The organism is Eubacterium sp. SB2 (genome assembly GCF_001244405.1).
GTDB classification, from domain to species: Bacteria; Bacillota; Clostridia; order Lachnospirales; family Lachnospiraceae; genus Faecalicatena; species Faecalicatena contortus_B.
On the sequence record NZ_LN865150.1, the window covers coordinates 288,358 to 345,969 of the forward strand.

The following is a 57,612-nucleotide window of genomic DNA, read 5'->3' on the forward strand; positions in this document are numbered from 1 at the left end:
TAACGGTACCTATGTTGATTTTATTTATCTTTTTTAATAAGAGGATTGTTGACGGAATGGTTGCCGGGGCGGTGAAGGGGTAGTGCACAAAAAGACGGTTGCCAGACCGTCTTTTAGCCGTATAGTTGTTATGTCCGGTTTTTTTGAATTAAAATATCCTCCGGAGGTATCGTGACCGCTTGCGGTCATGATGCCTCCGTGGTGAAAGTCAGAGAGGACTGGTTTATGAAATTTCAAAAGAAGATTATTCTTGTTTATATGCTGTTTTCTGTTATTGTAACAGGCATTTTCGGCAGTGTGTACTATGCTTTAAATGTACGCCAGTACAAAGAGCGTGAGTATACCAATATCAGTACGGTATCTAATGTAAAACTTCAGCAGATGGAAACCTTAATATCAGGTATGGAAGGTGTCATTACGTACTTCCTTTCAGACGTCAGTATACTGGATGCGCTTCAGGGGTTCTCAGATCTTGAGGCTGATACCTATGAGGAAATGTATTTTGACACTGTTTCCAGCATTATCCGTTCAAAGCTGTCCACTTACTATTTGATGGATGAGTATTATCGTGTGATTGTTTTTAATAAAAATGGAAATGTGATCTCAAATACAAATTATACGGGAATGGCCCCGGACATAAAGGCGTCTTATGAAACTTACCCATGGAAGGAAGAAGTAAGCGAAAAGGGCGGGAAAGACATCATACTGGGACTTCATGAGGATGACTGGGGCAGCAGGAAAAAGCCGATGGTGATTTCGGTTGTCAAAGAAATACAGGGAATGGACATGGGATATGTGGAGGTACAGCAGAGTAAAAAGGCATTAGACGAAATGATTGCAGATCAGGACGAGGCCATCCGTTATCTATTTGTGACAAAGAAGGGCGATCTTTTATATGCCGGAGATGAGTCAACAGATGCGGGGCATTACCTGAGCCAGATAGAAGATTCTGGAGAGGGCATTCAGGAGATTCGGTCGGAAAATGGAGAGGAAGTGTTATGTCTGAGACAGGAATCAGAAACACAGGATATTATATTGCTGACTATTGCAGATACAGATATTGCGAAGAACGCTGCGGCAGCGGTTCTTCCGGTAAGCATACTTCTTCTGGTGGGGTTGTGGATGATATCATTAGGCTATGTCTATCTGACATCACGTCAGCTAACAAAACCAATCCGGCAGCTTCAGCACTTCATGGAGACAACTCATTTAGGCAATTTGGAAGCGGAGATTCCGGAGAAGATTTCAAATGATGAGATCGAGTCTTTATATGTTGCTTACAGGGAGGTCATGGAGCGACTGAACGAATCTATTCTGAAGGAAAAAAGACTGTCGCTGCTGCAGCTGCAGGCACAGTTTGACCTGCTCCAGGCGCAGGTTAACCCACATTTTTTATATAATGTGCTGAATGTAATATCGGGCAGAGGAATCATGGCGGATGATGAGGTTATCTGCGATATATGCGGGGAGCTGGCGGGCATGCTCAGATATGCTACAAATACAAAAGCTAAGTATGCAACTGTAGCAGAAGAATTGGAATCTACGAAATCTTATCTAAAGCTGTTGAAATACAGATACGATTACAGGCTTTCTTATGAAATACATGAAGATGACGATATCAGAGAAAAAAGACTGCCTAAGATTGTGCTGCAGCAAATTGTAGAAAACGCTGCGGTCCATGGGTATGAAAAGAGTGAGGACATTATGGAAGTGTCGATAAGCGGATACCATATTCGGGACAGCTGGTATATCAGAATACATGATAACGGATGTGGTATATCGAAAGGCGTTTTGGAGAAGGTCGAAGAGTCTATGGAGTCTGTCAGGAAAAAACTGACAAACGACAGAACGAATGTGGAACTGGAGATTGGCGGAATGGGCTTAGTTAATACATATGCAAGGCTGTACTTGCTTTATACAGATAAATTAATATTTCGGATTGAATCGAACGAAGCAGGCGGAACGGATGTGATAATCGGTGTAGAAGAGGAGGAGGAAAGTGTATAAAATATTAGTAGTAGATGATGAGCCGACCGGCCTGAACCATGTCTGCTTGATTCTAAAGAAAAAGTGTCCTCAGTTTGAGATTATGAATACAGCAGAAAATGGGAAACAGGCCCTGGAAATTATCAGCAGTGAACAGCCGGATATGTTAATTACCGATATCCGCATGCCGGTTATGGATGGAATTGAACTGGTATCCCAGGTGAAAAAAGAATATCCTGAAATACTATCCGTGATTGTCAGCGGCTATTCTGAGTTTGAATATGCCAAGAGCGCACTCCGGTCAGGTGTTTGTGATTATCTTTTGAAACCCCTGGTTCCATCTGACATGAAGAACCTGATGGATAGAATGGAATTGAAACTGAACGCTCTTTATTATGAAAGAAGAAATGAGATTCTAAAATCCTTATGCCATGAAAAAGAGCTGCGAAAAGATAGTAAATTGGAGCGTTATTTTCCGGCTTCAAACTATTATACTGCAATTTTCCGTTGGAATGGACTGCCGAGCAGGTTTGCCAAAAAAAACGGTGTAGAGATTTTTTCTATGGAGGAGGAAAAGATTTACCTATATGGAAGAGATGAGATGGAAGCGCTTTATCTGATACCAGAGGAGCTGCTATATCAGGAGTCATTCAGCAGTTTCGCCAAGAAGCTTTTCAAGCGTGAGCAAAAGCAAAAGAGGGGAGCGTATGTGACGGGCGTATTCTGTGGGAAGCAAATACCAATAGGGCAGTTGCCTGAAACAGCACAAAAACTTTACAGAAAGCTCGATGAGACGATTGTAATTGGGAAGAGCCAACTTATTACACTCGATGGACAGGTACTTTCTATAAATAAAAGCCAAAAAGAAAAAGAACTGTTGGAACGCATTGAACGTTTGATTCATTACCAAGACAATGACAAGCTTTTGCCAGAGCTGCATAACATATTTTTGATTTGGAGGGATGGTGGTTACAGCCAGTTATATGTAGAATCGGAGGTAAAATATATTATGCGGCTGCTTCAGAACTCCTGTCCGCTTAAAATGAATACTTCCGAGATCGAGTTCATGGTTGATGACGTGTTCTATTATGCTGTAGATACGCAGGAACTTGAAGATAGTATCATGCTGCTCATTCAGCAGTATACCTCACAGGCAGGTAAGGAGAGGGGGGATAACAGAGAACAGTTTTTTAATTCCATTTTGTCTTTTTTAAATAAGCATATCCAAGAAGCTGTCACCTTAGGAGAGGTCTGCAGAGAATTTGGTGTTTCCCAGACTTCATTAAGCAGAATGTTCCGCTCATATAAAGAAACTTCCTTCAGTAATTATCTGACAGAGATTCGGATAGAGAAGGCAAAGCAGATTATGCAGCAGGATCCGGATGGTTACGTAAAGGATATCGCAGAACGGTGCGGATATACGGATCAGTTTTATTTTAGCCGTATCTTCAGGTCGGTGACGGGTATCTGCCCGAAGGAGTATATGGATAAGATAAAAAAGAGATGATGCATTAGTACTAGCTTTAGTCGCGGGGCGGATGGGGACGCTCCATGAAGGGATAGCCGAAAACCTCCCGGAGAACATCCATGTCCTTTCAAAAATGCGGCCGCGGGCCTAAGAAATTCTAGGCGGGAAACAGCCCTGAAAATGGAGCACCACTGACACATCACGAGAAATCCGATGATTTCTCGCGCTGGGTCAGCTGATTTTTGGATTCGGAATCCAAAAATCTCTCCATTTTCAGGGCTGTTTCCCACCAAGAATTTCTAAGGTCCGCTTTGAGCGTTTTTGAAAGGACATGGATGTTCTCCGGGAGGTTTTCGGCTATCCCTTCATGGAGCTGGCGCATCCAACCGGCAGGAAAAAGCTCGTTTCTAAGGAGGGGCCTCAAACGGGGGCAGCGTATGGATATAGAATTGGTGGCACTTTTATGTCCCCAGTAGGTGTAAAAAGCAAGGGGATACGCTTCCGGTATCAAAATAATTCAATACGCATCTTGAAGATGAAAAGACACGCATAGCCAATCCACATCCGCTGCCCTGGTCCGGGATCCCACCCGGTTGGCGAGCTTTCCTGCCGATTGGATGAGCCAGCTTTATGACAGGGAGGCCGGGGAGGTGCTGGGGCTGTATATGCCGTTGCGAAATGCTGGAGTGCGCTTAGTGATTCTTGAACAGCCGATGCCGGATAGGCGGGGAACAACTTGATCTCCAAATCAAGTTGTTGCTGAACCCAGCGCGGGAAATCATCAGATTTCCCGTGATGTGTTCAGCGTACCCGCCTATCCGGCATCGGGTGTTCTAGAATCACTTAGCAGCATGGGTGCATATCGCAACGGCATATACAGCCCCGGCACCTCCCCGGCCTCCCTGTCATGAAGCGTCCCCGTCCGTCGACAAGTCTAAAGCTTGCCGACTAAATCCCGATTTAGATGTTGGCTGGGGTGTGAAATATAACAGTCTGTTCTCTAAGATATCACTTGCATTTCTGTAAGTTTCTTCATATAATGAGGAAATGTAATAGATAGGCTGTAAGTGATGCACACTGGAGAATGATTGTGAAGGGATGATGGTAATATGGGGGACAAGAAGGAAAAACACCGCTTCCGCAATATGTGGAAGGCGTTAAGTATGGAACTGAGGGAGCACAAAAGTTCTTTTATGGTATATTTTGTGCTGCGTCTGCTTGTGATTATAGTGATGATTCTGCAGATATTTAATAAGAATTATGAGAATGTGTTTCTATGTATCCTCACGCTGCTGCTTCTGGTTATCCCCAGCCTGGTCCAGGTGACGATGAAGATAGAACTGCCGACTACTCTCGAGATTATTATTCTTGTTTTTATATTTGCTGCGGAAATTCTGGGTGAGATACGGGAGTTCTATATCGTATTTCCTTTCTGGGATACCGTCCTGCATACGCTGAACGGATTTCTTGCGGCGGCAATTGGATTTTCGTTAGTGGATCTCCTCAACCGCAGTGAAAAAATGGTGTTCAAACTGTCGCCGCTGTTCACAGCCATTGTGGCTTTTTGCTTTTCTATGACGATCGGGGTCATCTGGGAATTTTTTGAATTTGGCATGGACCATATTCTGGGGTTTGACATGCAGAAGGATACGATTATTCATACCATCCGATCGGTTATGCTGGATCCGGCAGGCGGTAATAATGTTGCTGAGATTGGAAATATTACCAGTGTCGCTGTCCAGGGGAAGGATCTCGGCCTGGGAGGCTATCTGGATATTGGCCTGATCGATACCATGAAAGACCTGATGGTAAATTTTATCGGGGCAGTAGTATTCTCTGTCATCGGTTACTTCTATGTGAAAAATAGGGGAAGAGGACGGATGGTAGGACGATTCGTTCCACGGAAAAAGAAGGAGGAACGGGACTTCCTCAAAATCGTGGAAGCGCAGGACGAGAAGGAGCAGGAACAGCAGGAGCATGAACAGGAACAACAGGAACGTCCCGGCAAAACAGACCGGACGGAGAACTCCGGGGTAAAATAATACGGATTCTCAAAACTGTAACAGTTCAGGATGGCCTGGTTTGTTATCAAAAACAGGCTGTCCGGCCTGTCATATTTAAACGCGGAAAAGCCGCATCTTATGGAAGATACCATAAGGTGCGGCTTTTCCGCAGTTAGAAATCGTACGATACGCTGCGGGCTTACCTGCCCCAGCATTGGAATAGGTTACGGGTAATTTCTTCGGATGCTTCTTTGAGTACCGGCAGATAGGGCAGCAGTTCGTCGGTGTCTTTTATACCGACAAATCCGCTGAATGACAGTGCAGCTATGATATTTCCTTCACTGTCCCGGACAGGGACGGATATGCAGCTGCCTTTATCAGAGGACTCTCTGTGGTCAAAGGCATATCCTCTCTTTGCGGTCTTTCGGACTTCCAGCCAGAATTCGTCCGGATCAATGATGGTATAAGGGGTGAGCGGTTCCATATCGCAGGAATCGACCAGCTTTTCTACCAGGCTGATCGGCAGCTCGGACATTAGAACCTTTCCTCCCGCACATGCGTAAAAGGGAAGCTCGGAGTACAATGCCGGTACATAGTTTACAATGCTCTTAGTGCGGGACTGCTGCAGTACGTAGCAGCGGTGCCCTTCGCGTACGATCAGATTCATGGGCTGGCCGTGTTCTGCTGTGCAGCGGATCATAGTCAGTTCCGCCACTTCCTTTAAGGCCAGATAGAGGTTATTTTTCTCGATGACAAAACTGATCTTCTGGCCGGTTATGTAACGCCCATCGTTACACTGGTATACCCAGCCATTTACTTCTAAAGTCTTTAAAATGCGGAAAGCAGTTGACGGATTAAGCTCACAGCTTTTTGCAATCTCGTTCACTCCAAGCGGAGAGCGTTCCTTGCGGAGGATGTCCAGTACCTCTAAGGCACGGTCCACCATCTTGATGGTTTCTACGTTTTGTTTTTCCATGATGCGTACCTCCTTACTATATACTATGATATCTTGCTAAAGGGATATCAAGTGTTCCATCCGGCAAGTTATTATTGGAATATTTATTTCATCATAGTGTAAAGCGAATATATACTACATTTATACCATTTTAAAAAATGTATGTCAATATGTTGAAAGAAAATGGGAGAATTAGATGGAATACTTATTCCGAAAAAATAAAATCCCTGAGGGGACGCGTTATACCTATGTGAGCGGACAACAATAATTTAGTGATATTAATTGGGTTAAATAAATTAAATTAAAATAAAAACTATAATTATGGAATATAATCAAAAATATCTAAAAATATAATGAAAAATTTAAAATATAAAAAGTATAAAAATGTAGTTGACAGACCATAAAAATCGTTGTATATTGAAGTTACGGAATAGCCATTCCGAAAAATGGAATAATTCCACGGGAATGAGAATCAAGAAAATCATTCTAAATGGAATAAGACCATATTTTACATATTGGAATGACTATTTTAAATCTAATCAATTATAATTTTTAGAGTAAAGGAGAACGAGAACAATGGCAAAAGAAAAACTGAACGGCATCTATATCCCAATGGTGACACCTTTTCATGAAGATGAATCTATCAACTTTGCAGGAATCAAAGAATGCACGGATTTTCTGGCTGACAATGGCGTTACCGGCATTATTCCCTCCGGCAGTACCGGCGAGATGGTTGCGATGACTCCTGACGAGCAGATTGCAGTGAATGATGCGGCGGTGAAAGCCGCAGACGGAAGGATTAAAGTCGTTTGCTCAACCGGCGCATACCGGACAAAAGACGTGGTTAAAATGTCTCAGGCAGCCGAGGCAGCGGGTGCAGACGGCGTTATGGCAGTAACACCGTGGTACATGGCTCCGAATGAGAACGAACTGTTAAAGCACTATGAGACAATCCGTAAAGCCATTGATATTCCGATTATGGTATATCACAACCCCTACTATTCAACCTGCCTGATGAGTGATGAATTTATGGCAAAACTGTACAACGAAGGTTTTATCGACGCGGTGAAGGAGCGTCAGGCGGATGTGTACAGACAACAGGATCTGAGATACCTTACAGACGATGATTTTGCGATCTTCTATGGTTACGATATATGCCCTGTTGAAAGCGTGAGCTGCTGGGCAGACGGATGGGTATGCGGTACAGGAAACCTTTTCCCCAAGGAGAATACGGAAGTATTCAACCTTGCAAAAGAGCGGAAGATGGAAGAAGCGATGACTGCCCACTTCGAAAAGATCCGCCCCTATCTTCCGTTATTTACGAAACCGACAGCAGACGGCATGCCGACGCCTTGGCTTCAGATTATTAAAGAAGGCCTTAAACTCCGCGGCGTAGATGCCGGATACTGCCGCAAACCGGTTATTTCAGAGCTTCCGGCCGATGTTATGGAGACCCTTAAGGCAGTTCTGAAGGAATACGGGTATCTTGCTTAGCCTCCAGGAACAGGATCTGGTGCTTTCACGTGGAGAAACTTAAAAAAGGTGGATGAGATTTTGCTGAATTGCAGGCTCTGACAAGCCTGCAATTCAGCGGGAAGGAATGGATAGAGTTATGAAAAAGAAAATAATTAGTTTGATCTTATTGTGTACCCTTGTATTTAGTACGACACTGTGGGGCTGCGGTTCATCTAAGGATACTGCTGCAAACAGCGCAGATACGTCGAAGGAAGCTTCGGATGAAACAGAAACCACTGACGGCAAAACAAAGATCACAGTTCTAAGGCCCGGTGACCAGGAAAAGGTGGAAGCCTTTATGGAGCCGGCGATTGAACAGTTTGAAAAAGACAACCCGGATATTGATGTGGAAATCATGTATGAATCCTGGACTGGCTGGATCCAGAAGTATCCGACCTCTTTTGAGGCGGGAACCCAGCCTGACGTCATCTTCTGGTGGGACAATAAGATGAATGATTCCTCTGCGCATGAACATCTGGTGAAGCTCGATGACTATCTGAGCGAAGACTTTTTCAGCCAGATACCCGACAGCATCTGGAGTCTGGTAAATACCAGCGGACTTGACGGTACATATTATGTTCCAAGCAGTGTAGATACATTGGTACTTTACTATAATAAAGAGGTATTTGAGGCCGCAGGCCTGGATCCGGAGGCACCGCCAGCAACGTGGGATGAGCTTCTGGCAGCTGCAAAAGACATTAAGGAAAAGGCCGGCGTACCCGGTATCGGCGTACCCGCCATAACCGGCGCTGAAGTACTGGAAGAATTTGTTGGAATGTTCATAAATCAAGCGACCGATGCACCGATCCTGGATGATAAGAGCATGCCGCTGTTTGATACGGATGAAGGCCTTGAAGCAGTCAAATTTGTGGAACAGCTCGTTCCTTATGTTCAGGATTCACCTACCGAATATGGCCGGGGAGAATTACGCCCGTTGTTAAGAGACGGCGGAGTCGGCATGCTGATAGACGGTCCGTGGGGTGTTGCTGCATATACGGCTGCATTTGGAGAAAACCTGGATGAAAGTAAGATCGGGATTGCTAAGATTCCGCTTGCTCCAAATGGCAAGGAAATTGCATGGGCGGGCACCAATGGCTGGATTGCTACGCGTGACGAGACGGCAGAGGCATCTGCAAAACTGATTGAATATCTGATGTCCCCGGAAGTAATTATCGAACACCACCTGGCATACGGTTCTGCTCCTCTGTACGAGTCGGAATTTGATAACCCTTCATTCCAGTATGATTTCTGGAAAGTATTCTACGACGAAGCGCAGGATTATAAGCTGTACGGCATGATTGGAAAGGACAGTGCGACGCCGGCGGCTTACTACACGGCATTGGAAGAAGTGTGGCAGCAGCTCATACTGGGCCAGCTGGGGGCGGAAGATGCGCTCAAAGCGGCAGCTGAGGCTGCAGAAGGCGTCACTTCAAGAAACCAGTAAATCTGCAGTGCCGCAGCTCACGTATCAGTCAAGGGGGTTGCTGAAAGGTACGGGGAAGATCTTAAAAGTATCAGACCTGGGATTTGCTGAGAGATAAGGGTTAAGGCGTTAAACATAAGTCTATTATCCAGGCCGGCGGAGTATCCGGCCTGGATAACAGCAATATTTGTTTCGAGAAAGGGGGCGCCCTGTTTGAAAAAGAGCCAGAGAAAAAGAGTCATCTGTTCGCTTCTTCCGCTGATTGTCCTGTTGGTTTTTATATACGGATACCCGTTGTTTAAGGTCTGTACCAGCGCCTTTATGGGATTTAGCGGCGCTTCGGCAGGCCAGTTTGTAGGCTTTGGAAATTTTTCTATTATTAAGGATGAGATTCCGAAAACTGTTGTAACTACGTTAATCTGGACGTTTGGTTCTGTAATTCCCGCAATGATCCTGGGCCTTGCCGTTGCATTGATCTGCAACCGTTCTTTTGCGGGAAAGAAAGTAGTCGTGGCATTCAATCTGCTGCCCTACGCTATTCCTTTGATTATAGTTGCCTCTTGCTGGCGTTTTGTATATAATTCTGACTTCGGTATCATCAATGTTCTTCTGAAAAATATAGGCCTGATTGAGGAGCCGATCAGTTTCCTGGGCCTGGATCTGGCTCTCACCTCCGTCATCCTGGCCCGAATCTGGCGAGCCATGCCATTTGCGTTTATGAATTATTATTCGGCGCTTACGACGATTCCGGCTGAACAGTATGAAGCGGCATGTATTGACGGCGCCGGTCCGGTGCAGAGATTCTGTTATATTACCATGCCTAATCTGAAGGCAATAACAGGAAGTACTCTGATTGTGCTGACGGTCTGGACATTCCTTGTATTTGATATCATTTTCGGTATGACGGGCGGCGGGCCGGTCAATGCGACCAAGACCATTTCGATGCACATCTATCAGGAGATGTTCAGTATGAAGAACCTTGGTACAGCATCTGCATGGTCATTGATCGCGATATTGGTACTGGTAATTATTACGGTATTTTACTGGAAACTGATGGAAAGGGAGGATGCGGCATGAGAAATAATAAATCAATTGCCGGGAAAGTTTTCCGGATTATCCTTTGTATTTTATTCTGTATGTTTGCGGCGATCCCAATCTATGAAGCGCTGATCGTGTCGCTGACTCCATATTCCCACCTTCTGGAAGCGCAGCTGGTACCTCATTATTTTGAACTGTCCAACTTTACATCGGCCTTTAGATTGATCGCCGGCAATGTGCTGAACAGCTTTTTCTATGCGTGCTGTGCAACGGTTCTGACGGCGCTGATCTCCATTCCGGCAGCTTATGTGCTATCCAGATACCGCTTCAAGCTGCGCCAGGGAATGCTTTTTGTTCTGCTTCTGACGCAGATGATGGCGGGGATTGTTATCCTGCCTACTTTATACAGGATGTTCCAGTCGCTTGGCATTCTGAATTCCCGGGGGGCGCTGGTTCTTGTGCTTACAGGCATCAACCTGGCGTTGGTTGTAACTATCCTTCACGGATATTTTTCAACCCTGCCGGCAGAGCTGGAGGAGGCGGCGGCACTGGATGGCTGCAGCTATATACAGCTGCTGGCCCGCGTCATTTTCCCGATCAGCGGACCGGGTATTGCGGTGGGGGCAATCTTTGTGTTCATTAACAGTTATAATGAATTTGTTGTACCGCTGTTCCTGCTGTCAGATGCAAATAAATATCCTTTGACGCTGGTGGTATACAGCCTGCTCAGCGATACAACAATCCGCTGGCATATCATGGCTGCTGCCTCCCTGATTGGGATTATCCCGCCGGTTGTGATTTTTACATTTTTCCAGAAATATATCATACAGGGGGTTACCTCGGGGGCGGTGAAAGGATAAGCTGGTATGGGGTCAGACCCCTTTGAAAAGGGGTCTGACCCCTCTGCGGAATCGACAGGGCCCTTCCTTAGGAGGGCAATAAAATCTTGGAGGGACAGATTATGCAGGAATTTAAGATCCCATGGGGGCAATGGTACGAACAGTCCTATAGAAAACTAACTTTTCCCGACGAGTGGGAGATCCACTATCAGGGAATGCAGGAGCATCCCTCTCTGACAAGCGGGGACGTTCTGGCTAGAATAGACAATCCGGTGGGGACAGAGCGGCTGGAGACTCTGGCTGCGGGGAAGAGGAGTGCATGTATCATTATTGATGATATTTCACGTCCCACCCCGGGCGCTTTCTTGCTTCCGCTCGTGATTCGGAAACTGCTGGATGCAGGTATGGACGGCAGTAATATTAAGGTTTTGATTGCGCTCGGCGGACACCGCCCTATGACAAAGCAGGAAATGGAGATCAAAGTGGGAAAATGGGTACTGGATCACGTTCAGGTACTGAATCACTTCCCATTCTCAACAGACCTGATAACTATTCCGGACGACAACCAGGTGATAAAGATTAATAAAAACTATGTGGATGCTGAGCTGCGAATAGCCGTTGGGTGCATTGTACCCCATACTCTTGCAGGGTTCTCCGGGGGCGCCAAGGCGGTCATCCCGGGAATCGGCGGTATCGAGACACTGAAAAGCAACCATATGCTTGTCTATGAAGATGCGAGTAAAAACATGTCATTTAAGACCAGCACATGCAATCCCGACAATCCTATGCGCACCAATATGGAGCGGATCGTCAGCAAAGTAGGGCTGGACTTTATTGTGAATGTCGTGCTCAACGATAAGATGGGAGTTGCAGATGTTTTTGCAGGCCATTTCATAAAGGCACACCGGGCTGCATGCAGACGGGCAATGGAATGTCTGCAGACGGAATTGGTCAGGGATGCGGATATCCTGGTCCTCTCTGCCTATCCCAAGGACACGGAGTACTCCCAGATCGGAACTTGTTTTGCTGTCCTGGGACACTACAAGGAAATGTGCGTAAAGCCTGACAGCACTCTGGTTGCGGTGACGGCGGCAAGCGAAGGGGCGGGATTCCACGCGCTTTTTGGCCCCGGAATGAGCCTGTTTTCCCCGCACGACGATAATGTGCCTCCTCCGGAACTGAAAGGGAAAGAAACCCTGATTTATTCCGAGGGTGTTAATTCTATCGATATCAGACAGTTTTACAGAGATGAGACACCGGACCTGAACAGGGAGTGGAAAGACATACGGAAACGGCTGGAAGAAAAATATGCAGGGAAAAATCCGGTGGTTGCCATTTACCCAATGGGGGCGATACAGATCGGCTGCATGAATACGGAAGGTGGAGAATGACTATGGACACACAGTATGATATTGCCGTGATTGGCGGCGGTGTGATTGGAAGTGCGGTTGCCAGGGAACTGTCACGCTATCAATTAAAGATTTGTGTTTTAGAAAAAGAGCTGGATGTCTGCAATGGCGTAAGCGGGCGCAATACCGGACTTCTGCACTCAGGTATACTAAATGAAAAGAATCTCCTGCGTACGGAGTGCTGTATGGAGGGGAATGCGGAGTTCGAGCGGGTTGCCGGGGAACTGGACATACCGTTTCGAAGATGCGGAAAGCTGATTGTTGGATTTGGCGAAGAGGAAAGGAAACGGCTGGAAGGTCTGTATCAGCGCGGGCTTGATAACGGGGTACCCGGAATCAGAATGATTGGCCGTGATGAGATCAAACGGCTGGATCCCAATGTGGATGGCGAGTTTGCCATTTACGTGCCTTCGGCAGGTATTTTATGTCCGTTTACCTATACAATCGCATTAGCGGAAAATGCAGTTGAAAACGGTGCAGCGTATTATCTGGATCACGAGGTGACAGGAATCGAGAGAGAGGAAACGGGGGTGTACCGCATCCTCACGAAGGACGGGGAATTTGTCAGCCGCTGGGTCATCAACTGTGCAGGGCTATATGCCTGCCGCATTTCTGAAATGCTTGGGTTTGAATCCTATATACCGAACCGCGTCAAAGGCGAGTACGAGATTCTGGATAAGAAAGCAGGAAATTACCTGTCTCTGCCGGTGTATCCGACTCCCAATGAGTACGGTGCATTTGATGTCCACGTAACTCCGACGATTGATGGAAATGTCCTGGTAGGTCCTACCATCGAGACGATCGGTGTGAAGGTCGATTATGCGGCAACGCAAAAGATGATAGACGTTTTGGTTGAGCAGGGGTCCAGAATGTTCCCCCGGATGAAACGGGATTACTATATCCGCAACTATGTGGGGGTGTTTCCGACTATAGAAGATCCGGCGACCCATAGGGAGCTGGACTTTCAGATTCAGACAAAGAAAAGCGTTCCCCATGCTGTAAATCTGCTGGCTATTACTTCGCCTGGGCTGACCAGTGCGCTTCCGATTGCGCGGAGGGTGGCTGCAAAGATCAAGGAGCAGGAGGAACTGTTGGTAAATGAGAAGTTTAACCCCATCCGCAGGGGGATCGTGAAGTTTTCGGAACAGGATGAGGAAGGCAAAAAGCGGCTGATTGAGCAGGACCCGGATTACGGGGAGATATACTGCAGATGTGAATGCGTTACCAGGGCAGAGGTGAAACAGGCGCTTCATAATGTGCTGGGCGTTTCCACCGTCAGCGGAATCAAATACCGGACGAGAGCCACGATGGGACGATGCCAGGGCGGCTACTGTGAGACGAGGCTGACCCGGTTAATCCAGGAGGAGCTGGGCAGGCAGAAGACAGAAATACTGCTGAATAAGAAGGGCGCCTATATGTTTACCGGGGAGGTGAAATGACATGCACAAGCGCGATGTTGTGATTATAGGAGGCGGGCCGGCCGGGCTTGCCGCCGCTGTGGAACTGAAAAAACGGGGAGTGGACGATATCTTAATCATCGAGCGTGAGAAACAGCCCGGAGGCATCCTCCGCCAGTGCATTCATGACGGATTCGGCCTGACCCGTTTTGGGCAGACCCTGAGCGGACCGGAATATTCCCAGAGATTTATTGACGAGGTTGAAGAACTGCAGATCGAGGTTCTCACCAATGCAACGGTCATTGACCTGACGGGAGACAAAATCGTAACGGCGGCTGCAAGGGACGGGCTTATCCAGGTACAGGCAGGAGCGGTCATTCTGACCATGGGTTGCCGGGAGCGCACCCGGGGAGCTTTGGCGATCCCGGGCCAGAGACCGTCGGGCATTTACAATGCCGGCGTAGCGCAGAGCTACATGAATTTGTACAATACCATGGTGGGAAAAGAAGTGATCATCATGGGTTCAGGTGATATCGGGCTGATCATGGCAAGGCGGATGACGCTGGAGGGAGCCCATGTAAAGGCCGTATTTGAAGTGCTGCCGTATCCAAGCGGCCTTCCCAGAAATATTGAGCAGTGCCTGAACGACTACAACATCCCGCTTTACCTCAGTCATTCCGTAATCAATATCAAAGGAGATACACGGATTGAGGGCGTAACGGTGGCAGAGGTGGGGACGGATATGAAGCCGGTTCCCGGAACCGAAAAAGATTTCCCATGTGATACGCTGATATTGTCGGTCGGGCTGATTCCTGAAAATGAGCTGTCTCTTGCGGCTGGAGTCACGCTGGATGGCCGGACGAAGGGCGCATTTGTGGATGAAAATTACCAGACAGACGTCCCGGGTGTTTTTGCGGCGGGAAATGTCCTGCATGTGCACGACCTGGTAGACTTTGTATCTCTTGAGGCCGAGGCTCTGGCGGCCGGAGTTGAAGAATATCTGAACTGCGAGGGGCTTCCGCCCTGTGATATAGAGATTGGAACAGACTGCAACATCGGGCACATCATCCCCCAGAGCGTGAGCGGGGAGAAGAACTTCAGGATGTCCATGAGGGTGAAACGCCCTATGGGCAGGTGCAGGGTTGTTGTCAGCCAGGGGGATACAACTGTAAGATCAACGGTTGTGCCAACTGCTATCCCGGCAGAGATGATACAGTTTGATGTAGATGCCGGTAACATTATATCTAAGGAGAAAATCGAGGTGTCAGTGTATGAACAGTAGGACCTTTGTCTGTATCGTCTGCCCAAACGGGTGCACGATCGAGGCTAAGTATGAAGATGATAAGATATACAGCATTACCGGAAATAAATGCAAGAAGGGGGTGGATTATGTCCGCCAGGAACTGATCGACCCGCGCAGGACGATTTCGAGTTCTGTGCGCATTGAGGGGGCGGTGCTTCCGCTGTGCAGCGTGAGGCTAACGAATGCAATCCCCAAAAAAGAGCTCTTCCGGGTGATGGAGGAGATCAATAAAATCACACTGGCTGCGCCTGTTGAGATCGGGCAGGTAGTCATAAAAAATGTCTGCGGACTGGAGAGTGACGTAATCGTTACGAAGAATATGGGAGGAGGGAGCCTGCCGTAAGGATGCCCGGGGATGACCTTCGGGCTGGGATACAGACGGGGGCTTTGGTGCAGGCCATCTGCTGACTCTCTCTAATATCAAAACGGACTCCCGCATGGAACCGCCGGCATTCGGGGGCTGTCGGTTTATTTTTTCGACAGCCTTAAGAATTTGTAAAAAACTGGAATCTACAGTCTGTTGATATATTAAAGGGGATAAGGATTTCCCTGTTCGTCATTTGCAGTTCTTTTGTAAACTTTGAAACCCATGTGTTCAGAGATGCATTGCCTTAACAGCACTTTCCCACACGTCTAGTAACTGTTGTACCAATATCGGATTTCTGTCTTTTATTTCAATAACTTTCATTTTCAGCCCCCATAAACTTAAATTTCTAAAGTCGTCAAATCCATTCAAATCGACATATGCTATTGAGCCATCGATAATTGTCCCGATTGCTCCAAACAGTTTCTTCGCCTTGTACTGCTTCAGATACATGCGGCAAGGCTCCAGATGTGGAACAGGATGGCGGCTCCCAGGATGGTTGACAGGATATAGATTAGGATCGCGGGAGTGTTTCCTATATAGGGGATCAGGGCGGAGAAGCCTATTTGCTGCATGAGGTAGTCGGGGTTGATGTAGAACATGTTAATGGTTCCAAAGGTATCCAGGAGGAGATTGAGGAGTGTGGCGGCTGCGCAGCAAATAAGGTAGAGCAGGGTGCCGTCTCTGAAATGGCGCAGGCGCAGGCGCCGGGGCGCCGGAGTTTTCGTGTATGAGAGCCCGGCGGTCAGGCCTATGACGATGAGGAGGATGTGCCATAGGTAGGAATGGATTGTAAGGAGGGGGGCATCGTAATGGAGGCCGCTTGTGTCGGCGAATACGGCGATTCCCCCGAGGAGGCTGTAGTTCATCAGGAAGGAAAGCAGGGCCTGGCGGAAACGGGAGGGTTTGAGCCAAGGGATGACCAGAAGGAGGTACATGGCTATGCTGCAAAGCTGAAATGGGAAGTACCACCATTGATAGACGCCATGATTGAGGCGGAAGGTGAGATACCATTGTTTCCAAAGCTCGCTGACAGACATGAGGAGGCCGCAGGCAAGGAAAAAGTGATTCAGTTTTTTGGGAGCGGGAATCTGTCTTTTCATGTTGACCTCCTGTTGTATTGCTGGGGTGAACCTGTTTTTCTTACAATTATTGTATGACAGAAGTGCATTCTGTAACACAGGCCTTAATAAATGGTTACTGTTTACGGTCCCGTGGACAGTAACTATGTATGTGAAGTTCCTGGGATTTTGTGTTCTCTTTAGTATGAATTATAAAGGATATAAACCAAAAATGCACGCGTTGTGAAGGCATATTTTCAGACGTTTTCGGGTTACTGTTCAGACCGTGCCGTGCACCTCGCTGCACGGCATCGGAGCCGGTGAAGTAACGTTTTCGGTGGTTTGGGACGTGCGGCGGATCAGTGATAAAGCGCATAAAAAGGCCGCTTATCATAAAGAAGTTGCTAAAGTTTCCTTAACATTTGTGAAAATATTGACATACTTATGGCTAAAACGACGAAATGTGAAGGTCTCGAAACATTTCGGTTTGGTTAATTTGTATTTAACAAATTTTTACAAATATAAATTGTACAAAAATAAAGATTAAATTTAAATAAAAATCCGTAAACCAGGGAATTAAATCACTGGAAAATTTGATGAAAATTTTAAAAAAAGGAGGATAAATGCCGACATTTTGAAATCGTTGACAAACAAAAACTTTGGGCGTAATCTTTAGTTTAACTTTTAGGAGGAAGTGCTCCTGGAAGGGTGTGGAGGGAAGGGAATTTCGGCTTTGAAGTTCTTTTTTTATTTCAAAGGATCTGCATCTTATGAAATAAATAAGCTCTCCCGGCGGGGTGCGCACTGCGGTGTAAGAAGCAGCTGCCGCAGGCGTGAGTTTCGTAAGTGAAACTCCATTTTAAACGCAAAATATGAAAAGAAAGGGAGGGAGCGATACGGAAAGTTTGACAGAGAAGCTGCTTGAAGAGCTGAACTGCAAGACCGTGTTTACGATTCCGGTATTCGGGGGAATCGGCGTGGCGGAGTCGGTAGTCGTGACCTGGATTATCATGGCCGTCCTGGTCGGGGTGTCATTTATCTTTGTCCGGAATCTAAAGGTCGAGAATCCGGGAAAGAAACAGCTGGTGCTGGAGTCAGCTATCGGCTGGGCGCAGAACTTCTTCGAGGGCATCATAGGGAAGGAAAACAAGCGTTATATTCCTTATTTGATCACAATCATTCTCTATCTGGGTGTTTCCAATATGATCAGTCTGTTTGGATTTAAACCGCCTACTAAGGATTTGAATGTGACAGCAGCGCTCGCGATTATGAGCATGTTCCTGATTGAATATTCAGGCATACGTAAAAATGGGGTAAAGCATTGGGTAAAACATTTTGCCGAACCGGTGCCGATTGTTGCACCGATTATGGTTCTGGAAATTGTAATCCGTCCGTTGTCTCTTTGTATGCGGTTGTTTGGTAACGTGCTGGGTGCATTTGTTATTATGGAACTTTTAAAAGCGATTATACCGGTCATTGTACCAATACCATTTAGTTTTTATTTTGATATATTTGACGGGCTGCTGCAGGCATATGTGTTTGTCTTTCTGACGGCACTGTTTATGAATGAGGAACAGGAGTAAAAAAGACAGAATTATTTCGTAACTGTTTATGGTTCTGGACAGAGACATTATTTTGAAAAAAGGAGATTTGTACTATGGGAACAATTATAGCTATTGGAGCAGGTATTGCAGTTTTAACTGGTGTGGGAGCTGGAATTGGCATCGGCATTGCAACGGGCAAGGCAGCAGACGCAATCGCAAGACAGCCGGAAGCTGACGGCAAGATCAGCAAGACGCTGATTCTTGGATGTGCGCTGGCAGAGGCTACAGCTATTTATGGTTTTATTATCGGGTTATTGATTATTATACTTTTGAAATAACAGGAAAGGCAGGTGGAACAGGTGCTGCAATTAAATGTGAACCTTTTCTTTACCATAATAAACCTTGTTGTTCTTTATCTTTTGTTGAAAAAGTTTTTAATCAAACCGGTTACGAATGTGATAGAGGCGCGCGAAAGGATGATTGCGGACGGCCTGAGTCAGGCCAGCAGTGCCAGGGAAGAGGCGGAGGAACTTAAAAACCAATACGAAGCTGCTCTGTCCTGTGCCAGACAAGAATCTGAGAAGATTGTGGAGAAGGCTCAGGTACAGGCAAAAGCGGAGTATGAGCGTATTGTGAAGGATGCCGGAACCAAGGCCGGAGATTTGCTGGATTCCGCGAAGGCCAGTATTATGCTTGAGCGGGAACAGACAAGGAAAGAGCTGCAGTCAGAGATTGCGGGGCTTGCGATGACGGCGGCAGCTAAGATCGTAGGTGAAAGGACAGAGAATCAAGGAAATCAAGGGATATATAATCAGTTTCTGGGAGAAGTAGGTGACGCTCATGATGACACAGAAGACCACTAACCGTCAGAACTGCCCGGAAAAGGCAGTGACGGACACCCGGGAACACCATACGGTGAACGCTGTTTATGCAGGAAAACAGCCAGTCTGCAGCATGGGGGATACCCAGAGGGCGTCCCGTAACTCATGCCCTGCGGGCGGGGCCGCAGTAAACTGCGGAATAAGGTATGCAAAAGTGTTGTATGAGCTGAATATGAACAGGGAAGCCATACAGAAAACAGAAGAGATATTCGCAGAGGTTCCTCAGCTGAGGGATGTGTTTAGGAATCCAACGATCCGTGAGGAGAAAAAGTTCAAAGTGATTGACCGTGTATTTCCTGAGGAAATCAGAAATTTTCTAAAAGTGGCATGCAGACACCACAGAATGGATCTCATCGGGGATATTTTCAAGGCATATCATCAATATTGCGATGAACAGAATAAGATCCTGAAAGCGGTATTGACGTGTGTGGAACCTCCAAGCGAGGTACAGCTGAATAAAATGAAGGCGTTTCTTTGTGAAAAATATGATGCGGTAAAGGCAGATATTGAAATCATTCAGGACAAAGCGCTGCTCGGTGGTTTTGTGCTCCGCGTGGGCTGTGATGAATTTGACTGGAGCCTGCAGGGACGCCTGAATCGATTGGAACAAAAATTGACCAGGAGGTGAATAGGGTGAGTGTAATCATTTCAGATGAAATTATTTCTATTTTAAAAGAAGAGATAGAAAATTTTGACGCAGCCAGCCATGACAGCGAGGTGGGCACCGTAATATCAGTTGGCGACGGAATCGCCACGGTTTATGGGATTAACCATGCTATGTATGGGGAGATCGTGACTTTTCATAATGGGATCAGAGGTATGGTGCAGGATATCCGGAGAGATGTGATCGGATGTATTCTTTTCGGGCACGATACGGGGATTAAAGAAGGTACAAAGGTAACACGCACGAAAAAAAGGGCCGGCGTTCCGGTTGGAGATAAATATATTGGCAGGGTTGTAGATGCGCTGGGTGTGCCGGTTGACGGTAAGGGAGAGATTCCTGCAGATGACTATAGGCCGATCGAACAGGAGGCTCCCGGTATTATTGACAGGAAGTCGGTCAGTGTCCCGCTGGAGACAGGAATCCTGGCTATTGACGCGATGTTTCCAATCGGGCGGGGGCAGCGTGAATTGATTATCGGAGACAGGCAGACGGGAAAGACTTCCATTGCTTTAGACACGATTATCAATCAAAAGGGGAAAGACGTAATCTGTATCTATGTAGCAATCGGTCAGAAGGCCTCCACGGTTGCAAAAGTAGTGAATACGCTGATCGCAAACGGAGCTATGGATTATACGATTGTGGTTGCCTCTACGGCAAGTGACTGTGCGCCGCTGCAGTATATTGCGCCTTATGCGGGAACCGCGATGGCGGAGCATTTTATGCATCAGGGCAGAGACGTGCTGATTGTGTATGATGATTTATCCAAACATGCGGTGGCGTACCGTTCTTTATCCCTGCTGCTGGGACGCTCGCCGGGACGTGAGGCCTATCCGGGGGATGTTTTCTATCTGCACTCCAGACTGTTGGAGCGTTCCAGCCGTCTGAACGACGAGCTCGGCGGCGGATCGATTACGGCACTTCCGATCATTGAGACACAGGCGGGGGATGTATCCGCATACATTCCGACCAATGTGATTTCCATTACGGACGGACAGATTTTCCTGGAGAGTGATTTGTTCTTTTCCGGCATGCGTCCGGCAGTGAATGTAGGACTGTCCGTATCACGTGTGGGCGGGGCCGCGCAGACGAAGGCGATGAAAAAGGCGTCGGGAAGTATCCGGATCGACCTGGCGCAGTTTAGGGAAATGGAAATATTTACCCAATTCAGTTCCGACCTGGATGATTCGACGAAAGAGCAGCTGGATTATGGCAGCGGCCTGATGGAGCTGTTGAAACAGCCGCTTTGCCAGCCACTGAGCCTGCATGAAAAAGTGATTACCCTATGTGCGGCGACGAACCGGGTGCTGCTCGGGGTAAAAAAGGCTGATGTGAAACAATTTCAGGCGGATATGCTGAGCTTCATGGACACACAATACCCGGAAATCGGGAAAGAGATTGAAGAAACCGGGGATCTTACCGATGAGCTGGCTGATAAGATCGTGGAGGCCGCAAAGGAATTCAAGAAGAGCAGGTGTTAATATGGCAAATATCAGAGAAATACAGACCCGTATAAACAGTGTGAAGGATACCATGAAGATTACGAATGCGATGTATATGATCTCTTCTTCCAAGATGAAACAGGCAAAGAAGAAGCTGGAAGATACAGAGCCGTATTTCTATGGGCTGCAGGGGGAGATTTCCAGAATTCTGCGCCATGTCCCTGATATCGAACATCCGTACTTTGACCTGAGGGAACATATCCCGGCGGGGGAGCGGAAGATCGGTTCCATTGTTATTACGGCAGACAAGGGACTGGCAGGGGCATACAACCACAATATCATTAAGCTGGAAGAAGAACTGCAAAGCGGGCCTGGAATACACAAACTATTTGTAGTCGGTGAACTGGGGAGGCATTATTTTTCAAAGCACAATGTGGAAATAGACACCAGCTTCCAATATACGGTCCAAAAACCGACGATGCACCGGGCCAGGAATATTTCGTCCGCGATCATCGACAAATTTGAACGTGGAGAGCTGGATGAAGTATACATGATATACACCCGTATGGAGAATTCTGTGAAGTCAGATGCCGAGAAGGTTCGGCTGCTCCCCCTGGAGAGAGCTTCCTTCAGCGATATGGTCATGCCGCTGAACATGTACCGGGAAGAAATCGAGCTCTATCCATCTGCGCAAAGCGTCATGGACAGCATCATACCCAACTATATCACAGGTATGATATACGGCTGCCTGGTAGAAGCATACGCCAGCGAGCACAATGCCCGCATGATGGCGATGCAGACAGCCACAGACAGTGCAGAAAGAATTATCAAAGAGTTATCTACCTTATATAACCGTGCAAGACAGGCTGCGATTACCCAGGAAATTACCGAGGTATGCAGTGGAGCAAACGCACAGAAACGAGAAAAGTGAGAATATTCTGAATATGGTGTTCAAAGGGGTCAGACCCCTTAGGAAGTGAGATCTATTATGAATGAAGGACGAATCATACAGGTTATGGGACCTGTTGTCGACGTAGTATTTGAAGACGGCAATCTTCCTTTTATTAAGGATGCACTTGAAGTTGAGAATAATGGAAAGAAGTGCGTTATGGAGGTTGCGCAGCACTTGGGAAACAACGAGGTGCGCTGCCTGATGCTTGCCGCCAGCGAAGGGCTGCATAAGGATATGGAGGTAACTGCTACCGGGGAGGGGATTAAGGTTCCGGTGGGAGAGCAGACTTTGGGAAGATTATTCAATGTTTTGGGTGAAACCATTGACGATGGGGAGCCGGTCCAGTGCGATAAGAAATGGGTTATCCACAGGGATCCCCCCTGTTTTGAGGATCAGAGCCCGGTGATTGAGATTCTGGAGACCGGAATCAAGGTGATTGACCTGCTGGCGCCTTATGCCAAGGGCGGAAAGATCGGCTTATTCGGCGGCGCCGGGGTTGGAAAAACCGTCCTGATCCAGGAATTGATCCGCAATATCGCGACAGAACACGGCGGGTATTCTATTTTTACCGGGGTTGGTGAACGTTCACGAGAGGGAAATGACCTGTGGACGGAGATGAAGGCTTCCGGTGTACTGGAGAAGACGGCGCTGGTATTCGGGCAGATGAACGAGCCGCCGGGAGCGCGTATGCGGGTGGCCGAGACCGGGCTGACAATGGCCGAATATTTCAGGGATGAAGAGCATCAGAATGTGCTTTTGTTTATAGATAATATTTTCCGTTTTACCCAGGCAGGGTCGGAGGTGTCCGCACTTCTTGGCCGTATGCCGTCGGCCGTAGGTTATCAGCCTACGCTTGCCACGGAAATGGGGGAACTGCAGGAGCGGATCGCGTCTACCAGAAACGGTTCCGTAACTTCAGTGCAGGCGGTATATGTACCTGCCGATGATCTGACGGACCCGGCTCCGGCCACCACGTTTGCACATCTGGATGCGACCACTGTATTATCCAGAAAGATCGTGGAACAGGGGATTTATCCGGCTGTGGATCCGCTGGAATCCAATTCCCGTATACTGGAAGAGGACATCGTAGGCGAAGAGCACTACAGAGTGGCAAACCAGGTGACCGAGATCCTGCAGAAATACAAAGAACTGCAGGATATCATTGCAATCCTGGGAATGGAAGAACTCTCGGATGATGATAAAGCAGTGGTAATGCGTGCGAGAAAAATTCAAAGATTTTTATCACAGCCATTTTTTGTGGCTGAGACGTTTACCGGAATACTCGGCAGATATGTACCGCTGAAAGAAACCATACGCGGATTCAAGATGATTGTGGACGGAGAAATGGACCAGTATCCGGAGTCCGCATTCTTTAATGTAGGAACGATCGATGATGTGATCCAAAAAGCAAAAGCATGAAATGCGGCAGAATAGAGGTGTATGTATATGGATACATTTGGCCTGAAAATAATAGCAAGTGACAGAGTCTTCTATATAGGACGCTGCAGGAAACTGATTCTTCCGGCTCCGGACGGAAAAATGGGTATTCTGCCGGACCATGAGAACATGGTAATCGCGATCAGCGTAGGCGATGCCAGGATGGAGATTGAAGAAGGCAGCTGGGTTGACATAGCCGTTGGCGCAGGTTTTGCAGAAGTCGTGAATAACCGTGTCACCATTCTGGTAGACACCGCTGAACGGCCCGAAGAAATCGATGTGCGCCGCGCCGAGGAAGCCAAAGAGCGCGCGGAAGAGCAGCTTCGCCAGAAGCAGAGTCTTCAGGAGTATTACCGTACCCAGGCTTCTCTTGCCCGGGCGATGAACCGATTGAAAGTATCCCAGGGGAAACGCTGGAATTTGTAAACAATTTTTTGATTTGCGGACGGATGAGGACGCCGAAAAACCGGGAAGCCAGCCCCACACGGGGAGCATCTATGCCATTTTAAAAGTCCACACCGTTTACGTAAGAGGCCCTAAAGGAAAAAACGCAGAAAATGGAGGTCCAGCGGCATGCAGCCCGAAATTTGATAATTTTGGGCTGCATGCCGCTTCAGACTTTGACGTGAGACGTCAAATTCTGCCCACCATTTTCTGTGTTTTTTCCTTAAGGGCCTCTAACGTAAACTCTAGGACCTTTAAAATGGCATAGATGCTCCCCGTGTGGGACTGGCTTCCCGGTTTTTCGGCTGACGCATCCGGTCGGTAGGAAAAATTTGGCCCCAAATTTATTCCCTCATCGCATCTTGCTTTTTATGAGAGATTATACTACAATATTTATATCTGTACGTTACCAAAACTACAGTGCATAAAAGCTAATAGTTATCAAGTACTGCATTGCGCAGGTTTCAGGCATTCTAATCACCAAAACATACACAAAGCAGTACTGTAAGATCAGGGGAGAGAAGTCCATGAGTGAGAAATATAGACAGCGTTCTATAATAGAAATCATGAATGACGTACTGGGCACCATACGTGATTATTATGATTCCGAATATGTTTATTATATAGAAAAAGAGGATGACGATATCATCACGATCTATGAATGGTGTGCGGAAAACGTTCCATGGCAGAGGGACCGCATTAAGATGCTGGATGCGGATCAGATGCCCAAGTGGTTGCGCCAGGAGATTACGGACACTACCGAGGCTGATTATAGTGTATTCCAGCCGCTGGATGATGAGGTGGTGGCGGTTCTGGCTGCGGTGGGCGTACACCGGGGCGGGTGCGACCTTTCACTTATGCGTGCGGTGATCCCATATATTTCACAGGCGATTGTCCTGCAGAAAATGCAGAAGCAGCAGGAATACCTCAGCTATCACGATGACCTGACCGGGCTTTTGAACCGGAACAGTTTTGTCGGCTATCTGGCGGAAGTGAAGCAGGAAGAACTGAAGTCACTGGGGGCGCTGTCCGTAGACATCAACGGCCTGAAGAACTTTAATAAAGAGTTCGGGCGTGAGTATGGGGACGAGGTGGTCATTCGTGTCGGGGAAGTCCTGGAGGAGTACTTCAGAGGCGCTATGGTATTCCGCCTGACGGGGGACGAATACCTGGCAATCATGGAGAACGTGGATTATGAGGACTTCATGAAAAATGTACATGGTGCACACAGCAAGCTGGAGAATATCAGCCTGGGCCTGACTACGATGGGATATGCCTGGGAAAAGGTAGACATTGATGTGGACAGCCTTGTGGCACATGCCGAGGGCATGATGCGGGAAGAGAAGCAGAAGTATTATAAGAACCTGAAGAAAGGCCATCATGAGCCGATTATTAAGCAGGATCTTCTGGAGGATATAGAACAGGGGAATTTTATTGTGTGTTTTGTCCCCAAGGTAGATGTTCTGACGGAGGAAGTGGTGGGAGCCGAAGCAGTCGTACGTTATCACCACAAGGATCTGGGCATTGTGGACCCGGGCAAATACATTACACTGCTGGAGGAGACAAAGCTGTCTCATCATCTGGATCTGTATGTATTCGAGGAGGTCTGCAAGACACTGAGGAGATGGGAGCTGGATGATATGCCGATGCTGCCTGTGTCCGTGAATTTTGCCGGTGCAACTCTGCGGCAGGAGAGCGTTGCGGAGAAGATGCTTGCCCTGGTAGAGAAGTACCATGTTTCCTGTGAATATCTGGAAGTGGAAGTTTCCGAATCCTACACAGATATGAATCAGGAGATGCTTGCAGAGACAAGCAACAAGATCAGGAAGGAAAACGTACGAGTCATTCTGGATCATTTTGGCGCAAAGGATTCCAGTTTTGCCATTCTATCTATTATGGAATTTGATGGTCTGAAGCTGGATCGGAGCCTGGTGGCTAACATTGTCGGAAACAGCCGCAGCCAGATTGTGGCAAAGGCAGTGATTGATGTATGCAGGCAGCTCGGTGTCCATGTGGCGGCCGCAGGGGTGGAAACACAGGATCAGCTGAATGTATTAAAAGAGTTGGGATGTGATTATGCACAGGGGACTTTGTTCAATAAACCGATTACGATAGACACTTTTGAAGTGCGCTATTTGAAGAATTAGAAAGCAGGCATATCTATGATCAGGACGTGGCTTTCGGATATCCGCCCTTTATATGAGGAGCAAAGATACCGGAGATATTACGATACGCTTCCGGCTTTTAGAAAAGAAAAGGCGGACAGGCTGCGATTCCAAAAGGACAGGGCACAGAGCGCAGGAGCCTGGATATTGCTGGAAAAGATACGAAAGAAATACAGAATTACAGAAAAAGCAGCATTTAATCTCTCGCATTCGGGGGATTATGTGCTGTGTTCTGTTGATATGGAATGTAATGAGCAAACTCAGGTGGGATGTGACATTGAGACTGTCAAAGAGGCGGATCTGAAGGTGGCAAAAAGGTTTTTCTGCCCATCGGAGTACGAGGCAATTTTGAGGGAGGACAATCAAAAACTGCAGAGGGATATGTTTTACAGGTTCTGGGTGCTGAAGGAAAGTTTTATGAAGGCCACCAGGGAGGGAATGGCGCTGGATATGTCGAGTTTCGAGATCCGGCTTTCCTCGCCGCCTGTACTGCTTGAGAAGCCGGAACGTTTTCCGCGGGACTATTATTACCGGGAATACGTGCTGCCTGGGTGTCCCTGTAAAATAGCAGTCTGTTCCACTGACGACGAAATTGATTCTGAACTACGGATGGAGTTTAAATTATGAAGATGAACCGGAAGATAAAAAAAGCGCTCATATTGGGTGCAGTGTGCGGCGCAGTGCTTGGAATGGCGCTGACATTTGCCGCGGCCAGTAAGGCATTAGACAAGAAAGAAGATACCATGGCTAAAACGCACGAGAAGTTAAAAGCGGAGAATAAAGATCTGCAGTCAAAGCTGAAACAACAGAAATCTGTGGAGGCTGCGGCTGTTCTGTCCAAGGAGGAACCAGAGAATTGGGAGCTTGTGCTGGTAAATGACGATTATCCGCTGGACCAGGAATACCAGCCTGAATTAGCAGAGGTTATAGAGGGGCGTTCAGTAGATTCACGGATTGTCGAAGATACGAAGCAGATGCTGGAGGATGCCCAGGCGGGCGGACTTAAGATGTATATCTGTTCCGCTTACCGTTCCTACGAAGATCAGAAGACCGTTTTTAATGAGACTATGCAGAACTGGGTCAACCAGGGAAGCAGTTTACTGGATGCTTACAATGAAACGAAGAAATCTGTTGCAGTGCCGGGATACAGCGAGCACGCGACCGGGCTGTCACTTGACATTACATCCGAGGAGTATCAGAACCTGGACGAGAAACAGGCGGATACGGCTGAGTCCAAATGGCTGGCGGAAAACTGTTATAAATATGGATTTATACTTCGTTATCCTCCGGAAAAAGCGGATATAACCGGTATCATATATGAGCCGTGGCATTACCGCTATGTAGGGAAAGAGGCGGCGAAAGAGATCAAAGAGAAGGGGATCACACTGGAGGAATACCTGGGTGTCAAGTAATTTCGTGCAAATAAGAGATCTTTTCTTCTGCTGAAGGGAAAATAATGACATTTTTAACAAATATAAATTTATTATAAAATAATATTTGACTTTCAAATCTGCGCGAGTATAATAAGTTATATCAAAACGAGGGCGTTTTCCACAGGGAAGACGCCCTTTTTGTATAATAGGACAGTGCTTTGCACTGTCCTATTATACAAAACCCTCCGGGGGATGCACATTCCGCGATAAGGTATATAGCCGCAAAGCGGCATCGCGGCGGCGCCAAAGTGTGCAAGCCCCTCATGAGTGAGGGGGTGGAGATCTGAGGTGGGCTTGCCCGCTTTGTTATATTAAAAGGAGGTCATAATATGAAGAAACTCGAAATTATTATTCAGCCGGAGAAGCTGGAAGACTTGAAAACAATTCTCGACAGCTGTTCTGCTAACGGACTTATGATTACAAATATCATGGGATACGGCAATCAGAAAGGACACAGGAAGATATACCGCGGTGCAGAATATCGTGTAAATCTGCTTCCGAAGATCAAGGTAGAAACAATCGTTGAGCCTGAGACGGCCGAAGAAATCATTGAAAAAGTTGTCTCAGAAATTCAGACGGGTACATACGGAGACGGAAAGATATTTGTTTACGAAGTACAGGATGCGGTCAGGATCAGAACCGGGGAGCGCGGACACGATGCTCTCTAAACTACAGGCAGGAATGAAAAATTGTTATCAAAGGGGATAGCTGTAAGAAACATAGGGATGTGTTTCGTTACAGGTATCTCCTTTTTATATGCCCGGCACGTGAGCAGTCCGGGCTGCAAAATGAGAAGGAGGAGTCATTATGGGATTAGCAGATTTAATTGCAGGCGGTATGGAATCAAGTGAGGCGGTATCCCTGCTGATTAATATCATGTGGACGATGCTGGGGGCATTTTTGGTTTACTTTATGCAGGCGGGATTTGCCATGTGTGAGGCAGGATTTACACGAGCAAAGAACACGGGAAATATTCTGATGAAAAATATGATGGACTTTGTACTGGGAAGTCTGTTTTTCTTTATTTTTGGATTTGCAATTATGCATGGTACGGACTGGAACGGCATCATAGGAATCAGAGGATTCTTCAATCCGGTTTCTCTGGCAGATGCAGATGGCTTAATGAACGGCCTGCCAGTAGGCGTATTCATGATCTTCCATACGGTGTTCTGTGCAACCGCAGCCACAATCGTTTCCGGTTCCATGGCAGAGCGGACCAAGTTTGCTGCTTACCTTGCATACAGTGCGGCGATCAGTATCTTTATTTACCCGGTTTCCGGACACTGGATCTGGGGAGGCGGATGGCTGGCAGAGCTGGGATTCCATGATTTTGCCGGTTCCGCGGCGGTACATATGGTCGGCGGTATCTGCGCACTGGTCGGGGCAAAAATACTGGGTCCTCGTATCGGAAAGTATGACAAAGAAGGAAAAGTCAGAGCCATACCCGGACATAACCTGCCGATTGCAGCGCTTGGTGTCTTTATCCTGTGGTTCTGCTGGTTTGGTTTCAACTGCGGTTCCACAACAGCCGCAACTACGAACCTCGGAGATATTGCCATGACGACAAACCTTGCAGCAGCCGCAGCCACACTTCTGGCAATGACCGTAACTTGGCTCAGATATGGAAAGCCGGATGTGTCTATGACCTTCAACGGATCTCTGGCGGGTCTCGTGGCAATTACAGCGGGCTGTGATACAGTCAGCAACTGGTCAGCAATCATAATCGGTGCAATAGCCGGTATCGTGGTAGTATTTTCAGTAGAATTCTTTGATAAAGCAGCAAAGATCGATGACCCGGTGGGGGCAATCAGCGTACACGGCGTATGCGGTGCGCTCGGCACAATCCTGACAGGCGTATTCTCACCAGATTATTCAGTAGTAACACAGCTGATAGGCGTAGCATCCGTCATAGCCTTTGTAGGTATCATGGCATTCATCATCTTTACAATCATAAACAAAACAATAGGACTGCGGGTTAACAAGACCGAAGAAACCGAAGGTCTGGATGTACATGAGCATGGTTCAACCGCATATGCAGATTTCAACTTCAGGTTGTAAAACAAATGTTTTACAACCTCCCTGCACTTTTAAGCTCCACCAATCGAATTAATACGCTGCTGCCGTCTCGACGCCTCCCAATGTACGCATATTACCAACCGATTGGATGCACCAGCTGGAAAACAGGGAAGTCTGGCGACTGGGGGAGTCTCTATGCCATTTTAAAAGTCCTAAAAGTCTGCGTTAGAGGCCCTTAAGGAAAAAACATAGAAAATGGTGGGCAGGATTTGACGTTTCACGTCAAATCCTGAAGCGGCCTAAGGCCCGAAATTATCAAATTTCGGGCTGCATGCCGCTGTACCGCCATTTTCTATGTTTTTCCCTTTAGGGCCTCTTACGCAGACGGCGCGGATTTTTAAAATGGCATAGAGACTCCCCCCAGTCGCCAGACTTCCCTGTTTTCCAGCGTCCCCCTCCATCCTATCACATAAATTGAACATTGACGTCCCCGTATGTATTTGCTAAAATGGAAAAAGGGAAAATGATGGGTTTATGAAGCAACTATTATGTTTCTATCCATCAGGGTATAATACAATACAGTATCACAATTAATAAGGAGGAAGATCATGGAAGACCTTACATTTGGAGAACAAGTCAAAATTATTCTTGGCCGTAAAGGCATGACTATTAAGGAACTGGCAGAGATAATCGAGGAACGTACCGGTAAGAAGATGTCCAGGCAGAATCTGACCCAGCGTCTGGGAAGAGATAATTTTCAGGAACAGGACATGCGCACAATTGCAAATATTCTGGGCTGTCCTTTCCATTTAAGTATACTTTCAAGAGAAACTCCTGCGGCTGCGACAGCTGTAACCGAATCAGGAGAATCCGTTCCAACGGAAAAGGAGTGGAGGAAGCTGGAGAAGAAACGCCAACAGAAGGCAGCGGAGAGAAAACACGCATTAGCATCAGAGGAAGGTATGCGGGAAACTGATGATATACTGGATGAAGACGATGCGGAAGATATTGAAGAGACAGCACCGGATGCCGGCCTGACAGGCGTAATAGAAGCGGAAAGCGCTCAAGGACAGGCTGCTGGTATTGCTGCGGCAGCTGAATCAGCCATTGGGGATGAAAGTGAGACTGAAGAAGTAGATATGACGATCGGTGAACTCTATGAGATCCATGAGGAACTTTCTGAATTAGAGGAGAATGTTCAGGCCGGTGAGCCGATTGAGACAATAAAAGAAGAGTTAGAACAGAAAAAAGAAGTCAAGACGGAGAAGAAGGAAAAGTTCCGCACCGGCGGTATTTTCCTCAGGAAGAAAGGAAATCCGGCCCCTGCGGAAGAATCTGTGCCGCAGAAAGAAGAGAAGACTGATCCACCCGTTCAGGACGAGGAAGAGCCCGAGGATTTCGAGCCGGTTATCAAACACGATGATGTAGAAGAGGACAGGGAACTGGGCGAGGTGAATCCCTACACCGGGCGTGAATATCAGACCAACAGTGTGCGCATGCATCCGAGCAGAATCGGATATGTGCAGGTTTATGATCGATCTACACATAAATGGACAGATATGACCGAGTGGGCTTTTTTAGGGTATCAGGAACGCAAGAAAGCACTGCTTGGCAAAGAATATGAACCTCCGATTTATCTTGACTAGTATCGAAAATAAGGAGGGTGCGTTATGGAGTGGGATACATTATTATCGGCAAAACGGATGCGGGGCGGCGTGTGGAACCGGCGGAATGGTTCAACGGATCTGAGAAGCGAATTTGAAAAGGACTATCACAGGATTATCGGGAGCGCTTCATTTCGGCGCCTGCAGGATAAGACACAGGTATTCCCACTGGATAAAAGTGACTTTATCCGCACCAGGCTGACACATTCCCTTGAGGTATCCTCACTGGGAAAGTCTCTGGGGCAGAACATTGGAGAAAATATATTAACAACGAATAAAGATCCCGGATTCACGGCCCCCATGAAGGAGGATATCTGCAATATCCTCCAGTGTGCGGGGCTTATTCACGATATAGGAAATCCGCCCTTCGGGCATTTTGGAGAAAACGCGATTCGGGAATGGTTTATCCGTAACCTTCCGGATCTCACTTGTTTTGGTAGATCGGTGGAAGAGATGCTGACGCCGCAGATGAGAGAGGACTTCTATCATTTTGAGGGAAACGCCCAGGCTCTGCGTCTTGTGACGAAGCTGCATTATCTGGTGGATGAGCACGGAATGAACCTGACATATGCGCTTTTGAACACCATCGTGAAATATCCGGTTCCATCCACAGGAATCGACCCTGCCACGGGCAATATCAAGGATAAAAAGATGGGCTATTATTATGCGGATCAGGCTGTATTTGAGGAGATCTCAAAAGAAACAGGGGCCGGCACGTCCAGACATCCCCTTACCTACATCCTGGAGGCGGCAGATGACCTGGCCTATAAGACGGCAGATATTGAAGATGCCTATGTAAAGGGATTTATAACGTTTTATGACTTGGAAAAAGAGTTGGAAATATTGCAGAAGAAACAAAATAATGTCAATTTCCAACCGCTTGACAAACTCCGCACCCTCTATGAAAGAGGCAAAGAAAAAGGTGTAAGTCATCCGGAGTCCTACGCTGTGAAGAACTGGATTGTGAGGGTGCAGGGATATCTGATCAGCTGCGCAACTTCTGGATTTACATCCCATTATGACGAGATCATGGAAGGGACTTTTAAAGAGGACCTGTTCTATGGAACCTTTGGACAGGATCTGATGGATCTGCTTGGTGATATGGCTTACCGTTATGTATTTGCATCCAGGGCGATCTATAAGATGGAGGTAACGGAGGCAGTAATTCTGGATTTCCTGATGGATAAGCTGGTTCATGCGGTACTGTATTACGATACAGACCGGCCGCTTGGATCTATCGACAGCAGGGTGGTGTCCTTTATCTCGGATAATTATAAGAATGCATACAGACTGCAGGCAGAAGGAAAGAGTGAGGCGGAGAAGCTGTATCTTCGTCTGCTGCTTGTCACGGATTATGTATGCGGGATGACGGACAGCTATGCCAAACGGTTGTATCAGGAAATGAACGGGCTTGTTTAGGGGGATGGGGGCGCGAATGACAGTGCGATCCGGCTGCCGGTACAGGCTCACCCGGATCATTCTTTTTGAAGAAGCGCAGGCATCAATACAGCGATGAACTGGCAGAGGCGCGCATCATGTACAGTATGACGCGCGCCTCGCTGCAAGTACGCTTTAGTGCATTTGAATTAATTGAGTCTGCCGGAGACACTATTTGATAAACCGGCAGAAGTGCCCAAAATCAGGAGTGGGTGCTTTTTCGTCTTCATCCAGTTCCAGCTGGTCTACATAGGTCTTGGTGAACTGCGGGAAACCGAACAGTTCCGCAGCCCGGGCTTCCCTTGGAGAGTAAATAGCAGGGACTCCCAGCCAGTAACGGCCATCTTCTTCAACCAGTAGAAGGTGGTTATAATTGTGATATCCATGGAGGAGAAAACTGTTATTCGCAAGGTTCCAGCAGCGGCGGGGGAGAATCGAGAGATCGGAACGCTGTATTTTCCTGGCTGTGGGGCCGGTTTGTGTTTCTTCTTCCCCGGAGTCATATGACTCTGTTCGGATTTCGCCGGCGGGGGTATCTGTCTGGGCTGCATTATCATCAGACATGGCAGTATCTTCTGGCTTCGCCGGGGTATTTATTATCTCCTCAGTGTGATTGAATTCTGAGGGAGGTATATCCGTTTCAGAGGAAGGGAGTGTATTTCTGGTTATTTCGTCTTCATCAGAAGGGGGAAATGCCCTTCGGGTTATATCATCCTCATCAGAAGGAAGAAGTGAACTTCGAGTTCTGACTTCCTCATCAGAAGGGGGAAGTGAACTTCGTGGCCTGACTTCTTCATCAGAAGAAAGACGTGTATTACGGGTCACATCTTCTTCAGAAGGAGAGGTGAGTGCATCAGGGGATATATCTGATTCAGAAGAGGTTTGTGCATCTGACATAACATCCGTATCAGCTCTGTACGATGCATCTGAGGATATATCGACATCAGAACCGCTGAATGAATCAAAGTACAGATCGTCATCGTAGCCACGGAATGTATCCGTGGAGATATCAGCCTCAGACTCGTGAAAAGTATCAGAATACATAAGATTTTCAGGGTCATTATATGCGTCTGCGCTTTCCTCGCTTTCGGAGAGGCTTTGTGACTCCGCCTGTGCTTCTTCATCGATGACGTCAGGTAAACCGGCCCCGGCTCTGGTGCTCACGGCGGGTCCTTCGTCCGCTGACTCCGGGGAGGGTACTTCGGAGGGCGCAGGCTCTTCCAATACTGCGGCTGTGCTGTCTCCGGTTTTTTTCCACAGTTCGATTTCGCGGGTATCAAAGTCTGCTCCATCTGCGGCGGCGGTATAATACTGGCCGGAGTCCGTTTTCAGGAAAAAGCCGTCTATCTGCTCCAGGGGCCTGCCTTCCGGGAAAGTGGTGTCTGAAATGGTGAATCTTGCAGAGATACATTTATCCCCGCAGATGATCTCGTCGACCTGACTGGAAATAAATTTTGAATTCTGCCTGCAGAATGCATACAGCTTGACTGTGCTGCCGGTCTGCACCGGAATTCCTCTGACATTGACCTGCAGTACACAGGACTGGTAATGCTGGATTAATTTTATAAAGCCTGCATTACGCAGTTTTTGATTATTATTGTATTCATAAATATAACAGATACCGGGATTCATAATACACCTCTGGTCTTGTCTTTCTTTCAATCTAATTTATTCAGAGAGGTTTTGAAAAAGAACACTATTTGTGGTAAATTATATCAAAAGGGAAAAATTAGTGTACCGGCACATTGAAATTTAGGCTGGATATTAAGCTGTATATCAATCAGACAGTGCACGGGGGTGGAGGGATGATTATGAAAGCAGACGAAAAATATATGAAAGAAGCTATCAGGCAGGCAAAAAAGGCATATGCCCTGGAGGAGGTTCCGATCGGATGTGTGATTGTATATCGGGATAAAATCATAGGACGGGGCTATAACAGGCGTACGATCGACAAGAACCCTCTGGCCCATGCGGAACTGACTGCGATACGAAAGGCCAGCAAAAAGCTGAATGACTGGCGGCTGGAGGAATGCACCCTGTATGTCACCCTGGAGCCATGCCAGATGTGCTCCGGCGCGATAATCCAGGCCAGGGTGCAGCGCGTGGTAGTTGGATGCATGAATCCCAAGGCAGGCTGTGCGGGATCCATTCTCAACCTGCTGGACATGCAGGAATTTAACCACCAGGCAGAGCTTACGACGGGGGTGCTGGAAGAAGAGTGCAGTACGATGATGAAGCAGTTTTTTAAGGAACTGCGGGAAAAGCAAAAGAAGATGAGGGCCAAATAAAAGTAACAGCCAGAGCGTGTCTGAAAATTGCTTGCTGCAAGATGTTGTCCCAGTTTGCGGCAATGAATTTTCAGACACGCTCTAGGGCAAGCCTGCCCTTCCATTACTTTTTGTACAGGGTTTTTCCTTCTTTCATCGTTTCCAGAACCACGATGTCTTTCAGTTTCATTTTGTCTGTTTTCAGCGGATTTTTATCGAGAATAACAAGGTCTGCCAGTTTTCCGGCCTCCAGCGTACCTTTTTCCTGTTCCTCGTGATAGGCGTATGCCGTGTTAATGGTGATTGCCTTCAATGCATCATACACCCCAATCCTCTGTTCCGGGCCCAGGACTTCCCCGCCGCGCGTAATCCTGTTTACCGCGGCCCATACGGAGTGCATCATATCCGGCTTCGTAACCGGCGTATCCTGGTGAAAATTCAGAACCAGCCCTCTGTCCAGCGCTGATTTACAAGGGCTGATTCGTCTGCCGCGGGTATCGCCCAGATTCTTTTTGTGAATATCGCCCCAGTAATAGACATGCCCCACAAAAATGGAGGGGATCATCTTCAAATCCGCCATTTTGTCCAGTTGATCATCCCTTGCCGTCTGGCAGTGGATCATAACAGGCCGGAGATCTGCATCAGCAGCCTCAGGTATCTTCTTCAACGCTTTCTCATAGGCTTTCAAAAACTGATCACCCGCCGCATCTCCATTGCAGTGCACCAGGATTTGTTTTCGGTCCCTCAAAGCCTGTTCCATAAACCCGGTTACGGTTTCATCTGTGAACCATGGATATGCACAGTAGTCTCCGCTGTTTTCATAGGGCTTTGTCAGCCATGCCGATTTCCCCTGGGGTGAACCGTCCAGCACGGTTTTGTAACCTCCTAGCTTAAAATGGTTATTGTACTTCCGGTCACACTCCGGATACTCGATAAAGAGCTGGCCCGGATCAGCTTCGCTCATAACCGGATAGGATACGACATCGAGTACAAAAGCGCCCTCATCACATGCTTTTTTCATGAACTGAACTGCGTCTGTGCTGCTGGCGCCGTCCTGAACGGTTGTGATTCCGTATTTCAGGTATTCCTGCTGTACGATCCTGAGGCCTTTCATGAGATCCATCTTCATATGAACGGAGAGTAGTTTCTGCAGCTCTATCATTGCGGCTTCTTCCAGATATCCGTCCGGCTCTTTGGTTCCGGGGATCTTGCCGATGACACCGCCCTGGGGATCTGCAGTATTGCTGCCGATCCCTGCAAGCTTCAAAGCAGCACTGTTTGCGCAGCCCATATGGCCGGAAGCATGGGATACATAGATGGGGATACGTTCAGATACCTGATCCAGAATCTGTCTGGTGGGATGCCCTCCTTCTTTCAGGAAATTGTGGTCATAGCCGAAACCGACGACGACATCATTTTCTGAAATGTGCCTCGCCTCAATATATTGCTTTAAGGTATTGATGATATCCTGATAGCTGCCGCAGCCGCTCAGATCGGCATTTAAGGCCATCTGCGCTGCCATTGAGACATGTCCGTGTCCGTCCAGAAAGGCAGGCATCAGAGTCTTTCCATTCAGGTCAATATATTCGGTATCCGGGCCTGTCAGCTTCTCTGCCCCGGCTTTCGGGCCTGCGTATGCAATTTTTTCATCTGTGACAAGCAGTGCCTCCGGCATATTGTGTTCCCCTGTCATCGCGATGATATTTCCGCCATAGTACAATTTTTGCATAATATATTCCATCCTTTCTGAAAGCGGATTTCGCTTGATCTTATTTCAAATTATACCTCATATTACAAATAAAATACCACCCCCGCAGCACCACTTATGACCATAATCAGAATCGGATTCATCTTCCGCCTGCGCAGTATCAAAAGCATCACAAAAAATAGGAGAACTGCGATCCAGTTAATTTTCGAGAACATGGAACTTAAATGAAATGTGCTGGTGCCAAAAAACGCGAGTAGTATAATTGTAGCTGACGCCGAGATAATCAGGCCTAAAGACGCTGACTTCAGTCCGTTTAATATTTCAAAAATATAGGTAGAACTCCGGTGTTTCTGAAAAAAGCGGTATAAAAATAAAGAAATAGCTACTCCGCATATTACACAGCCGATTGTAGCTGCTGCCGCGCCTCCAATCCCTCCGATCTGCAGGCCGACAAAGGTAGAGGTATTAACGGCCAGCGGGCCCGGGGTCATCTGTGAGATTGTAATAATGTCCGTAAAGAGCTTTTCACTGATCCATCCGGCCTGATTTACCACCTGCTCCTGAATTAAAGGAATGATTGCATAACCGCCTCCAATACTGAGCAGGCCGATTTTGAAAAATGTAATAAATAAATTCCAGATTGTCGTCATTTTATCTTCCTCTTTTCCCAGAACACCCGTATCACACATAAAAAGCAGCAGACAACCAGTATCAGAGCCACATTGATACCGAGCACAAAGTTTGCCAAAAAGGCTGCAGGTATCATGGCAGATAAAAACCAGGACCGCTCCTTCAGGATCAAAGCGCACATGTCGATGATCAGATCTACAATCAGTGCGGCCACGCCCGCCTGCATCCCTTTTAACACCGCTGCAACAACAGCGTTTGAGATAAAAGCGGTATAAAATGCCGATACCAGTCCCAGTATAACAAGGGGCGGTATGACGGCGGCAATGCAGCTGATGGCTGCGCCCAGAGTTCCTGCGACCCGGTATCCCGCCAGCGCAGACAAATTAATGGCAATCGCCCCGGGAGTCGACTGTGCCACAGCTGCCATACCCACCAGTTCCTCCTCCGTAAAATACTGTTTCTGGGTTACAAAATAACGGCGGACCATAGGTACAACCACATAGCCGCCGCCGAAAGTAAAACTGCTGATAAACAGGTTGACTGCCAAAAGCCAGAAATATGTTTGTTTCTTGGGATGCTCCATCATGCCCCTCCTCTCTGTGTCTCCCATTATAGTTCTTGTTGAGGCATCTGTAAAATGATATAATTATATACAATACATAAAATTTATTCATGTCAGGAGAAGAGCCTATGAACATACGGCATCTAGAAATTATAGAAGCAGTTGAACAGACCGGAACTTTTACAGGTGCAGCAAAAAAACTGCACCTCACACAATCTGCGGTATCACACGCGATAGCAGAACTGGAACAGCAGGCCGGGACAGCACTGTTTGACCGTCTGCCGCGGGGCGTATGCCTGACGAGCTGCGGTACAATGCTGCTGAAAGAGGCGCGGAATATACTGGCCTCCTGCCGCAGCCTGGATCAGCGGATCAGCCGTTTAGAAGAATGCACGCCTGTAAATATTGTGTCCAGTATCACCATTGCATCTTTTCACCTGCCCCAGATTTTAAACCGTTTGAAAGCCGTACTTCCGGAACTTCAGGTGAATGTGCGCGTAGCAAGTGCCAATTCGGCAATGGAGATTCTACAAAACGGGGAAGCGGATATTGCCTTTTGGGAAGGCGTTGAGCCACAGGGAGCATTTCGGACCATTTTATTGGGCAGTTATAAGCTGTGCGCCGTGTGCGCTCCTGATTTTCCACTTCCTGACCGGGCAGTATCACCCCGCCAGTTGTGCAAATTGCCGCTATTACTGCGGGAGAAGGGCAGTGCGGTACGGGATACTTTTGACAGTACACTGTCACTTGCAAACCAAAAGGCCTATCCCAGATGGGAAAGCGTAAACTCTTTTGCACTTGTTAAAGCGGCAGAAGCGGGCCTGGGCGTGGCCATTTTGCCCGCGTGTTTATTGACAGCCCCTGTTTCGGAGAAAAAGTTACGCCTGATCCAATTGGAGGGGATGGAAATGGAAAATAAAATGCTGGCAGTACTGCATGAAAATAAATACATTACGCAGCCTATGCAAATGATATTGGATACCATAGCAGGCATGCCTTTGTAGTAAGCAGATATATAATCGGGAGTTAGTGACGCGCTTTAGTCGCGGCACGGATGGGGACGCTCCATAAAGGGATAGCCGAAAACCTCCCGGAGAACATCCATGTCCTTTCAAAAACGCGGCCGCGGACCTAAGAAATTCTAGGCGGGAAACAGCCCTGAAAATGGAGCACCACTGACACATCACGAGAAATCCGATGATTTCTCGCGCTGGGTCAGCTGATTTTTGGATTCGGAATCCAAAAATCTCTCCATTTTCAGGGCTGTTTCCCACCAAGAATTTCTAAGGTTCGCTTTGAGCGTTTTTGAAAGGACATGGATGTTCTCCGGGAGGCTTTCGGCTATCCCTTCATGGAGCTGACGCATCCAACCGGCAGGAAAAGGACTCGTAACTAAGGTGGGGCCTCAAGCGGGGGTCAGCGTATGGATATAGAATTGGTGGTACTTTTATGTCCCTAGTAGGTGTACAAAAGCAAGGGGATACGGTTCCAGTATCAAAATAATTCAATACACATCTTGAAGATGAAAAGACACGCATAGCCAATCCACATCCGCTGCCCTGGTCCGGGATCCCACCCGGTTGGCGGGTTTTCCTGCCGATTGGATGAGCCAGCTTTATGACAGGGAGGCCGGGGAGGCGCTGGGGCTGTATATGCCGTTGCGAAATGCTGGAGTGCGCTTAGTGTTTCTTGAACAGCCGCTGCCGGATAGGCGGGGAAACACTTGATCTCCGAATCAAGTGTTTGCTGAACCCAGCGCGGGAAATCATCAGATTTCCCGTGATGTGTTCAGCGTACCCGCCTAGCCGGCAGCGGCTGTTCTAGAAACACTTAGCAGCACGGGGGCATATCGCAACGGCATATACAGCCCCAGCGCCTCCCCGGCCTCCCTGTCATGAAGCGTCCCCGTCCGTCGACAGGACTGAAGCCTGTCAACTAAATCCCGATTTATATTATCTGGTTAAGAATAGTGACGATGATATATTTAAAATGGCTGTCCCCTGCAGGAACACAAAATATTCCTACAAAGTTCAGCCATTTATTAAGCGTTATCTTTTATCTCATTATGTCAGAATTATCTTTTTTTCGTGCATTACGCTTCGAATGCATCTCCACAGACGTTACCTCGGCAGTTAACTCAACCCAGGCACCCTCACGGCACCCGGAAGATTCTGCTTAGTGCTGCTTCGTTCCCGACCTGACACGGTTCACAGATTCCCGTCGCGTAAGACCCAGATCTCAACGCCACTTTCCAAGGGCAGCTCTGCAAATCAGCACCCTCTGCGTAATATCACCCCTGCTATAGCGGATTGCAGGTACAAGGTACCGCTAACACCCCGGCTGCACGAGTCTTAATTTTACCCTGTTTTTGCCGAAATGTCAACGGATTAGCCGAGTTTTTATTTACTATAAGCAAAAAATATAGTAAAATTAGCCTTTAAGACGTGGCTGATAGAAATTTTGCTGCGTTTTGCACGAAAATCATGGGTCTGGTGTATCTAATACATCGTAAATTTAGGTCGGCTTATGTGGCAGTTAATTATTGTACGATGTACTAGTATAAGCCAACATCTGTTCCCGTCCTCGAACAGATACAACAGGCCTTAAAAATGGAGATATGAATTTTTATGAAGGTTTTATTAGCAGCAATCAATGCAAAATATATACATTCCAATCTGGCGGTTTACAGCCTGAAGAGCTTTGCAACAGAGTATGCACGGGAGATTCATATTAAAGAGTATACCATTAACCAGAGAATCGATGATATTTTGGCGGATCTTTACAGGCAGAAGCCGGATATTCTGTGCCTTTCCTGCTATCTCTGGAATATCAGTTATGTAAAACAGATTGTGGTTGAGATTAAAAAGGTACTGCCCGCCATAAGTATCTGGCTTGGCGGCCCGGAGGTTTCCTACAATGCGGCACAGATGCTGGATTGTTATCCACAGCTGGCTGGTATTATGCGAGGGGAAGGGGAAGAAACATTTCTGGAACTGCTTCATTATTATCATGGTAAACGGCATAACCTGGAGGATGTGATGGGGATTGTTTACCGCAGGGATGGCGGCGCCGCAGAAAGCTCCACGGAACAGGCGGAGATTGTGGAAAACCCATGGCGTCCGGTGATAGATCTCAGCCGGGTTCCGTTTGTCTATCAGGATATGGATGAATTTAAAAATAAGATCATCTATTATGAATCCAGCAGAGGCTGTCCGTTTTCCTGCAGCTACTGTCTTTCTTCTATCGATAAAGCCCTTCGATTTAGGGATCTTTCCCTGGTGAAAAAGGAACTGCAGCAGTTTATTGACGCAGAGATACCGCAGGTAAAATTTGTGGACAGAACCTTTAACTGCCGGCATGATCATGCCATGGCCGTGTGGTCTTATATCGCGGCTCATGATAAAGGGAAGACAAATTTTCATTTTGAAGTGGCAGCAGACCTCTTAAGTGAAGAAGAACTGAGGCTCATTGAAACGATGCGACCGGGGCTGATCCAGCTGGAAATCGGCGTGCAGTCGGTGAATCCGGATACGATCCGGGAGATCAGGCGAGTCATGAAGTTTGAAGAAGTGAAACGGGTGGTCAGCCGGATCCGGTCGGGTGGAAACGTGCATCAGCATCTGGATCTGATCGCCGGACTTCCCTTCGAGGACTATCACAGCTTCAGGCATTCTTTTAACGAAGTTTATGCACTGCGGCCCGAGCAGCTGCAGCTGGGATTTTTGAAGGTATTGAAGGGATCGTGTATGCAGGAGCATGCAGGAGAGTATGAGCTTCAATACCAGGACAGGCCGCCTTTTGAAGTGCTGTCTACAAAATGGATGTCTTTTGACGACATCCTCCGTCTCAAGGGGATTGAGGAGATGGTGGAAGTGCATTATAACAGCGGACAGTTCCAGAATACATTATCTTTGCTGGAACGCGTATTCATGGACAGCTTTACCCTGTATGAAGAACTCAGCCGGTACTATGAAGACAATTCGCTTCATATGCTCAACCATTCAAGAATTATGAGGTATGAGATTCTTTATCGGTTTGCCCTGGCACACGATGGGAAACATGCAGATCAATACAGGAAAGCCCTGACGGTTGATTTATACCTTAGGGATAATGTTAAGAACCGTCCCGATTTTGCCGGGGGTCCCGCTCTTGGAAAAGAGGAGGCCGCCGTATTTTACGACAGAGAGGCAATAGAACACCGGTATCTCAAGGGATATGAGCATTATGACAAGAGACAGATACGAAAAATGACCCATCTGGAAAAGATGGACGGTAAGTTTGTGCTGTTTGACTATAAGAACAGAGATGTTCTGACAAATCAGGCAAAAGTATTTTATATAGATATAGAGCGTGTTTGAAAATGCATTGCCGCAATATGCCGCCCCACTTCACAGTTTATTTACTGCCAAATCCAGGGGGCGTAGTCCACTGCGTCTCCTAAGTTTGCAGTAAATAAACCGCAGACTGGGACAACATCTTGCAGCAAGCAATTTTGAAACACGCTCCGGAGGAGCGTTTATGAAAAAAAGAACAAGAGAGATTCTCTCCATTTTGGATGAACAGTATGGCCGGGAATACGTGTGTTATCTGAACCATGAGACTCCCTGGCAGTTATTGATTGCCACCATACTCAGCGCCCAGTGCACAGATGCGAGGGTCAATATAGTAACAAAGGACTTATTTCAGAAGTATGACACGGTGGAGAAGTTTGCCAATGCAGATCTGAAGGAATTGGAGAAGGATATTAAACCCACCGGCTTTTACCATACCAAAGCAAAAAATATTATCGCCTGCACGAAGGCTCTCGTCGAGCGGTTTGGCGGGGAGGTCCCGCGCAGTCTGGAAGATTTGACCTCTCTGGCAGGGGTAGGGCGCAAGACGGCGAATGTCATCCGTGGGAATATTTACCATGAGCCGAGCGTGGTGGTGGATACGCATGTCAAACGAATCTCAAGACGTCTGGGGCTTACAGAAAATGAGGATCCGGAAAAGATCGAACAGGATTTGATGAAAGCGCTTCCAAAAGACCACTGGATTCTGTATAATATACAGATTATTACATTCGGACGTTCCATCTGTACGGCCAGGAGTCCAAAGTGCGGGGAATGCTTCTTGCAAAAATATTGTAAAGAGTATAAAATAAGATCTAACTAACTAAAATTTGATTCCGGTATAAAGAGGTGAATGAGGTTGAATTTCTATAATAAAAAGGTTAGAAGGATTATATCAATTGTCATTATGGTCATTATCCTGGCGATGGTCGCTACGATGGTAATACCATATCTTGTATAATCGGGAAGTGAATTAAGAAGTCAGGGGAAATGACATGGCAGACAGAAGAAGAAAACGAAGAAGACGCAGACAACAGAGAAGAGCTGTTATCGGAACGGCTTTCGTTTTGGTGTGCGCGCTTCTGGTCATTGTCTGTGTGCAGATTTTTCTCCGGAGCTATATCCGGAAGTTTGACAGCCATAGGATTATTCAGGGCGTTTCTGTCGGGAATACGGATGTGTCCGGTTTGACGGTGGAGAAGGCAAAGGAAAAGGTGGAATCGGAGGTAACGGCATCCATGAAGGCTGGATTGGATCTGACGCTGGAGGACGGCAGGCATTCGGAGGTGGAGCTGTCGGCCCTTGGAATTTCCGTAAAAGATCTGGATAAGACGCTTAAGGAGGCGCTTGACTATGGCAGGAAGGGCAGCGCAGTCCAATGCTATAAGATTATGAAGAAGGCCGAGAAGAATGAGAATAAGAAAAAGTTCCCGGTGGAGTATCAGGTGACCGAGAAGTCCGCAAAAGAGGCATTGAACCATGCGATGTCCCAGGTTCTGCACCTTCCGGAAAATGCAAAAGTGACACAGGATGATTCCGGTGTGGTGATTGTGGAGCAGAAGGCTGGTGAAGTACTGGATATCAAGAAGACGGTGAAGAGCATCAACAAATTGCTCGGCGGTGATTGGAATGGGAAAGACGCCAGTGTTCCTGCATATGTGGAATATATTGATCCGGAGGTGACAAAAGAGGATCTGAAGGACGTTACAGACCTGCTGGGAAGCTTCACGACTTTTTATGGAAGCGATGGTTCCGGGCGTGCGCAGAACATAGAGAGCGGTGCAAAGCACATCGACGGAGCCTTTTTGAAACCGGGCGAAGAATATTCTGCCAATGCGGCGATGGAGCCTTATACCGAGGAGAACGGATTTACCACGGCGGCCTCCTATGAGGATGATAAGGTTGTGGAATCCATGGGAGGCGGTATCTGCCAGATCTCTACGACTCTGTATAATGCAGTGCTCTTTGCAGAGCTGGAAGTGACGGAGCGCTCTCCTCATACCATGCTTATCTCCTATGTGGACCGTTCACAGGATGCTGCGATTGCAGATGATGTGAAGGATTTGAAGTTTAAAAATAATCAGCAGACACCGATTTATATAGAAGGAATTCTTGCGGACGGCTGTATCACGTTTAACATATATGGCAAGGAAACCCGGGATCCGGGAAGAACTCTTGAATTTGTCAGCGAGACGACAAATGAAACGATGCCGGAGGGGAAACGTTTTGTTGCGACCGAAGAGCCGGCAGGAACGTTCTATACCACCCGGCAGGCACAGCCGGAGATATCCGCACGCCTTTGGAAGGTTGTATACCAGGATGGCGAGGAACAGAGCCGTCAGATTATAAATAACAGCCAGTACGTACCGGTGAAAGAGACAGTTGCAGTGGGAACCGCATCCGCGAATCCCGAACTGACAGAAAAGATCAATCAGGCAATCCAGACTCAGGATGAGGCAAGGATACTGAGTGCTGTCCAGGGGGACAGTCAGGCGGAAAACCAGGAGGACAGCCAGGGGGCCGTTCAGGAGAGCAACCAGGAGAACAACGGGGAGCAGGGACAGTGAATCTATGAAAGCAGGCAATGTATCACAGACTATATGGAAACGGTCTGTAAAAAAACAACTGCATACTGACAGAAAAGAAGTTCTCTTCCAGCCATCGGCGGAAGAGGCGTGCAGCGTGGTTCGTATTTCGGAAGGAAAGCTGGCTGTGTACGCACAGGCAGAGGCTTCTGGAGATTCCGTGAGGACAGGGATCTATGCGGCGGTAAGGGCGCTGAATGATCTGGCGGTTCATGGGGTTGAACCGACGGCATTGTCCGTGCAGATTCTGCTGACGCCGTATGCGCAGGAGGAGGATCTGAAAGCGATGACCGGCTGTCTGGAATCCGTTTGCCTGGAGGCAGGCGTGCAGCTGGCCTGTGTGCGGGCCGAGGTGACTTCGGCCGTCGCCCGTACGGTTATATTTGTAACGGCACAGGGAGAGGCGGCGGAGGATGCGCTGCTGCGTCCTGCTTATGCCCTTCCTGGACAGGATATCGTACTGTGCGGCTATGCAGGACTGGAGGGCATGCTGCGGATTCTGGATGAGCGGGAAGAAGAGCTGGGCAGGAGGTTTGTCCCCGCCTTCATTCAGCAGATGAAGCAGCTCAGGGGGAATGTGCTGGCGCTTGATGCCGCCCGTGCAGCGGCCGCTTGCGGAGTAAAGGCGATGTACCAGGTTGGAAGCGGCGGAATATTTGCAGGGCTGTGGGAATTGGCAGAGGCCGCAGGAATCGGACTGGATGTGGAATTGTCCGGTATGTCTGTCAGACAGGAGACAGTGGAGCTCTGCGAGTATTATAACCTGAATCCCTATCAGATGACATCTGCGGGCTGCATCCTTATGACTGCCCGGGACGGAGATGCGCTTGTGAAAGCTTTGGAAAGGGTGGGGGCACGAGCCGGCAAGCTTGGGGTTACCACGGACAAGAAGGCCCGGGTAATCACAAGCGGTGAAGAACAACGATACTTAGACAGGCCGGCTCCAGATGAACTGATGTGCTGGTGGGAGCGGACCGGCGGTACAAACTGCCGGCCTGTGTAAATATAGATTTCCGTACGGCATCCGCTGTGCGGCCGCACGGAGGGAACAGTTCAGGCCTGCCTGAATTGTTACGCGAGAAACAAAGAGGATCTAAGATTCACAATGGCAGAATGAAGGAGGAGTAGAAATGGATAACCTGAGAAATGAAATTTTAAGATATCTGGAGACGAACAGCAGGGTCAATCTGGCGGAACTTGGAGTTCTGGTGGGAGTGGATGAGACGACAGTGGCAAATGAGATTGCCGATATGGAAAAAGAAAAGATTATCTGCGGATACCATACGCTGATCGATTGGGATAAGGCTGGTGTGGAGTCTGTGACAGCCCTGATTGAGGTGCGTGTGACACCGCAGCGCAACCAGGGATTTGACCGGATTGCAGAGAGGATCTACAATTATCCGGAAGTACATGCGGTATACCTGATATCCGGAGGATATGACCTGCTCGTGACACTGGAGGGAAAAACACTGAAAGAAGTATCCCGCTTTGTTTCTGAGAAGCTTTCCCCCATCGATGCTGTGATTAGTACTGCAACATATTTCATATTAAAAAAATACAAAGACCATGGAACGGTTCTGGTACCGAAGAAAGAATCAGAAAGGATGCTGGTGACGCCGTAATGAGAAATCCATTATCTAAAAAAATAATCGAAATCGAACCGTCCGGCATCCGCAAGTTCTTTGACGTGGCAAATGAGATGAAAGATGCGATTTCACTGGGTGTGGGGGAACCGGACTTTGACACTCCCTGGCGGATACGTGAGGAGGGCATCTTTTCCCTGGAAAGGGGCCGCACCTTCTATACATCCAATGCCGGACTGCAGGAATTAAGGGATGAGATCTGCAATTATCTGGAACGAAAGATTCATGTCAGATATGATTCCAGACATGAGACACTGGTTACCGTGGGCGGCAGCGAGGCCATTGATGTGGGCCTGCGCTGTATGCTGGATCCCGGAGATGAAGTTCTGATTCCACAGCCCAGCTATGTATCCTATCTGCCATGTACCGTCATGGCAGACGGCAAACCGGTTGTCATACCGCTGCAGTATGAAAATGAATTTAAGCTGACGGTTGAGGACCTGGAGAAGTATATTTCTTCTAGGACGAAGGTGCTGATTATGCCTTTCCCTAATAATCCGACAGGATCCATTATGACAAAAGAGGATCTGGAGCCGGTGGCAGAGTTTGTAAAAGAACATGATCTATATGTTATCTCAGATGAGATTTATTCAGAACTGACCTACAAGACTGAGCACGTATCCATCGCCAGCCTTCCGGGAATGCGGGAGAGGACCATAGTGATCAACGGCTTTTCCAAGGGATTCGCTATGACTGGGTGGCGCCTTGGCTATTGCTGCGGTCCGGAGACAATTATCGAACAGATGGTGAAACTGCACCAGTTCGCCATCATGTGCGCGCCTACAAACAGCCAATATGCGGCGATTGAGGGCCTGAGAAACTGCGACGATGAGGTGGAAGAAATGCGCAAATCCTATAATCAGAGAAGGCGTTTTCTGATGCACGAATTCGCGCGCATGGGCCTGGAATGCTTTGAACCGTTCGGTGCATTTTATGTATTCCCAAGCATCCTGGAGTTTAATATGACATCTGAGGAGTTTGCAACCCGCCTGTTAGAAGAGGAGAAGGTGGCTGTTGTTCCCGGAACCGCATTTGGAACATGCGGAGAGGGCTTTCTGCGTATCTCCTACGCATATTCCCTGGATGACCTGAAGGTAGCGCTGGGGCGTTTGGGCAGATTTATTCAGCGCCTCAGAAACGAGAGGTAAATGCAATGCTGAATATTGTACTGCTGGAGCCGGAGATCCCGGCAAACACCGGGAACATCGGGAGAACCTGCGTAGCCACGAATACGCGCCTGCATCTGATTGAGCCTCTGGGGTTTAAGCTGAACGAGAAAGCGTTAAAGCGTGCGGGGATGGACTACTGGGCTGACCTGGATGTAACCACCTATATTGATTTTAAAGATTTTCAGGAGAAAAATCCGGGTGTCAGGTTATACATGGCTACTACAAAGGCGCCGAAAGTATACACAGAGGTTCACTATGAACCGGACTGCTATATTATGTTTGGAAAGGAAAGCGCCGGTATTCCGGAAGAGATCCTGGTGGAACACCAGGAGGACTGTGTGAGAATCCCTATGGACGGTGATATCCGTTCCCTGAACCTGGGTAATTCCGTGGCGGTTATCTTATATGAGGCTTTGCGTCAGAATGGATTCTCCGGTATGAATCTCGAGGGGCATCTGCACCATCTGCACTGGCGGGAATGACAAAACGGAGCAGAGGTGTTATGAATGACGGAGCAAGACGCGCGTCCCGCCGCAGGCATGTTAAGACATACTTGTTATTTAGAAAAATTGTGAATAGAAAGAACCAGAAAAAGGGTAAATAAATCTGTATTTCTGGTTCTTTTTCTTTTGGAGAGCTCCATTTGTTAACCCGGAAACATCCTATTCCAGAAGATATGGGGAAAAGGCGGAATTTGGATCAAAAACACTTTTTCCAAAATTGTTTTTATTTTCAGTGAATAACAAAAAAAGCGGTTGAGAAAACCAGGTTTTGTATATAATAAGATTAGTTGATTTTGGGGTTCTATTTATGTTTAAGGGTAAAACAGAGGTATATCGAAACAAATAACACAATTTTTACAAATAAAAGTCAATATATTATTGTTTACCATAAAAAAATTGTGTGATATTCTATAACAGTTCAGGCAGGCCTGCGCATTTACTGCGCAGACCGTACGCAGAAAGGCGGTGACCAATTTATGGTAGAAGAAACCATTCAAGTGATCAGGGAAACGGAAGCAAAAGCCGGGGCTATTGTGAAAGAAGCCGATGCAAAGTGCAGAAAAATACTGGATGATGCATCGAAAGAGGCTGATATGCTGAAGGCCGATCAGGCAGAAGAGATTCGCAGACAGGCAGAATCCATGATGGAAGCTGCGAAAGAACAAGGTGCACAATCTCTGAAAGAAGCAGCGTCTGCTGTGGAAAAAGAAATCAGTGCACTTAAGGAGCTGGCTTCTGAGAAGGAAGAACAGGCAGTTAGCCTCGTAATATCACAACTGGTTTCATAAAAAAGCAGGATGAAGGAGGTAATACATTATGGCGGTATTGCAGATGCAGCGAATGAGTATCTGCGCATTGAAGAAAGACCGGAAGGCAATCCTGGAAAAATTGCAGCACATGGGAGTGATGGAGATTAACCACATTTTGGAGGAGGACGAAGACTTCCGCAAAATGAACACGGCGAATGCCAGAAGCGGTTTCGAAAAGGCTGCGGCATCGGCGGACCAGGCGCTGCACCTACTGCATCAGTATGCTCCCGTGAAGCAGTCCCTTCTGTCGTCATTGGAGGGAAAAGACCTGGTAGATAAAGAAAAGTACCGGTCGGTGATTGAGAACAGGGATGATCTGCAGAGAACGGCCAGAAGAATTCAGGCGTTGGATAAGGAACGGGCGGAACACAGAGCCAATATCCTTAAAATTGAAAATAGTATCGAAAGCCTGATGCCCTGGCTGCCACTTAATGTACCCGTGGCCTTCGGGGGGACAGAACATATTGTGATGCTGCCGGGAACACTGCCCGGACAGTTAACGCTGGAACAGGTATATGCAGCGCTGGCGGAACGTGCGCCGGAACTGGAGACGGATATCCATATCATCTCCACGGAGCAGGACACCATATATCTGGCCGTATTCTGCCTGCGCAGAGATGCGGCGGCAGCAGAAGAAGCGCTTAGAAGCATGGGATTCGCAAGACCGTCCCAGGTCACGGATCAGGTTCCCGCAGACGCAAAGGCAGATATGGAGAAGGAGATTTCCGAAATTGAGTCCAGGGTCGCTGAGATTGAGAAGGAAATCACCAGCCTGGCGATTCACCGTGAAGGACTGAAACTTCTGGCAGATTATTACCGTATCCGTGCAGATAAGTATGAGGTGCTCGGTCAGCTGCCGCAGTCGGAGCGGACCTTCCTGATCAGCGGGTATGTGCCGAAAAAGGAAGCAGTCCGGGTTAAGAAGGCATTAGACGGCAAATATGACTGTGTCGTGGATCTGGAGGAACTAAAGGAAGAGGAAGAAGCGCCTGTACTCCTGCAGAACAGCAGGTTTTCATCCAGCGCAGAGGGGATACTGGAGGCGTTCGGCCTGCCGGGCAGGGGAGAAGTAGACCCCACCTCAATTATGTCATTTTTCTATGTGTTTCTGTTTGGTCTGATGCTTTCAGATGCGGCATACGGGGCGATCGTTTCTATTGTATGCGGGATATTAATTATAAAGTTTCCAAGAATGGGCAGAAGCATGAAGACATCCATTCAGCTGTTTTTCTGGTGTGGGATATCCACCCTGTTCTGGGGCATCATGTTTGGCGGCTATTTCGGGGACGTGGTGAATGTCATATCAAGGACATTTTTCGGGCACGAGGTCGGGATACCGGCGGTGTGGTTCGTTCCTCTGGATGAACCAATGAAGCTCTTGATCTACTCTATGCTGTTTGGAGTGATCCATCTTTTTACCGGGCTGGGCATCAAGGGCTATCTATGCCTGAGGGATAAAAGATACATGGACTTCTTCTGTGACGTAGTCCTCTGGTATATGCTTTTAATGGGGCTTTTGATCATGTTGATTCCAAGTAACATTTTTGCATCCATTGCCCAGACAACCATCGTATTCCCGCCGGCGGTGAATGCGCTCGGTAAATGGCTGGCAATCATAGGTGCAGTCGGCATTGTACTGATGTCAGGACGTGCGAATAAGAACTTCGGGATCCGTCTGGCGCTGGGGGCATACGACCTCTACAATGTCAGCGGGTGGCTCAGCGATGTGCTTTCTTATTCAAGGCTTCTTGCACTTGGCCTGGCTACCGGTGTGATCGCGTCCGTTGTAAACCAGATGGGAAGTATGGGCGGCAAGAGCGTGCTTGGAGTAATCGTGTTTATTGCTGCCTTTATCGTGGGGCATACATTTAATATAGCGATTAATCTTTTGGGCGCATATGTGCACACAAACCGACTGCAGTATGTAGAGTTTTTCGGTAAGTTCTATGAGGGCGGCGGACGTGCATTTCACCCTTTTAAAGAAAATACAAAATATGCAGATATTAAGGAGGAAACAAATTTATGAGTCAGTTAGGTATTGTTTATGCGCTTCTTGGCGCGGCAGTTGCGGTATTTCTTTCAGGAGCAGGTTCAGCACTGGGAGTCGGGATAGCAGGACAGGCTGCATCCGGAGTTGTATCGGAGGATCCGAGTAAGTTTGCAAAGGTATTGATTCTTCAGCTGCTGCCCGGTACACAGGGACTGTATGGATTGATTATCGGTTTCGTAACACTTTCAAAGATCGGCCTTCTGGGCGGCGGCGCGGCAGAGATCTCTGTTACGACCGGGCTTCTGATTCTGGCAGCCTGCCTTCCAATCGGTATCGTAGGTTTAATTTCCGGAAGATCCCAGGGAAAAACTGCGGCGGCATCTATCGGCATCATTGCAAAAAAACCGGATCAGTTCGGTAAAGCAATGCTTTTCCCTGCAATGGTTGAGACATATGCAATTCTGGCACTTCTGATCTCTTTCTTGGCAGTAACTGCAATTCAGGTATAATTGGGAATGTATCACAAAGACGCAAGTAGTATGAAGAAGGAGAGCTTATAAATGAGCGGATTAGACAAAATGAAAAGTCAGATCCTGGATGAGGCGGCCCATACAGCGGAAGAGAAAATCGCCGAGGCTGAGGCAAAGGCAGAGAAAATATTAAAGGATGCCCGCGCAGAGGCGGCATTGCAGGCCGGGAAAATCTCCGACAAGGCTCAGGCGGATGCGGAGCATTACGCACAGCGTATCGCTTCCTCCTGCGAGATGCAGCGGAGGCAGGCGATTCTGCGCGCGAAGCAGGAAGTGATAGCAGATGTGCTCGACAAGGCATATGACAGGTTATTGAATCTGGATACAGAAGCATATTTTGAAATGATCCGGAAGATGCTGGAAGAATATGTCCTGCCGGAAGACGGCGTCATCTGCTTTTCGGCAGAAGATCTGGCGAGAATGCCCGCTGGATTTGAAGAGGTGATTCAGAAAACTGCTGCCGGTAAGGGCGGCGCCTTAAGCCTGTCCAGGGATGCAAAAGAGATGAGTGGCGGTTTCATCCTGGTATATGGAGGGATCGAAGAAAACTGTACCATTCGGGCTTTATTCGAAGCAAAGAGGGATGAATTATCCGATAAAGTGCATGGATTATTATTCGGATAGGTTGAAAGGAAACATCCGTGTTACTAAGGCTCGAAAGAACCGAGCCCAAGTCAACAGGATGTACTTTACAACTAAGGTTTGAAAGTACCAAACCTAAGTTGTATAAGCAGGAGGGTTTATTTTGAATGATTTAGAGTATACTTACGCGGTTGCGCGTATACGGGCTTTGGAGTCCTCCCTGTTTTCAGGTACTGAAATTGAGCGGCTGCTGGCTTGTTCGGATGAAGAGCAGTGCCTGCAGCTTCTGAGTGAAAAAGGCTGGGGAGACGCAACAGGTTCTATGGACGCTTCTGCCATGCTGAAACGGGAAGAAGAGAAGACCTGGGAAGTGATTCGCGATGTTGCTCCCGATCTGTCAGTGTTTGATGTCCTTTCTTATTCCAAGCTGTACCATAATCTGAAGGCTGCAATTAAAGAAGTGTGCACGGAAGTGGAGAATAAGAATATTTTTTATGACGACTGTTCCATCCCGGGGCCGGAGATGCTTCAGATTGTGAGAAATAAGGAATTCCACAGACTTCCGGGGACTATGGGGGAGACGGCGGCAGAGGCCTATGATACGCTTCTTCATACGAGAGATGGGCAACTGTGCGATATCATCGTCGACAGGGCGGCCCTGGAAGCCATTTATGAGGCGGGGCAGAAGGCGGAAGATGAGATTATCAAAAACTATGCCGAGTCTACCGTGGCAATTGCGGATATTAAGATCGCCGTCCGTTCGCAGAAGACGGGCAAATCTTTGGAGTTTATGAAGCGCGCGATGGCGCCCTGCAGCAGCGTAAATGTAGAGCAGTTATCGAAAGCCGCGGTGTCCGGGCTTGATGCGGTCAGAGACTATCTTCTGGGTACTTCCTACGCGGAGGGTGCGGCGGCGCTGGAGGAATCCCCTTCGGCATTCGAACGGTGGTGCGATAACCGCATGATGGAAACAATCCGGCCGCAGAAATACAATTCTTTTTCTGTAGGCCCGCTGGTAGCCTATGTGCTGGCAAGGGAAAATGAAATAAAAACTGTTCGGATTATCCTGACCGGGAAGCAGAATGATTTTCCGGATGAGGCGATCAGGGAAAGGATCAGGGAGATGTATGTATAAGATAGCAGTGATTGGCGACTACGACAGCATATACGGCTTCGCAACACTGGGCCTTAGCATCTGCCCCGTCCGGAGCAAAGAAGAAGCGGAAGCTAAGATAAGACAGTTTGCAAGCGGTAAATATGGAATTATCTATATTACTGAGGCTGTGGCAGCAGAATTAAAGGATGTAATCGAAGAGTATAAAGAACGGACACTGCCTGCGATTATTCAGATACCGGGGGTATCCGGTAATACTGGCGCAGGTGTGGAAGGTGTAAAGAAAACCGTGGAACAGGCAGTCGGATCAGACATCCTGTTTTCGCAGGGGTAGGAGGTTCGAATGAGTACAGGAGTAATTAAAAAAGTGGCAGGACCTCTGGTTATTGCAGAGGGTATGCGTGACGCGAATATGTTTGACGTCGTTCGTGTCAGTAATCAAAGACTGATTGGAGAGATCATAGAGATACATGGAGATGAGGCTTCTATACAGGTTTATGAGGAAACTTCAGGACTGGGGCCCGGAGAACCGGTACAGTCTATGGGAGTTCCCATGTCTGTGGAATTAGGACCCGGCCTGATCAGCAGTATCTATGACGGAATCCAGAGGCCGCTTGATGATATCATGAAGATTTCCGGAAACAATCTGAAACGCGGAGTGGAAGTATCATCTTTGAAAAGAGATTTGAAATGGGAATTTGTCCCTACAGTGGCTGCAGGGGATGACGTAGAGCCCGGGGATATCATCGGTACGGTACAGGAAACGATCGTTGTTCAGCAGAAAATCATGGTGCCTTATGGCATAAAAGGAAAAATAAAAGAAATCAAAGCCGGTGAGTTTACGGTGGAAGAGACAGTTGCGGTTGTTGAGACTGCGGACGGTGATAAGAATCTGACCCTGATGCAGAGGTGGCCGGTTCGAAGAGGGCGGCCTTATCAGAAAAAACTGCCGCCTGAGATGCCGCTTGTTACAGGGCAGCGTGTTGTAGATACTTTCTTTCCCATCGCAAAAGGCGGTGTGGCAGCGGTTCCGGGCCCATTTGGAAGCGGTAAGACAGTTATACAGCATCAGCTTGCAAAATGGGCGGAAGCAGATATCGTTGTTTATATCGGATGCGGCGAGCGCGGCAATGAGATGACGGACGTTCTGAACGAGTTTCCGGAACTGAAGGATCCCAAGACGGGGCAGTCACTGATGGAGCGGACGGTGCTGATAGCAAATACATCCGATATGCCTGTGGCAGCCCGTGAAGCCTCTATATACACAGGAATCACAATCGCAGAATACTTCAGGGATATGGGATTCTCAGTAGCCTTAATGGCAGACTCAACATCCCGCTGGGCGGAGGCTCTTCGGGAAATGTCCGGGCGCTTGGAAGAGATGCCTGGCGAGGAGGGCTACCCCGCATATCTGGGCAGCCGTCTTGCACAGTTCTATGAACGGGCCGGCCATGTGATCTGCCTTGGAAAAGACGGCAGGGAAGGAGCGCTGTCCGCGATCGGAGCGGTATCCCCTCCCGGCGGCGATATTTCCGAGCCGGTGTCACAGGCAACTCTTCGTATCGTGAAAGTATTCTGGGGACTGGACTCTGCGCTTGCGTATAAGAGACATTTCCCTGCGATCAACTGGCTGAACAGTTATTCGCTGTATCTGGATGATATGGAAAAATGGTTCAACGCCAAAGTTGCACCTGACTGGATGGAAAACCGCCAGAAGATGATGTCACTTCTTCAGGAAGAGGCAGAGCTGGAAGAGATTGTGAAGATGGTTGGTATGGACGCCCTGTCCCCGAGTGACCGCCTCAAGATGGAAGCCGCACGTTCTATCCGGGAAGATTTCCTGCATCAGAACTCCTTCCATGAGGTGGATACTTACACCTCACTCAAAAAGCAGCATATGATGATGAAACTGGTTATGGCTTTCTATGAACAGGCCGTAGCGGCGCTTGCAGAAGGCGCTTCGCTGCAGAAGCTGATTCGTATGCCGGTCCGCGAGCAGATCGGCCGTTTCAAGTATACACAAGAGGATCAGCTGGACAGTGCATACGAGGAAGTGAAGAAAGAGCTGCATATGGAAATTGCCAACACAATCGGGAAGGAGGACTTCTAATGCCAAAAGAGTATAGAACCATACAGGAGGTAGCCGGTCCTCTGATGTTAGTGCGCGGCGTGGAAAATGTCACCTACGATGAACTGGGAGAGATCGAGCTTGCAGACGGCGAAACAAGGCGCTGCAAGGTGCTGGAGATTAACGGAAACGACGCTCTGGTACAGTTATTTGAAAGTGCAACAGGTATTAACCTGTCAAACAGTAAAGTCCGTTTTCTGGGACGGAGCATGGAACTTGGAGTTTCTGAGGATATGCTGGGGCGTGTATTCGACGGCCTGGGCCGTCCGATCGATGAGGGGCCGGAGATTCTTCCGGATGCACGCATGGATATTAACGGCCTGCCTATGAACCCGGCTGCCAGAAACTATCCGGAGGAGTTTATCCAGACGGGTGTTTCTGCCATTGACGGTCTGAACACCCTGGTAAGGGGGCAGAAGCTGCCTATATTCTCTGCTTCCGGCCTGCCCCATGCCCAGCTTGCCGCGCAGATTGCAAGACAGGCAAAGGTACTGGGGACGAACGAGAATTTTGCCGTTGTATTTGCCGCAATGGGTATCACGTTTGAAGAGTCCAACTTTTTTATAGAAAGCTTTAAAGCAACAGGAGCGATTGACAGGACCGTTTTGTTTGTCAATCTGGCAAATGACCCCGCGATCGAGCGTATTGCGACCCCGCGTATGGCACTGACAGCGGCGGAATACCTTGCTTTCGAAAAGGATATGCACGTGCTTGTTATCCTGACCGATATCACAAACTACGCGGATGCCCTGCGTGAGGTTTCCGCCGCCCGTAAAGAGGTTCCGGGGCGCCGCGGATATCCGGGATATATGTATACGGACCTGGCATCGCTGTATGAGAGAGCCGGTCGGCAGAATGGCAAAAAGGGAAGTATCACAATGATCCCGATCCTGACCATGCCGGAAGATGATAAGACACACCCGATTCCTGACCTGACGGGGTATATTACGGAGGGCCAGATCATCTTGAGCCGTGATCTGTATAGAAAAGGTGTTACGCCTCCTATCGACGTACTGCCGTCCCTGTCGCGTCTGAAGGATAAGGGAATCGGCGAAGGCAAGACGCGCGCCGACCATTCCAATACGATGAACCAGCTGTTTGCGGCTTATGCACGAGGCAAGGACGCCAAAGAGCTGATGGTGATTCTCGGTGAAGCCGCCCTGACTGACGTTGATTTGATCTATGCAAAGTTTGCAGATGCATTTGAACATGAATATGTATCCCAGGGATACCAGACAGACCGAAGCATTGAAGAGACGTTGAATATCGGATGGAAATTACTCTCCATGCTGCCAAGAGCAGAACTGAAACGTATAGACGACAAGTTCTTAGACCTGTACTACGGGAAAGAATAAGGAAAACGCAGCAGGCGGCATAGAAAAAGAGAGGTGATTACATTTGGCATCAACACAGGTTAACCCAACCCGTATGGAACTGACCCGATTGAAGAAAAAAAGACTGACTGCCATCCGCGGCCACAAGCTTTTGAAAGACAAACGGGATGAGCTGATGCGCCAGTATCTGGATCTGGTGCGGGAGAACATGGAGGTTCGTTTGAGAGTGGAAGCCGGAATCCTTTCTGCCAACAAAAACTTTGTTATAGCCAAAGCAGGGATGTCCGAGGCAGCGCTGAATACAGCACTCATGGCGCCAAAACAGGAAATCAATCTGGTTCCGAAGGAAAAGAATGTCATGAGTGTAGATATACCGACCTTTGATTACAAGACAAGGACAGCAGATGAGAATGATATCTATTCCTATGGTTTTGCCTTTACATCCAGTGATCTGGATGGGGCCGTTAAGTCGCTGGCAGATATACTGCCCGATATGATACGGCTTGCAGAGTGCGAAAAAGCGTGCCAGCTCATGGCGGCAGAGATCGAGAAGACAAGAAGGCGCGTAAACGCGCTGGAACACGTCATCATACCAGAGGCAGAAAAGAACATCAAGTATATTACAATGAAATTGGATGAAAATGAGAGAAGCACCCAGATTCGTCTGATGAAGGTGAAAGATATGATGTTGGAAGAGGCACATCATTATAATAAAAAGCAGGAATACATGAAATAAATCGGGAGTTAGTGACGCGCTTTAGTCGCGGCACGGATGGGGACGCTCCATGAAGGGATCGCCGAAAGCCTCCCGGAGAACATCCATGTCCTTTCAAAAACGCGGCCGCGGACCTAAGAAATTCTAGGCGGGAAACAGCCCTGAAAATGGAGCA

Annotated in this window: 51 protein-coding genes, 1 other RNA gene and 1 pseudogene (1 of these 53 only partly in view); 45 read left to right on the forward strand and 8 right to left on the reverse strand. The window is 47.9% G+C overall.

Annotated elements, in window-relative coordinates; translation table 11 throughout:
- From BN1938_RS04540 to BN1938_RS04560, 4 genes are all read left to right on the forward strand, one after another.
- Nucleotides 1-83: the final stretch of a carbohydrate ABC transporter permease gene (locus BN1938_RS04540; RefSeq protein ID WP_050639460.1), read on the forward strand. Its footprint begins 748 nt before the window's first position; 83 of the gene's 831 nt are visible here — the last part of the coding sequence; its start codon lies beyond the left edge, outside the window; its stop codon occupies nucleotides 81-83.
- A 142-nt stretch (nucleotides 84-225) separates the two neighbouring features.
- Nucleotides 226-2,007 (forward strand): sensor histidine kinase, encoded by a 1,782-nt coding sequence (locus BN1938_RS04545; RefSeq protein ID WP_148487122.1) that lies wholly within the window; start codon nucleotides 226-228, stop codon nucleotides 2,005-2,007.
- Nucleotides 2,000-3,493 (forward strand): response regulator, encoded by a 1,494-nt coding sequence (locus BN1938_RS04550; RefSeq protein ID WP_050639462.1) that lies wholly within the window; start codon nucleotides 2,000-2,002, stop codon nucleotides 3,491-3,493. Before BN1938_RS04545 ends, BN1938_RS04550 begins: the two co-directional genes overlap by 8 nt.
- Nucleotides 3,494-4,563: 1,070 nt before the next feature.
- Nucleotides 4,564-5,496 carry a DUF2238 domain-containing protein gene (locus tag BN1938_RS04560; protein WP_050639464.1) on the forward strand — a complete coding sequence of 311 codons (933 nt, stop codon included), beginning with the start codon at nucleotides 4,564-4,566 and terminating at the stop codon, nucleotides 5,494-5,496.
- A 160-nt stretch (nucleotides 5,497-5,656) separates the two neighbouring features.
- Here the strand turns inward: BN1938_RS04560 and BN1938_RS04565 are convergent, their stop codons facing one another.
- Entirely contained in the window at nucleotides 5,657-6,433 is a 777-nt protein-coding gene (locus BN1938_RS04565; RefSeq protein ID WP_050639465.1) for an IclR family transcriptional regulator, read from the reverse strand.
- Nucleotides 6,434-6,988: 555 nt separating this feature from the next.
- On the opposite strand from BN1938_RS04565, the gene BN1938_RS04570 reads away from it, so the two are divergent.
- From BN1938_RS04570 to BN1938_RS04610, 8 genes are all read left to right on the forward strand, one after another.
- Entirely contained in the window at nucleotides 6,989-7,906 is a 918-nt protein-coding gene (locus tag BN1938_RS04570; protein WP_050639466.1) for a dihydrodipicolinate synthase family protein, read from the forward strand.
- Nucleotides 7,907-8,024: 118 nt separating this feature from the next.
- Entirely contained in the window at nucleotides 8,025-9,371 is a 1,347-nt protein-coding gene (locus BN1938_RS04575) for an ABC transporter substrate-binding protein (RefSeq protein WP_050639467.1), read from the forward strand.
- A gap of 192 nt (nucleotides 9,372-9,563) precedes the next feature.
- Entirely contained in the window at nucleotides 9,564-10,427 is an 864-nt protein-coding gene (locus BN1938_RS04585) for a carbohydrate ABC transporter permease (protein WP_050639469.1), read from the forward strand.
- Nucleotides 10,424-11,248, forward strand: a complete 825-nt coding sequence (locus BN1938_RS04590; protein ID WP_050639470.1) for a carbohydrate ABC transporter permease — start codon at nucleotides 10,424-10,426, stop codon at nucleotides 11,246-11,248. The genes BN1938_RS04585 and BN1938_RS04590 overlap by 4 nt, the downstream gene beginning before the upstream one ends.
- Nucleotides 11,249-11,349: 101 nt before the next feature.
- Nucleotides 11,350-12,618, forward strand: a complete 1,269-nt coding sequence (locus BN1938_RS04595) for a lactate racemase domain-containing protein (RefSeq protein WP_148487124.1) — start codon at nucleotides 11,350-11,352, stop codon at nucleotides 12,616-12,618.
- A 2-nt stretch (nucleotides 12,619-12,620) separates the two neighbouring features.
- The gene (locus tag BN1938_RS04600; protein WP_050639472.1) at nucleotides 12,621-14,075 is read left to right on the forward strand and encodes an NAD(P)/FAD-dependent oxidoreductase; all 1,455 of its coding nucleotides are present in this window, start codon (nucleotides 12,621-12,623) and stop codon (nucleotides 14,073-14,075) included.
- A 1-nt stretch (nucleotide 14,076) separates the two neighbouring features.
- Complete coding sequence (locus tag BN1938_RS04605) at nucleotides 14,077-15,315, forward strand: NAD(P)/FAD-dependent oxidoreductase (RefSeq protein ID WP_050639473.1); 1,239 nt, start codon at nucleotides 14,077-14,079, stop codon at nucleotides 15,313-15,315.
- Nucleotides 15,305-15,679 (forward strand): DUF1667 domain-containing protein, encoded by a 375-nt coding sequence (locus BN1938_RS04610; protein ID WP_050639474.1) that lies wholly within the window; start codon nucleotides 15,305-15,307, stop codon nucleotides 15,677-15,679. The genes BN1938_RS04605 and BN1938_RS04610 overlap by 11 nt, the downstream gene beginning before the upstream one ends.
- 252 nt (nucleotides 15,680-15,931) lie before the next feature.
- Here BN1938_RS04610 and BN1938_RS24170 read toward each other — a convergent pair whose 3' ends face one another.
- Both BN1938_RS24170 and BN1938_RS22955 read right to left on the reverse strand, forming a co-directional pair.
- Nucleotides 15,932-16,153: a hypothetical protein gene (locus BN1938_RS24170; RefSeq protein ID WP_050639475.1), complete on the reverse strand. Its 222-nt coding sequence runs from the start codon at nucleotides 16,151-16,153 to the stop codon at nucleotides 15,932-15,934.
- A complete protein-coding gene (locus tag BN1938_RS22955) occupies nucleotides 16,144-16,803 on the reverse strand; it encodes a TMEM164 family acyltransferase (protein ID WP_082202793.1) in 660 nt (219 codons plus the stop codon). Before BN1938_RS22955 ends, BN1938_RS24170 begins: the two co-directional genes overlap by 10 nt.
- An 830-nt stretch (nucleotides 16,804-17,633) precedes the next feature.
- Here BN1938_RS22955 and BN1938_RS04625 point away from each other — a divergent pair.
- The 15 genes and pseudogenes from BN1938_RS04625 to BN1938_RS04700 all read left to right on the forward strand — a co-directional run bounded on the left by BN1938_RS04625 (nucleotide 17,634) and on the right by BN1938_RS04700 (nucleotide 32,819).
- Entirely contained in the window at nucleotides 17,634-18,344 is a 711-nt protein-coding gene (locus BN1938_RS04625) for a F0F1 ATP synthase subunit A (protein WP_050639477.1), read from the forward strand.
- A 74-nt stretch (nucleotides 18,345-18,418) separates the two neighbouring features.
- Nucleotides 18,419-18,643 carry an ATP synthase F0 subunit C gene (atpE, locus tag BN1938_RS04630; RefSeq protein WP_025654373.1) on the forward strand — a complete coding sequence of 75 codons (225 nt, stop codon included), beginning with the start codon at nucleotides 18,419-18,421 and terminating at the stop codon, nucleotides 18,641-18,643.
- Between the two features lie 21 nt (nucleotides 18,644-18,664).
- Nucleotides 18,665-19,168 (forward strand): F0F1 ATP synthase subunit B, encoded by a 504-nt coding sequence (atpF, locus tag BN1938_RS04635; protein WP_050639517.1) that lies wholly within the window; start codon nucleotides 18,665-18,667, stop codon nucleotides 19,166-19,168.
- Complete coding sequence (gene atpH, locus BN1938_RS04640; protein ID WP_330581540.1) at nucleotides 19,146-19,814, forward strand: ATP synthase F1 subunit delta; 669 nt, start codon at nucleotides 19,146-19,148, stop codon at nucleotides 19,812-19,814. Before atpF ends, atpH begins: the two co-directional genes overlap by 23 nt.
- A complete protein-coding gene (gene atpA, locus BN1938_RS04645) occupies nucleotides 19,811-21,328 on the forward strand; it encodes a F0F1 ATP synthase subunit alpha (protein ID WP_050639478.1) in 1,518 nt (505 codons plus the stop codon). Before atpH ends, atpA begins: the two co-directional genes overlap by 4 nt.
- 1 nt (nucleotide 21,329) lies before the next feature.
- Nucleotides 21,330-22,220 (forward strand): ATP synthase F1 subunit gamma, encoded by an 891-nt coding sequence (gene atpG / locus BN1938_RS04650; RefSeq protein ID WP_050639479.1) that lies wholly within the window; start codon nucleotides 21,330-21,332, stop codon nucleotides 22,218-22,220.
- Between the two features lie 57 nt (nucleotides 22,221-22,277).
- Entirely contained in the window at nucleotides 22,278-23,660 is a 1,383-nt protein-coding gene (gene atpD / locus BN1938_RS04655; RefSeq protein ID WP_050639480.1) for a F0F1 ATP synthase subunit beta, read from the forward strand.
- A 21-nt stretch (nucleotides 23,661-23,681) separates the two neighbouring features.
- Nucleotides 23,682-24,104: an ATP synthase F1 subunit epsilon gene (atpC, locus tag BN1938_RS04660; protein WP_347562108.1), complete on the forward strand. Its 423-nt coding sequence runs from the start codon at nucleotides 23,682-23,684 to the stop codon at nucleotides 24,102-24,104.
- 545 nt (nucleotides 24,105-24,649) lie between these two features.
- Nucleotides 24,650-26,269 carry an EAL domain-containing protein gene (locus BN1938_RS04665; protein WP_050639481.1) on the forward strand — a complete coding sequence of 540 codons (1,620 nt, stop codon included), beginning with the start codon at nucleotides 24,650-24,652 and terminating at the stop codon, nucleotides 26,267-26,269.
- A 15-nt stretch (nucleotides 26,270-26,284) separates the two neighbouring features.
- Nucleotides 26,285-26,914: a 4'-phosphopantetheinyl transferase family protein gene (locus BN1938_RS04670; RefSeq protein WP_050639482.1), complete on the forward strand. Its 630-nt coding sequence runs from the start codon at nucleotides 26,285-26,287 to the stop codon at nucleotides 26,912-26,914.
- Nucleotides 26,911-27,699, forward strand: coding sequence for a M15 family metallopeptidase (locus BN1938_RS04675; RefSeq protein WP_050639483.1), 789 nt, complete (start codon nucleotides 26,911-26,913; stop codon nucleotides 27,697-27,699). The genes BN1938_RS04670 and BN1938_RS04675 overlap by 4 nt, the downstream gene beginning before the upstream one ends.
- A 350-nt stretch (nucleotides 27,700-28,049) precedes the next feature.
- Nucleotides 28,050-28,388: a P-II family nitrogen regulator gene (locus tag BN1938_RS04680; RefSeq protein ID WP_050639484.1), complete on the forward strand. Its 339-nt coding sequence runs from the start codon at nucleotides 28,050-28,052 to the stop codon at nucleotides 28,386-28,388.
- A gap of 169 nt (nucleotides 28,389-28,557) precedes the next feature.
- Nucleotides 28,558-29,763, forward strand: a pseudogene (locus BN1938_RS04685) (ammonium transporter); the annotation flags it as partial.
- Nucleotides 29,764-30,344: 581 nt separating this feature from the next.
- Nucleotides 30,345-31,382, forward strand: a complete 1,038-nt coding sequence (locus BN1938_RS22960) for a hypothetical protein (protein ID WP_082202799.1) — start codon at nucleotides 30,345-30,347, stop codon at nucleotides 31,380-31,382.
- A gap of 24 nt (nucleotides 31,383-31,406) precedes the next feature.
- Nucleotides 31,407-32,819: a deoxyguanosinetriphosphate triphosphohydrolase gene (locus BN1938_RS04700; RefSeq protein WP_050639486.1), complete on the forward strand. Its 1,413-nt coding sequence runs from the start codon at nucleotides 31,407-31,409 to the stop codon at nucleotides 32,817-32,819.
- A gap of 189 nt (nucleotides 32,820-33,008) precedes the next feature.
- On the opposite strand, the gene BN1938_RS04705 is transcribed toward BN1938_RS04700, so the two are convergent.
- On the reverse strand, nucleotides 33,009-34,469 hold the full coding sequence (locus BN1938_RS04705) for a DUF6128 domain-containing protein (protein WP_050639487.1): 1,461 nt from the start codon (nucleotides 34,467-34,469) through the stop codon (nucleotides 33,009-33,011).
- 179 nt (nucleotides 34,470-34,648) lie between these two features.
- Between BN1938_RS04705 and tadA the strand changes: the two genes are divergently transcribed.
- Nucleotides 34,649-35,125, forward strand: coding sequence for a tRNA adenosine(34) deaminase TadA (tadA, locus tag BN1938_RS04710; RefSeq protein ID WP_050639488.1), 477 nt, complete (start codon nucleotides 34,649-34,651; stop codon nucleotides 35,123-35,125).
- A 103-nt stretch (nucleotides 35,126-35,228) separates the two neighbouring features.
- Here the strand turns inward: tadA and BN1938_RS04715 are convergent, their stop codons facing one another.
- The 3 genes from BN1938_RS04715 to BN1938_RS04725 form a co-directional block, all read right to left on the reverse strand.
- The gene (locus BN1938_RS04715) at nucleotides 35,229-36,833 is read right to left on the reverse strand and encodes an amidohydrolase (protein WP_050639489.1); all 1,605 of its coding nucleotides are present in this window, start codon (nucleotides 36,831-36,833) and stop codon (nucleotides 35,229-35,231) included.
- A gap of 62 nt (nucleotides 36,834-36,895) precedes the next feature.
- On the reverse strand, nucleotides 36,896-37,462 hold the full coding sequence (locus tag BN1938_RS04720) for a chromate transporter (protein WP_050639490.1): 567 nt from the start codon (nucleotides 37,460-37,462) through the stop codon (nucleotides 36,896-36,898).
- On the reverse strand, nucleotides 37,459-38,025 hold the full coding sequence (locus tag BN1938_RS04725) for a chromate transporter (protein ID WP_197278208.1): 567 nt from the start codon (nucleotides 38,023-38,025) through the stop codon (nucleotides 37,459-37,461). Before BN1938_RS04725 ends, BN1938_RS04720 begins: the two co-directional genes overlap by 4 nt.
- A gap of 107 nt (nucleotides 38,026-38,132) precedes the next feature.
- On the opposite strand from BN1938_RS04725, the gene BN1938_RS04730 reads away from it, so the two are divergent.
- A complete protein-coding gene (locus BN1938_RS04730) occupies nucleotides 38,133-39,008 on the forward strand; it encodes a LysR family transcriptional regulator (protein ID WP_050639492.1) in 876 nt (291 codons plus the stop codon).
- 1,081 nt (nucleotides 39,009-40,089) lie between these two features.
- Here BN1938_RS04730 and ffs read toward each other — a convergent pair.
- Nucleotides 40,090-40,352: signal recognition particle sRNA large type (gene ffs / locus BN1938_RS22965), an RNA gene on the reverse strand.
- Nucleotides 40,353-40,631: 279 nt separating this feature from the next.
- On the opposite strand from ffs, the gene BN1938_RS04735 reads away from it, so the two are divergent.
- The 16 genes from BN1938_RS04735 to BN1938_RS04810 all read left to right on the forward strand — a co-directional run bounded on the left by BN1938_RS04735 (nucleotide 40,632) and on the right by BN1938_RS04810 (nucleotide 57,458).
- Nucleotides 40,632-42,362 carry a B12-binding domain-containing radical SAM protein gene (locus BN1938_RS04735; RefSeq protein WP_050639493.1) on the forward strand — a complete coding sequence of 577 codons (1,731 nt, stop codon included), beginning with the start codon at nucleotides 40,632-40,634 and terminating at the stop codon, nucleotides 42,360-42,362.
- Between the two features lie 160 nt (nucleotides 42,363-42,522).
- The gene (gene nth / locus BN1938_RS04740) at nucleotides 42,523-43,158 is read left to right on the forward strand and encodes an endonuclease III (RefSeq protein WP_050639494.1); all 636 of its coding nucleotides are present in this window, start codon (nucleotides 42,523-42,525) and stop codon (nucleotides 43,156-43,158) included.
- A gap of 172 nt (nucleotides 43,159-43,330) precedes the next feature.
- Nucleotides 43,331-44,902, forward strand: a complete 1,572-nt coding sequence (locus tag BN1938_RS04745) for a VanW family protein (RefSeq protein ID WP_050639495.1) — start codon at nucleotides 43,331-43,333, stop codon at nucleotides 44,900-44,902.
- Nucleotides 44,903-44,906: 4 nt separating this feature from the next.
- Nucleotides 44,907-45,923, forward strand: a complete 1,017-nt coding sequence (locus BN1938_RS04750) for an AIR synthase-related protein (RefSeq protein ID WP_050639496.1) — start codon at nucleotides 44,907-44,909, stop codon at nucleotides 45,921-45,923.
- A gap of 127 nt (nucleotides 45,924-46,050) precedes the next feature.
- Nucleotides 46,051-46,542 (forward strand): Lrp/AsnC family transcriptional regulator, encoded by a 492-nt coding sequence (locus tag BN1938_RS04755; RefSeq protein WP_044926270.1) that lies wholly within the window; start codon nucleotides 46,051-46,053, stop codon nucleotides 46,540-46,542.
- Nucleotides 46,542-47,711, forward strand: coding sequence for an aminotransferase class I/II-fold pyridoxal phosphate-dependent enzyme (locus tag BN1938_RS04760; RefSeq protein ID WP_050639497.1), 1,170 nt, complete (start codon nucleotides 46,542-46,544; stop codon nucleotides 47,709-47,711). Before BN1938_RS04755 ends, BN1938_RS04760 begins: the two co-directional genes overlap by 1 nt.
- 5 nt (nucleotides 47,712-47,716) lie before the next feature.
- Entirely contained in the window at nucleotides 47,717-48,214 is a 498-nt protein-coding gene (locus BN1938_RS04765) for a tRNA (cytidine(34)-2'-O)-methyltransferase (RefSeq protein WP_050639498.1), read from the forward strand.
- A gap of 497 nt (nucleotides 48,215-48,711) precedes the next feature.
- On the forward strand, nucleotides 48,712-49,023 hold the full coding sequence (locus tag BN1938_RS04770; protein ID WP_050639499.1) for an ATP synthase subunit B family protein: 312 nt from the start codon (nucleotides 48,712-48,714) through the stop codon (nucleotides 49,021-49,023).
- 28 nt (nucleotides 49,024-49,051) lie between these two features.
- Nucleotides 49,052-51,070 (forward strand): V-type ATP synthase subunit I, encoded by a 2,019-nt coding sequence (locus BN1938_RS04775; RefSeq protein ID WP_050639500.1) that lies wholly within the window; start codon nucleotides 49,052-49,054, stop codon nucleotides 51,068-51,070.
- Nucleotides 51,067-51,543 (forward strand): V-type ATP synthase subunit K, encoded by a 477-nt coding sequence (locus BN1938_RS04780; protein ID WP_025654414.1) that lies wholly within the window; start codon nucleotides 51,067-51,069, stop codon nucleotides 51,541-51,543. Before BN1938_RS04775 ends, BN1938_RS04780 begins: the two co-directional genes overlap by 4 nt.
- A 51-nt stretch (nucleotides 51,544-51,594) precedes the next feature.
- Nucleotides 51,595-52,188, forward strand: coding sequence for a V-type ATP synthase subunit E (locus tag BN1938_RS04785; protein ID WP_050639501.1), 594 nt, complete (start codon nucleotides 51,595-51,597; stop codon nucleotides 52,186-52,188).
- A gap of 121 nt (nucleotides 52,189-52,309) precedes the next feature.
- Nucleotides 52,310-53,281, forward strand: coding sequence for a V0D/AC39 family V-type ATPase subunit (locus tag BN1938_RS04790; protein WP_050639502.1), 972 nt, complete (start codon nucleotides 52,310-52,312; stop codon nucleotides 53,279-53,281).
- Nucleotides 53,274-53,594, forward strand: coding sequence for a V-type ATP synthase subunit F (locus BN1938_RS04795; protein ID WP_025654417.1), 321 nt, complete (start codon nucleotides 53,274-53,276; stop codon nucleotides 53,592-53,594). Before BN1938_RS04790 ends, BN1938_RS04795 begins: the two co-directional genes overlap by 8 nt.
- A 9-nt stretch (nucleotides 53,595-53,603) precedes the next feature.
- Complete coding sequence (locus BN1938_RS04800; RefSeq protein ID WP_050639503.1) at nucleotides 53,604-55,370, forward strand: V-type ATP synthase subunit A; 1,767 nt, start codon at nucleotides 53,604-53,606, stop codon at nucleotides 55,368-55,370.
- On the forward strand, nucleotides 55,370-56,743 hold the full coding sequence (locus BN1938_RS04805; RefSeq protein ID WP_050639504.1) for a V-type ATP synthase subunit B: 1,374 nt from the start codon (nucleotides 55,370-55,372) through the stop codon (nucleotides 56,741-56,743). The genes BN1938_RS04800 and BN1938_RS04805 overlap by 1 nt, the downstream gene beginning before the upstream one ends.
- A 43-nt stretch (nucleotides 56,744-56,786) precedes the next feature.
- On the forward strand, nucleotides 56,787-57,458 hold the full coding sequence (locus BN1938_RS04810) for a V-type ATP synthase subunit D (RefSeq protein WP_050639505.1): 672 nt from the start codon (nucleotides 56,787-56,789) through the stop codon (nucleotides 57,456-57,458).
- Nucleotides 57,459-57,612: the final 154 nt, after the last annotated feature.

Bases quoted from the DNA above. Each gene is read 5' to 3' on its own strand.
- BN1938_RS04730 (WP_050639492.1), top strand. From the start codon at position 38,133: ATGAACATACGGCATCTAGAAATTATAGAAGCAGTTGAACAGACCGGA.
- BN1938_RS04715 (WP_050639489.1), bottom strand. From the start codon at position 36,833: ATGCAAAAATTGTACTATGGCGGAAATATCATCGCGATGACAGGGGAA.
- BN1938_RS04670 (WP_050639482.1), top strand. From the start codon at position 26,285: ATGATCAGGACGTGGCTTTCGGATATCCGCCCTTTATATGAGGAGCAA.
- BN1938_RS04750 (WP_050639496.1), top strand. From the start codon at position 44,907: ATGAAAGCAGGCAATGTATCACAGACTATATGGAAACGGTCTGTAAAA.
- BN1938_RS04800 (WP_050639503.1), top strand. From the start codon at position 53,604: ATGAGTACAGGAGTAATTAAAAAAGTGGCAGGACCTCTGGTTATTGCA.
- atpD (WP_050639480.1), top strand. From the start codon at position 22,278: ATGAATGAAGGACGAATCATACAGGTTATGGGACCTGTTGTCGACGTA.
- BN1938_RS04785 (WP_050639501.1), top strand. From the start codon at position 51,595: ATGAGCGGATTAGACAAAATGAAAAGTCAGATCCTGGATGAGGCGGCC.
- BN1938_RS04780 (WP_025654414.1), top strand. From the start codon at position 51,067: ATGAGTCAGTTAGGTATTGTTTATGCGCTTCTTGGCGCGGCAGTTGCG.
- BN1938_RS04590 (WP_050639470.1), top strand. From the start codon at position 10,424: ATGAGAAATAATAAATCAATTGCCGGGAAAGTTTTCCGGATTATCCTT.
- BN1938_RS04765 (WP_050639498.1), top strand. From the start codon at position 47,717: ATGCTGAATATTGTACTGCTGGAGCCGGAGATCCCGGCAAACACCGGG.
- BN1938_RS04605 (WP_050639473.1), top strand. From the start codon at position 14,077: ATGCACAAGCGCGATGTTGTGATTATAGGAGGCGGGCCGGCCGGGCTT.
- atpC (WP_347562108.1), top strand. From the start codon at position 23,682: ATGTATATGGATACATTTGGCCTGAAAATAATAGCAAGTGACAGAGTC.
- BN1938_RS04560 (WP_050639464.1), top strand. From the start codon at position 4,564: ATGGGGGACAAGAAGGAAAAACACCGCTTCCGCAATATGTGGAAGGCG.
- BN1938_RS04720 (WP_050639490.1), bottom strand. From the start codon at position 37,462: ATGACGACAATCTGGAATTTATTTATTACATTTTTCAAAATCGGCCTG.
- BN1938_RS04770 (WP_050639499.1), top strand. From the start codon at position 48,712: ATGGTAGAAGAAACCATTCAAGTGATCAGGGAAACGGAAGCAAAAGCC.
- nth (WP_050639494.1), top strand. From the start codon at position 42,523: ATGAAAAAAAGAACAAGAGAGATTCTCTCCATTTTGGATGAACAGTAT.
- BN1938_RS04665 (WP_050639481.1), top strand. From the start codon at position 24,650: ATGAGTGAGAAATATAGACAGCGTTCTATAATAGAAATCATGAATGAC.
- BN1938_RS04700 (WP_050639486.1), top strand. From the start codon at position 31,407: ATGGAGTGGGATACATTATTATCGGCAAAACGGATGCGGGGCGGCGTG.
- BN1938_RS04600 (WP_050639472.1), top strand. From the start codon at position 12,621: ATGGACACACAGTATGATATTGCCGTGATTGGCGGCGGTGTGATTGGA.
- BN1938_RS04545 (WP_148487122.1), top strand. From the start codon at position 226: ATGAAATTTCAAAAGAAGATTATTCTTGTTTATATGCTGTTTTCTGTT.
- BN1938_RS04755 (WP_044926270.1), top strand. From the start codon at position 46,051: ATGGATAACCTGAGAAATGAAATTTTAAGATATCTGGAGACGAACAGC.
- BN1938_RS22955 (WP_082202793.1), bottom strand. From the start codon at position 16,803: ATGAAAAGACAGATTCCCGCTCCCAAAAAACTGAATCACTTTTTCCTT.
- tadA (WP_050639488.1), top strand. From the start codon at position 34,649: ATGAAAGCAGACGAAAAATATATGAAAGAAGCTATCAGGCAGGCAAAA.
- atpG (WP_050639479.1), top strand. From the start codon at position 21,330: ATGGCAAATATCAGAGAAATACAGACCCGTATAAACAGTGTGAAGGAT.
- BN1938_RS04775 (WP_050639500.1), top strand. From the start codon at position 49,052: ATGGCGGTATTGCAGATGCAGCGAATGAGTATCTGCGCATTGAAGAAA.
- BN1938_RS04625 (WP_050639477.1), top strand. From the start codon at position 17,634: ATGAAAAGAAAGGGAGGGAGCGATACGGAAAGTTTGACAGAGAAGCTG.
- BN1938_RS04705 (WP_050639487.1), bottom strand. From the start codon at position 34,469: ATGAATCCCGGTATCTGTTATATTTATGAATACAATAATAATCAAAAA.
- BN1938_RS04725 (WP_197278208.1), bottom strand. From the start codon at position 38,025: ATGGAGCATCCCAAGAAACAAACATATTTCTGGCTTTTGGCAGTCAAC.
- BN1938_RS04805 (WP_050639504.1), top strand. From the start codon at position 55,370: ATGCCAAAAGAGTATAGAACCATACAGGAGGTAGCCGGTCCTCTGATG.
- BN1938_RS22960 (WP_082202799.1), top strand. From the start codon at position 30,345: ATGGAAGACCTTACATTTGGAGAACAAGTCAAAATTATTCTTGGCCGT.
- BN1938_RS04735 (WP_050639493.1), top strand. From the start codon at position 40,632: ATGAAGGTTTTATTAGCAGCAATCAATGCAAAATATATACATTCCAAT.
- BN1938_RS04795 (WP_025654417.1), top strand. From the start codon at position 53,274: ATGTATAAGATAGCAGTGATTGGCGACTACGACAGCATATACGGCTTC.
- BN1938_RS04675 (WP_050639483.1), top strand. From the start codon at position 26,911: ATGAAGATGAACCGGAAGATAAAAAAAGCGCTCATATTGGGTGCAGTG.
- BN1938_RS04680 (WP_050639484.1), top strand. From the start codon at position 28,050: ATGAAGAAACTCGAAATTATTATTCAGCCGGAGAAGCTGGAAGACTTG.
- atpH (WP_330581540.1), top strand. From the start codon at position 19,146: ATGATGACACAGAAGACCACTAACCGTCAGAACTGCCCGGAAAAGGCA.
- BN1938_RS04760 (WP_050639497.1), top strand. From the start codon at position 46,542: ATGAGAAATCCATTATCTAAAAAAATAATCGAAATCGAACCGTCCGGC.
- BN1938_RS04610 (WP_050639474.1), top strand. From the start codon at position 15,305: ATGAACAGTAGGACCTTTGTCTGTATCGTCTGCCCAAACGGGTGCACG.
- BN1938_RS24170 (WP_050639475.1), bottom strand. From the start codon at position 16,153: ATGTATCTGAAGCAGTACAAGGCGAAGAAACTGTTTGGAGCAATCGGG.
- atpE (WP_025654373.1), top strand. From the start codon at position 18,419: ATGGGAACAATTATAGCTATTGGAGCAGGTATTGCAGTTTTAACTGGT.
- BN1938_RS04575 (WP_050639467.1), top strand. From the start codon at position 8,025: ATGAAAAAGAAAATAATTAGTTTGATCTTATTGTGTACCCTTGTATTT.
- BN1938_RS04745 (WP_050639495.1), top strand. From the start codon at position 43,331: ATGGCAGACAGAAGAAGAAAACGAAGAAGACGCAGACAACAGAGAAGA.
- BN1938_RS04595 (WP_148487124.1), top strand. From the start codon at position 11,350: ATGCAGGAATTTAAGATCCCATGGGGGCAATGGTACGAACAGTCCTAT.
- BN1938_RS04565 (WP_050639465.1), bottom strand. From the start codon at position 6,433: ATGGAAAAACAAAACGTAGAAACCATCAAGATGGTGGACCGTGCCTTA.
- BN1938_RS04570 (WP_050639466.1), top strand. From the start codon at position 6,989: ATGGCAAAAGAAAAACTGAACGGCATCTATATCCCAATGGTGACACCT.